This is a genomic window from Bacillus timonensis, assembly GCF_000285535.1.
Classification (GTDB): Bacteria; Bacillota; Bacilli; order Bacillales; family Bacillaceae_L; genus Ferdinandcohnia; species Ferdinandcohnia timonensis.
Genome location: NZ_HE610989.1, coordinates 1 through 57,671 on the forward strand (window position 1 = coordinate 1; position 57,671 = coordinate 57,671).

Sequence of the window (57,671 nt, forward strand, 5' to 3'; positions counted from 1 at the left end):
CAAAGAACTATTTAATCCATCGCTCAAAAGCGACTTTACTAATATAGCATTTCGAGCAATTCATGTCAACACCTTTTTTTGAATCTACCATTGTTAAACTCAAAGCAGCAGATGTTGTTATGTTATATTAACATAATGTTTTTAGAAAATCAAATCGCTATGTTATGTCGAATATCGAAGCGAAGTGACAAAAGCTATAATAACATTCTATTTCCTTCACTTCAACAACCAATTTTTGTTAAAATACAATTCACCTATTTAAATCTATTTAGTTCAACTTTTTAACGAAAAACGATAGATTGTATAACGTAAAGTAGTAATCGAAATATCATCAAGTTTGCAGTTACTGTAGTAGCGTTTATTAGCAATAAAAAACCCTCCTATTGGAGGGTGAAGATTACCAACTAGCTTTTTTCACGCCTGGTATTTGTCCCTTGTAAGCTAATTCGCGGAAACAAATTCGGCAAAGCTTAAATTTTCGATATACAGAATGTGGACGACCACATCGTTCGCATCGAGTATATTCTTGTACTTTATATTTAGATGGTCGCTTTTGTTTCGCAATCATCGATGATTTTGCCATAATAATACCTCCTAAAGTTTGATGAGGCAGGAGAGTTAAACTATTATACCTCCTTGGCAACGTGCAGTAAACAGGTAATAATCGGTAAACATTAAAATAGCCTTGGAATTCTCCAAAGCTACCTCTTCTCTCATTTATTGTACGTTTCTAATGTGGTTTCAATATTACTTTAATACAATTATCCATTTTTGTATCGAAGAGCTCATATCCTTTTTTTGCTTCAGATAATGGAATTTTATGAGTTACAATATCTGCAAGATCTACTTTTCCTTCTGCTACTAACTGATACAACTGAGGGATGATAGGTATGACGTGTGCTTGTCCCATCTTTAGCTGAACATTGCGTTGGAATATATCGCCTAGGGGAAATGCATTATATCTCATTCCATAGATACCTGTAAGTTGGATGGTTCCACATTTTCGAACTGCTTGAGCGGCAGTGACGATGGCCCCCATCGCTCCTCCATGAAGTTTTAATCCTGTCGCTAAAAATTCAAGAGGGGTCATTTTTCCATCCATCCCAACACAGTCAATTACCACATCCGCTCCACCTTTTGTTATTTCCTTTAAATATTCTCCCACGTTAGGATGAGACTCAAAATTAACAATTTCAACATGATTTGTTCGTTTTGCATGCTGCAAACGGTAATCAATATAGTCGACAGCAATCACCCGTTTCGCGCCCTTTAACCACGCAAACTTCTGGGCAAGCAGACCCACTGGTCCACAGCCAAGAATAATAACCGTATCCCCTTCTTTTACTCCTGCATTATCGACACTCCAATATGCTGTTGAAGCGGCATCGGATAGTAGTACTAACTGTTCATCTTCTACTTCACAATTATCAGGAAGTCGATATGGAGTAAAATTTCCATATGGAACACGTAAATATTCTGCTTGTCCCCCTGCATATCCACCCGTTGTTTCTGAATAACCAAAGTAAGCACCCATATCCCCATGAGGATTTGCTTCGTCACATTGGCTCGTGTAGCCATGATCACAAAACCAACAGCGCCCACAACTTATATTAAATGGAACAATAACCCGGTCCCCCTTTTTGACCTTAGTTACTTCAGGACCAACTTCTTCAACAATTCCCATTGGTTCATGCCCAATAATAAAATTTTCCGGCATGTTTGGAATCATCCCATGGATAAGATGTAAATCAGACCCGCAAATTGCAGATGACGTTACCTTTACGATAATGTCATCTGCCTTTTCGATTTTTGAGTCTGGAACATCTGTTACAGCAACGTTCTTAATTCCTTGATAAGTAACTGCTTTCATTGTAAGACTCCTTTTGCTTTATTTAAATGGAGTGGCAAAGGTACCACGTCTATCAGTATCAATCGGAAACAGTGTCATATTCGCAATAGCGAGTGCCATATCAGCAGATTTAATATCAAGCTCCACTTGCTTCCCAAGATCATGAGGATACAGCCACCCTTTTTCAAGCATTAATTCTGTGGCTTCTTCGTACAGGTCAATAGCTGCTTCCATTTGGTTAACGAGCGTTGTCCTCACTTCAGGACTAGCCGTTTCTGTTAATGCAACCGCATAGTATCTTATACCTGTTTTTATTGACAATAAAAAATCAAGTGCAAAAGCAGAATCGGCCATCTTTGGCATTCCTTCTGCATATTTCGGATCTAAATAATCCTCATTCATTGATTTCACCTCATTTACTATTGGTTCTTGCACCTTCGTACAGAGTTTTTAACTCTGTGATAGCTTTTATAGATTGATCTACATCTTTTTGCATCAGTTTTTTTAAATCATTATCAAAACAAATTCCCTGCATTAATTTCGATTTCATTAAACAAACCGTTTTGAAGTTTAACATTTCATGCAAATCCATTGTTTCATGGAAGGCCAATTCTGTTTGCTCCACCATTGCTCAAACTCCTTTCCAAACGGAACTCATTTACGGTTTAGATTTCTCTTTACAAGCTATTCTTACTACAATACAAATCTGTATATTTTTTGGCTTAAATGTTTGATTTTACCTTTTACCTTTTATGGGAAAATTGAATGAAACTTAATGTTTAAGTCATGATATGAAAAAGAGGAGGATGGATGATGACGAAATATATGGCTCTTCATGAAACTCTTGAGGTTCATGAAATCCTAACTTTTAAAAACCTTTGTTTGACAAAAACCGTTACGATGAGCGGACTTGTCCAAGACCCGGAGTTAAAAGCAATTCTTTCAAACGATGTCTCAACAAGTACAAAGAGTATAACTCGATTAAAGGAACTTATTACGGATAGGAGTCATAAACATGAATAATGTATTTAAAAATTTGATGGGCATGGGTGGGATGACGGATAAAGTGATAGCCACAGATTTTTTAATCTCGACAAAAGCAGGCATACGAAATCTGGCTTTTGCCTTAACCGAAACAACTACACCTGAAGTAAGAACAGTGTTACGTGAGGAATTGAGAAATGCAATAAAAACCCATGAAACGATTACCAATTATATGATTGAAAAAGGCATATATCATCCTAGTAATTTAACCGAACAATTAAATGTAGATTTAACAATTACTGACACCGCATTAAACTTGGCTCAAACTAATCAATAAGATGGAAAATAAGTTTTTACACAGGAGTCGGTTTAGTACCTACTCCTTTTTTACTTTCTATGTAAATCCGCAGCATTCGGTATCTTTAAATTTTTCAAGAAACAAAAATAACTCCCCATTCCCCCGACCCCAAATACAAACTCAGAACATATACGAGCTAACCTGTATGACAAACACCCATTTATTTCTAATATAAACACCTTTTCCCCCTGCCTACATACTCTATCTACATAGGCATTTGCTTACAAAAGCCTATAAGTTTATGAATCTTTTTATAGATATGGAGGTTAATGCCATTGTTTTACCATATTAAAGAATTACAATACCGAGCAAAACCAGAACGTCCGGATGCTCTTTTTGCAAAACAACTCCAAGAGGTATTAGGTGGCCAATTTGGTGAGATATCTGTTGCACTTCAGTACTTATTCCAAGGATGGTCTATTCGTGGTGCAGATGGGAAATATAAGGACTTATTAATGGACACAGGCACTGAAGAACTTGCACACATTGAAATGTTAGCGACAATGATTGCTAGGTTATTAGATGGTGCTCCCGTTGGGGACCAAGAAATTGCTGCAAAGGATCCAGTCATTGGGGCTATTCTTGGTGGTATGAATCCACAGCATGCAATTGTTTCAGGACTTGGCGCTATGCCTGCGGATAGTGTAGGAAATCGTTGGACAGCAGACTATATTATTGCAAGCGGAAATCTTCTTGCAGACTTCCGTGCAAATCTAAATGCAGAATCACAAGGACGCTTACAAGCTGTTCGATTATATGAAGCAACTACTGACCGTGGTGTAAAGGATATGCTTTCATGGTTAATCGCAAGGGACACCATGCATCAAAATCAGTGGTTGGCTGCTATTAATGAACTTGAATCAAAAGAAAATATCGTTGTACCTAGTACATTTCCAAGAGAGTTAGAGAAACGTGAAGTTTCCCATGTCTTATTCAATTTCTCTCGCGGTAATGAAAGTGCTACAGGTAGATGGGCAAACGGTCCAAGTATGGATGGAGAAGGTACTTTCCAATTTGTAGAAAATCCACAGCCATTTGCCAAAAAACCAAAATTACGTCCAGCACCTCCTTATATCCATGATACATTACCTGCTGTTCTACAAAACGGTCTAATACCACCAAATATGTATTAAGCCTACAAGATTGAAAAACCCACAACTGAATGTGGGTTCCAGACTGTTGACAAACGCTCGCATCCTGCGTTGCTTGCCTCGCTCGTCCGCTCATGAAGGCAACTTCTATTCGCGTCTTCGCTCAGCTGCGCGCCTTGTCTGACAAGCGTTTGCAAGACAGTCTGGGAGTTGAGTTTAAATTTAGATATCCTTAAAAATTCATGTAGACAAAATCAGTACTGACTTTGTCTATACTCTGAAACCCACAACTGAATGTGGGTTCTTTTTTATATAAGGTTAATAATCGTGTGTAAAGGCCGTTTCTCTGTTGGGTCAGCAAACCTGTCCCCCATCCTATCATGAATCATGGAACCTCTACCCTATCATATGTTGTTCAAAAATGTTTGAATGAATCGGATAGCTGCACCTATAGGAACTCCATTCTCTGGCGAACGACTTATATGAATAAAAGGTTCGTTACTTGGAAAAGCGGTTCTTTCATTCACTTTATCATGAAGTATTTCAATATCATTTTTTCAAGATAAGGAGCCAAATGGCCACCTAGAATAAAGTCACGATTTAATACTAGATGGATATTATTAATCGAATATGCCAAATGATTTAAAAAGGCATTCCACCGCTCTACATATGACGGGGTATGTAAACGTACTTGCTGGAAAAATATATCTAGTGATTCATTTTCTTCTAGTAAAGCGTTAATGGAACTATATGTTTCCATGCAACCTTTCTGTCCGCAATAGCAGGAAGGCCCATTCGGATTAACGGTCATATGTTCAACAGTACCACTATAACCTTCATTCCCCATATATAATTTATCGTTTAGGATAATTGCCCCCCCAAGATGTGGACCAATCGATAAATAAATGGCATCCCCAACCTCATTTTGCATCCATAACTCAGTTGTTGCGGCACATTGCGCATCATGCACAAACATACAGGGATAGTTGAGATACTTTGTAAAAACGTCAATACCTAACCCAGTTGAGTTTAATATTTTTCCATACGTAATTTTTTGTCCGTCGATCGATGTTAGCGCTTGTACAGCAAACCCAATCCCCAAAATCTGGTCATCTGAAACATCAAGTGCTGCGATAAATTCTCGTACTGCTTGACTTACTTCTTTAAAATAACTTTCTTCATTCTTGTAGCGAATCGCAAATTCTGTTTGTTGAATAGTTTCCCCTCTTAGGTCAATTGCTAAAATTTGCACGGTTTTTTTTAGAATTTCTACTCCAATACTGATTCTAGCATGAGAACAAATAGAATATGCAGTTGCTCTCCTACCAACAGAAGATTCAAAGAGTCCATTCTTTTCAATTAGATTTTCCTTTTCTAGACGAACTAGATTTTGAGTCACAGTCGGTAAGCTCAAATTTAGTTCATTCGCAATATCCTGTTTCGAAAGTTTCCCTTTTTGATATAGGAGATGATATATCAACGAGTAATTATTCTTTTTTATATCTTTAAATGTAATGCTTTGATCCACGGAAATACCCCATTATATAAAGTAATTTTATAAAAACATTTTATTAATAAAATATATCACAGACACCTGCCCTATCACAACTTTCGTAATCGTATAAAACATTTATAACATTTTTCATGTTGACTACAAATGAAAACGGTTATATTATAAAAATACATTTTATAAAACCATTTTATAAAATAACTTTACTTTAAAAAAAGGAGAACATACATATGGGAATTATTGAGAAAATGCGCCTAGATGGTAAAAAGATTTTAGTAACTGGTGGTGCAAGAGGAATTGGTAAAAGTGTAGCAACAGCCTTTGCAGAAGCAGGAGCAGATCTTGCGATTGTAGATTTAGATATTGAGGAAGCTAAAAAGACGGCATTAGAGTTAGCAGACACTCATAATGTTGAAGCAATTGCCATCCAAACAGACGTAACCAAACCTGAAGATGTAAATGAAATGATAGAAAAAGTTTTAAATCAGTTTGGACGCTTAGATGTAGCCTTCTGTAATGCTGGGATTTGCATCAATGCGCCTGCGGAGGAAATGACGTTTGATCAGTGGAAAAAGGTAATCGATATTAATCTTACCGGTGTATTTTTAACGGCACAAGCTGCTGGAAAAGTCATGTTAAAGCAAGGTGGAGGTTCTATCATTAATACTGCCTCCATGTCAGCGCATATTGTGAATGTGCCACAACCACAGGCTTCCTACAATGCCTCAAAAGCAGGAGTCATCCAATTAACAAAATCACTTGCAGTTGAGTGGGCGTCAAGAAATGTTCGCGTAAATAGTATTAGTCCAGGATATATCGGAACAGAACTTACATTAAATTCGCCAAGCTTACAACCTTTAATTCAGCAATGGAATTCAGTGGCACCTCTTCAACGAATGGGAAAACCAGAGGAGCTTCAATCCATTTGTGTCTATCTTGCTGGTGACACGAGTAGCTTTACAACGGGCGCTGATTTTGTGATTGATGGTGCGTTTACGGCTATTTAATCGTATTTAGTAGAAATCTCCCCTTCTACTGGATAATTTAAATCCTCAGGCGTAGACATGCGATTTTCAAAGGATTCATTTCTAGCAAGCTCGAAATGATTTTGGCACAAATACGACAAGGAATATTTGATAGATTGATAGAATAGGAGTTTTAACATGGACTATTTACTCGGAACAGATATTGGAACTTCAGGTACCAAAACAATTTTAATGGATACCGAGGGCAATCTGATATCACAAGATTTACAAGAATATGATGTATTAACACCAAAGCCATTATGGGCGGAGCAGTGGCCAGAAGTTTGGCTTACTGCTGCAAAAACTTCGATTAAAAATACCGTGCAAAAGTCTGGTATTCCCTCTGAACAAATTCGAGGAATTGCCATTAGCGGTTTGTATGGAGGTTCTGGAATTCCTTTGGACGAAAACATGGAACCTGTTCGGCCATGTATGATTTGGATGGACAGAAGAGCTGAAAATGAAACAAAGTGGGTTAAAGACCATATTGGAGAAGAAAAACTAGTAGAAATTACCCATAATGGGTCTGACCCTTATTATGGCTATACGAAAATACTATGGATGAAACATAATGAACCGGAAAACTGGAAGAAAACGAAACTTTTTTTACCACCTAATGATTATGTCATCTATAAACTTACAGGTGAAATAGCAATTGATTATTCCTCTGCTGGGAATATTGGTGGCATTTTTGATATGAACACGAGAACATGGTCAAAAGAATTAATGGACCTAATGGGCATTCCTTTATCGATGATGCCTGAGAAAATTATGGAGTCTACAGATATAGTAGGTGGATTAACAGAGGAAAGTGCAGCCGAACTTGGTTTACCTGTAGGAATGCCTGTAATCGCAAGTGGAATAGATTGTGGCGCAGCTAATATCGGTCTAGGAGTTTTTGAGTCTGGTATTTATGCAGCAGCAATCGGAACTTCGATGTGTGCGGCATTAATTTCCGATAAACCAGTGAAAGGTAAAGATCTTATTGTGTGGCCATATTTATATAATGCAAAACGACTCTCCTATTATTTTGCTGGTGGTGCCACTGCTGGCGCCATTGTAAAATGGTTCCGTAAAACATTGTGTCAATTCGAAATTGAAGCTGAAAAAGCCGGAGGAAGAAATGCGTACGACGTATTGAATGAACAAGCAGCCAACATTCCAGTTGGTAGTGAAGGCTTAATTGTACTCCCCTACTTTATGGGTGAAAGAAGCCCTATTTGGGATTCAGATGCGAAAGGGACAATCCTTGGACTTTCATTGGCTCATACAAAAGCTCATATTTACCGGGCATTTCTTGAAGCGGTTGCATATTCATTAAAAAATGCGATGGAAGCAACTGGGGAAAATCTTGGTGAATATATATTAATTGCTGGTGGTGCAACAAAATCAAAATTGTGGAGGCAGATTTTTGCCGATGTTACTGGTTATCCAGTCGTTTGTCCTGTTCATGATGTTGAAGCAAATATGGGAGATGTTATGCTTGCAGGTATTGGGACTGGGCTTCTCACATTTGAGGATGTAAAGAAATGGCAAGTATTAGATGAAAAAATCATGCCAAATCAACAAAATCACCAAAGATATAATGAGTATTATGAAGTTTATAAATCTGCCTATCATCATTTAAAGGATGATATGAAAACGTTGACAAGACTAGGTAAAATGGAAAAGGATATGTGAAGAATATGAATAAATGGACAAAAAGAATCGGATACGGAGTTGGAGATTTAGGATGTAATTTAGTATTTAGTACAATGGCGTCTTATTTAATGTTTTTTTATACAGATGTCTTTGGTATAACAGCAGCAGTAGCTGGTACATTAATGCTCGTTACAAAAGTGATTGATGCCTTAACAGATACAGGTATGGGATTATTGGTTGATCGGACTCATACGAGATGGGGACAAGGAAGACCCTATTTTCTAATCGGAGCTATTCCATTTGCAGTATTTACGGTTTTAACTTTTATTGTTCCTGATTTTAGCATGACTGGGAAAATCATTTGGGCATATGTCACATATACCCTATTATGTACAGCCTATACAATCGTAAATATTCCATTAAATACGATTGTACCCAGACTAACATCTGATTATCATGAACGAAATTGGTTAGTCTCTACTAGAATGATTTGCGCATTAGTAGGTACAGCATTAGTAATGTCCATTACAACTCCACTCGTTGATTTCTTTGGTCAAGGTGATACACAAAAGGGATTTTTAATTACCATGACCATCTATGGCATTACAGCGATGATTATCTTTGTTTTTACATTTATGAGTACAAAAGAGGTTATTCCACCTTCTGTTACACATGAAAAATCATCATTTAAACAAGATTTAAAAGGATTAACAGATCAAAGTATCATTTTCTTTGTATTAAATTTTCTCTATTTTGGTCTTTTTGTGATTCGTAATACGACCGTAATCTATTATTTTACCTATAACCTAGGTCGCACAGACTGGTTAACATTTGTTGGTCTGTTCGGAATACTATCAGGCCTACCAATGTTACTTCTTCTTCCTTGGCTTCAAAGTAAAATGCCTAAAAAACATGTGCTGCTTTTAAGCGTTGCCATTTATATCGTTGGAGATTTATTAATCTATTTTGGCGGTTCATCAGCTATTACCCTGATTCTAGGACTAGCTATTACCGGTTTAGGGATTTACGGTATCTTTGGTGTTACCTTTGCCATCCAACCTGATGTTATTGATTATTCAGAGTTCAAAAAGAAACGAAGTATTTCTGGGATGATTGCGGCGTTTCAAGGTTTTTCAGTAAAAGGAAGCATGGGGCTAGCGAGTGCTTTTATTGGTGTTCTTTTAAATATGGGTGGTTATGTTCCAAAAGCCACACAAACAGCAACTGCGTTAAACTATATTGAAATTAGTTTTATCTGGATTCCGTTAGGTATTTGTATACTAATTGGGATTACTGCATGGTTCTATAAACTGGATAGTAAACGTGCTGAAATGGACATCGAACTAGAACGACGCCGCACTATAACAAACCAAAATGTTATAAACATGTAATGGACCATCCAAGCTCTTGCTTACCTCCATTTACACAAACGACATTCCTTCCTGGGATGTCGTTTGTTTATGCTCTTCACCACCTACTCTGCACACATTGCCATCCTATATAGTTATTCGTTTAGTAAACCCTATTATCATATGAAATGAATGTAGGTATTCGTTTAGTAGACTCTTCTGTGTTTAGGCAAGTAGCAAGAAATTCGTTTACTAAACTTTTAAAAAGTTTGCAAAATCCTAGGACAATCGCTTACTAGAATCTAGGTACGTACTGTAATCCGATGACATTCGTACGTTAAGGACTCTAGTGGATTTATAAAAAAATAGGTACAAACCCTATTCCCTCCATTTTCTAGTTACATATATATACATTAAAACATTAGAGAGATAGATAGATGGGAGGGACATTCATCATCATACTTTTACAAAAAATCACGAACGTATAGGAGGTAATATCATTTCAGGAAAATGACCCTGAACCATAAAAATAGAAAAGGTGAAAATATGAGTATGTTAACCGGTTGGATAACCATCATCACATTTTTGGTTACTCTCGGATTTATCCTTTGGAGGCCCAGGGGGATTAATGAAGCTTTACCCGCCTCATTAGGTGCAATTGTTGTTGTAATGATTGGGAGTGTATCCATTTCAGATCTTGGGATTATTACTAACACCATTAGTGGGGCGGCTATTACGATTATGGCAACGATTGTCATGGCAATTGTGTTAGAAAGCTTTGGATTCTTTCATTGGATGGCGGAGAAACTTGCAGAAAAAGCAAAGGGTTCAGGTATACGATTATTCTGGTACGTAAACCTACTTTGCTTTCTGATGACACTCTTCTTCAACAACGATGGAAGTATCTTAATTACAACTCCAATCCTAGTCATGCTATTAAACAATATGGGGTTAAAAAATCATCAAAAGATTCCGTATTTGCTTTCAGGTGCCTTAGTTGCAACTGCTTCTAGTGCTCCAATTGGTGTAAGTAACATTGTTAATTTAATTGCGCTAAAAATCGTCGAAATGGATTTGTGGTTGCATACAGCGATGATGTTTGTTCCTGCAACACTTGGATTATTACTACTGACATGGTTGTTGTTTCTTCGTTTTAAAAAAGTCTTACCTAAAACAGTTCCTACTAATGTTACAGGTCTTTCAAGAGCAGACTATCATCCACTTAAAAAACGAAAAGGAATCCAACACGCTTCAGAAAAAGCACGTTCAAATTTTATGAGAAATGTCTTGTTGTTTGTATTCGCAGTTCGTTGTAGCCTATTTCTCGCTTCCTTTTTACACATCCCCATTTCGTTAATGGCCGTTTTAGGATCAATCATTCTTTTAATTTGGAGATGGATTTACTTAAAACAATCTCCTGCCGATATGATTAAAAAAACGCCATGGTATATAATCGTATTCGCTTTTGGTATGTATACCATTATTTACGGTCTCAATAACATCGGTCTAACAGACTGGCTGATTACTTTTATGAAGCCAATGGTTTCTGGAAGTCTACTCAACGCAAGTATTATGATGGGCGGCTTACTAACGATACTTTCCAATATATTTAATAATCACCCTGCCCTAATGGTTGGTACGCTCACTTTAATGAATATGGATCTTAGTTTACTAGAATTAAAGATTGCCTACCTCGCGAATGTAATTGGGAGTGACATGGGGTCGTTGCTACTTCCAATGGGAACACTTGCTACGCTCATGTGGATGCATATCGTAAGGAAAGGAAAAGTAAAAATCACGTGGATGCAGTATATGAAAATCACATTTGTCGTTATACCACCTGCAACATTATTTACTCTCTTCATTTTATATTATTGGGTTTATTGGCTTTTTGCTGGCGCGCTTTAACAATAACAATTTTAAAAAAGGAGAATTAACATGTATATAGATTTTGTTGAGTTAGTAGGGAAGAAAATTGAGGTTGAACTTTCTGGAGGTATTTTTCACAAAGGGGTTCTAATAGATTGTGGATTAGACATTCTTGTCATTTACTCCAATTATTCCTTCCTTTATATTCCATTCACTCATGTACAAAAGTTAAAAGAAACGAGTTTTGAGGATAATGATTTATCTAACAGTCCTCCTTCAGAAAAACCAATTGAAACAGATGTCGTTTCCTATCGAAAAGCACTAACCGTTGCTAAAGGAATGCATGTCCAAATTTATGTAACGGGAAAAAAAGCGATTCATGGGACTCTTGGCTCGATTATGAACGATTATTTTGTATTTCATTCGCCTGTGTATAAAACAATGTATATTCCACTAAATCACATAAAATGGTTAATACCGTATCCTGCTAACAAAACACCATACTCATTAGATAAGGATAGCCCGTCATTAGCACCCGAATTATCAATCCCTGTTGCTAGATCATTTACAGAGCAATTGAAAAAGCTAGAAAATAAACTTGTGATGATTGATGTTGGAGAGCATTCAGATAAAATTGGTGTACTTCAAAAGTTTCGTAATAACAAAATCACTCTCATTTCAGCCGATGGGGAACGTATTTATCGGAATGTGGAGCATATAAAAACGATTCATTTACTGTAAAGATAGTGAGAAATGATGTAATAAGGAAGAATGTGATGCCTAAATGTTATGTAAAAGAAAAAAAGAATAATCCACCCTATCTGGCCAAAAGGATGGATTACTCTGTTACACTAGAATATCCTGACCGTGTCGCTATGTCACGGTCTTTTTTTAGTGTACTACCTATTCTTAGGATATGTTTTTCCGCACCATTTTGTTCGCGAAAAAAACACTTTCACCATAATTGGGAATGAGGGACACACTTCCGTGTCCCACTACGTTAACTGCTGCTCTGCAAAACTCCGATACAGTTCATGTGACTCAATTAATTCTTGGTGAGTCCCCTTCCCTGTAACCTCCCCTTTTTCGATAAAAATGATTTGATCGGCGTCAACAATTGTTGACAATCGGTGGGCAATAACAAAGGTAGTTCGCCCTTCCATTAGTCGCGAAAGCGCTTCTTGGACAATGCTTTCCGACTGACTATCAAGGCTTGCGGTTGCTTCGTCCATCATAAGAATCTTTGGATCGCGTAGGAACGCACGTGCAATCGCAATTCGTTGCCTTTGTCCACCCGATAATTTCACACCACGTTCACCTACTTCAGTATCTAATCCCTGTGAGAATGCTTGAATGAACTCATCAGCATAGGCCATTTTTGCAACTTCCCACAACCGTTCATCAGATATTTGTTTTGCGTTTTTCAGTCCATAGCATAAATTTTCCCGTATGGTTCCAGCCATCATCGCACTTTCTTGTGAGACATAACCAATTTGACTACGCCATGATTCAATTGAAAGCTCATGGATAGGAGTGTCCCCGATACGAATTTCACCAGCTGTAGGTTCATAATACCGTTCTAGCAAGCCAAACATCGTTGTTTTTCCACCACCACTTGGACCCGCAAATGCAATCATTTGACCCGGTTTTGCTTCAAAGGAGACTCCATGAATAACTGGCTCCTCTTCACTATACGCAAACGATACCTGTTCAACATGAATCGGCAAATTCGAGATATCCATATCTTTTCCTTTTTGACCTTCTTCTAATGGCAGCTCAATAATCCCAATAATCCGCTCGGTTGCTCCTTTTGCTTTTTGAAGCTGGGTAAAGAACATGGCAAAAGAAGTGATTGGAAAAATAATTTGAAACAGATACAACAGGAATGCGACGAGTGATCCTGTTGTCATCGACCCATTAGCGACACGAATTCCACCATACCCGATGATAATTACAATCACAATCATAACAATGGTGTACATAATTGGGCCAATCAGTGCAAAGATTCTCGCCTCTTTTAACCCAAATGAAAGTAAATTTCGAACCCCATTGATTCCTTTTTCCTCTTCAAAGCCTTCTGCTGTTGAAGATTTCATGAGCCGTATCTCACTGATGGTTTGTTGAATTTTTCCTGTAAACGTTGCGGTTTCATCCTGCAGGCCACGTGATATTTTCGCCATCTTCTTCCCAAGTGGCATCATGATGACCATTGTAAGAGGTACGGAAATTAGCATGAGAAGCGTCATTTTCCAATCCATTATCAGTAAGATAATGATGGCCCCGATAATAGATATGACTCCTGTGATAAATTGTGGAAAATGCTGAGAGATTAAATCTTTCACAATTCCCGTATCATTCACAACTCGGCTCACAGACTCTCCGCTTTGTTGCTTATCAAAATAGCTTACCGGTAAACGGATGAGTTTTTCCCACATCTTTTCACGTAATCGTGCAACTATCCGTTGACCCACTGCAGCAAGCATGTAAGTCGAAACTCCATCAATTACCGCCTGTAAAATAAATACCGCTGCAATAATCGCAATCAGTGCGGCATTAATCGATATTCCAGAAAACCCATCAACAAGCTCCCGTGTTAATAACGGAATCGAAAGCCCCACAAATGTTGTAATAATGCTTCCCGCTAAACCAACCCCTAAGGCCGCCTTCGGAATATTGGTCGACAAAATTAATTTAAAAAACGGCTTTAACCCATTTTCTTCATTTTTCATATGTATGAACTCCTTCACATAATCCTACCTCATTATTACGAACCAATTCCTAAAAAGTTACACGTTTGGGACAGGTCCATTATCCCAAATTATACAAAAATCTAAACATGGCACCATTTTCAATTACCCCACATAAACTGATTAAAATGGGGTGATCAAATGAAACGATGGTTGAAAACCTTGATTTTGATTTATCTTTGCATCTTATTTTTTGGTAGTTTTTTAGCAGTAGGTGCATTGTGGATTGGTGTATTTGAAGAATCATTCCCTAAGTTAGCGGAAATTGAAATTTTCTTGTATTATTTTTTTGCCGGCGCAATTGGTGGCTCGCTTAGACATCTATATATGTTTTGTTCGCACTATATGAATGACGAAGAAATTGATCCCAGGCATTGGGTCATGTATATTTTCTTTCCGCTTTTTGCAACTGGAACAGCTGTCATCGCCGTAAATTTAATTCAAAGCGGAATTTTGATGATTGATTTCACCGATAATCTTGATGGCCCTTATGCTCAAGTCAGTGTCGCCTTTTTTGTTGGGTTTGGCTTTAACCGGTTTCTTAATAAACTAAATGAAATATCAACTGGCTTGTTTGATATGAAAAAACAAAAACAGGACTGAGGATGAGTGCCTCAGTCCTTTCATTTTGTTTAGATAAGGTGTGCAAATACATATAAAATTACGATACTCACTAAAATCGTAATATTTGTTGCAGTTGCAATTAGTCGTATGTTTTCGTTACTGTATTTGAATTCAACTGCAAATGTGAGTGCCGAAGCAGCAACTGGTAATAACATGCCGATTAATATCGTATATCGGAACATATCTTCATATGGAAGTAAAAAGAACAATGTAACTCCTACAAGCAAGCCTATTCCATATCGGAATGTTAAAAATTTCAACATTGGCTTCAAAAACTGTTTTTCAAATTTAAAATTCAAATACAAGCCCAATAGAAGTAAGCTAAGAGGAATATTAGCACCGGATATGGTGCTTGCTATATCAATGACCACACCAGGTAACTTAATATGACTGTAATTTAAAATGCTCGCAAATAGATATGTCATTAATGGAATTGACTTAACAAGTTTTTTTCCAATTTCAACGGGTTTCAAACTTAACCCTTCCTTTGAAAAATAGCTTCCCATAATAAAAGCAATTCCAAAAACAAGGAAAGATGTTCCCACATCGAACATACTAAAATACGTCAATCCATCTATTCCCCAGATGGCAAATACAAGCGGAAACGCGAATAAGCCTACATTAAATCCTGAAGACATCATTAAAAAAGAGCCCTTAACCTCTTTTTCTTCATTTTTGAAGATGAGCAAGCCCAAAAAAGAGATGATGATTCCGTACACGAGTACAACAATGGGGAGTAAAATGAGGCTGGGTTGAACTTCAACAGAATCAAATGTCACAAGCACTAAAGCCGGGAGCGTAATTTTAAAGATGAGTTTGGAGATTACCTCCCCATCCTTCTCCTGCAAAATATGAATTCGTTTTAAAAAGTACCCGAGCGCAATGATGATAATAATATAAAAAAATTCCTGGTTCATGAAAGCATGCTCCTCTATCTATCAAAATACTACTCTAGTATACAGCATGCTGGGTCAAAGGGACAGGTCCCTTGTCCCAAATTTAATAACCTCGTTCACATTAAGAACTCTGTTACTTTCTCATTCCCACACCAACATGAATTCTTCATTATCGAAGAATAGTACTTTATTCGTTATGAAAATGTTTCTTACGTGGCAACCTTAAAACTATAAAAACATTCTAAGGGTAACACGTTTACAAGTTATGACTTCCGTTGTTATAATCTAAGTAATTCTTTATTAAGAACAAAAAGGAGGAGTTAGATTGTTAAGAAAAATGTTATTAGGCTTTATTGTATTTGCTGTTTGCCTTTCTATACCATTCTCAGTTTTTGCAAAAGGGCCTGTTAAAAAGAACATTGATTATGTAGCCTTAGGGGATTCGTTAGCTGCTGGAACAACACCATATAACAAGAAAGATAAAGGTTATCCCGATTATCTGGTTGATCGTTTCAAACAATCTCAGTACACAGTTAACTATACAAATTTTAGTGTTCCTGGTTATACTTCAACGAATGTATTGAGTGATATAGCGAAGCCTGAAGTTCAAGTGAAAATTAGCGAGGCTGAGTACGTAACCATTGATGTTGGTGCGAACGATATTTTACGACTCTTACAAACTCCAAACAAAATACCACTGGCCATCCAACAAGTGGGCACAAATTTGTTTCTTATCTTAAGTACCATTGAACAATTAAATCCTGATGCAAAAGTATATGTAATGGGCTACTATTTTCCGTTCCCCTATGCATCAGAACAAGAAAAGGAAATTTTAACACCATTATTAGATGGATTGAATCAAACCATTGAAACGACTGCCGAAATAAACGGAGATACCTTTATTCCAACTACAAAGGTAATTGCCAAAGACTATGAAACATACCTTCCAAACCCAACCAATATTCATTTAAGTTCTGAAGGATATCAAATCATCGCAAAAGAATTCTGGAAAAAGGTTGATAAGAGTAAAAATGAGTAGAAAATGATGGAAAAGGTTAGTTAAATGAAGAGCGTAGGGCTAGCAAATTACAAACATTCGAATAAAACCATCTAAGTTTGGAAAAATAAACGAAAAGGCTCTATGTTTGGAGGTTTGTAAACATGCTAAGAGATTCAAAAGTAGATGCAAAAGGTCACATTAAGAATAACCAAAAAAATTCTAAAAAACAGGTGAATCATACTGAACAGCCAAACGAAAAGGAAGTACAATAATCAATATGTCCTAAAAGGACGATGGAACCGTAACTCCGAACAAACAAAACTGTTGAAAAGGAATTCGATACTCTTTTCAACAGTTTTCTTTTTCATTTATGCTCTTCACAATATCCACTAAGGTTACATTTCCTAATACTTTTTCCATTGCATATTGAGCTTGTTCAAACAAAGGTTCAATAGTGTTTTGAATATTTCTTCCGACCTTGCAATCTGAATTCGAGTTGTCATGCACGCTAAACAACTCGCCTTCCCGTACCACTTCAACTGCTTTATACAAATCTAACATTGTAATGTCAAAAGGTTTTCTGGCAAGTTTTGCTCCAACTTGGTGATATTCCATTTATGCCTTTTTCGATATATCATTTATCGGTTCTCGGCCCGATGATATTTCGTTTTTGCCTTTTTCGGTATATCATTTATCGGTTCTCGGCCCGGTGATATTCCGTTTATGCCATTACATATACCTTAAAGTCGTTTTGAAATCAGAGGAACAGGTTCATCATCCACTTAGGACACGTATCTGTCCCTCTTTTATTTACATTTGCATCATTTATGCTATTTTATTGATTACATATAAATCACCTTATAGCATTAACTTTTTTTGGCAAACTGTACTCAGTCTCCCTTTACTTTAGAGCGTTAAGTACAACTTCCGCAGTTCTTGCGATCAGCGCATCATCATACGTAGCATCCTCAGTCGTATGATTTGAGAGGATAGCTAGGATTATCGGTTCTCTGTTTGGTGGCCAAACAATGGCAAGGTCATTCCTTGTTCCATAAACTCCCGCCCCACTTTTATCACCAACTATCCAACCTTCAGGAGCGCCTGCTCTAATTAATGTGTCTCCTGTAGCATTGTCCTTAAGCCACTCCATGAACAATTTACGTTTATCTTCGGAAAGAGATTCGCCAACCGTGAAAGCTTGCAGACTATTGGCAAGAGCTTTTGGTGTGCTCGTATCACGGGTATCTCCCGGTTTGAAAAAGTTTAAATCTGGTTCGACTCGATCAGCTTGAGTAACAGTATCACCTATTTGTCTTAAAGCTTGTTCAAATCCTTCTGGACCTCCTATTGCTTCAAATAAGATGTTTCCAGCGGTATTGTCACTAAAACGTACCGCGGCCTCACCTACTTCCAATAGAGTCATACCGGTATCCACATAATTCTCTGTAATTGGAGAATAGGTAACTAAATCATCCTTGGTGTATGTGATTACTTCCTTTAATTCTTCCATCGTATTCTGTTGAAGCAATATTGCTGCTGCTAAAGCTTTATAAGTAGAAGCATATGCAAAACGCTCATCTGGTCGATATTCGATAGTCGTATTCGTACCCGTATCAATTGCATATACACCAATCCGTGCATCAAATTCGTTTTCGAGTTGGGCTATCTTTTCGTCTGTATTTTCACTTTGTTCAACTTTATTCTCTACATCTGACGCGGCATTTGTGGAACTATCTTTATCTATGCAAGCAGAAAGTGTAAGTGCTAAGACCAACAACATTAGCAGACTAAAATAATGCATGCTGAATTTATGTTTATATGTTTTTATCAAATTTAAAACCTCTTTCTTTTTTACTTGATACAAAATCTACCTGACTTTGACCTTGCAATAATGAAGTATGTACTCTTTTCATGATGTTTTTGAAAAACATCTTTCAAATTTTGATACTTTGCAAAATCTATATATACCTCACTGATGTAGCCACAACACACACACAACTTACTCAACCATCCCACCTTTCATTTTTATTTTGACTACAACTGTAGTCCAATATTACAACTGTAATCAAAAGGTGTCAATCCCTATAAACAAAAAAATCCTTGTTCATCCTTTTACAAAAAAACAAGAATCTATCATGCTATTACTATCCCTGAATACTACTAATTGATAAAATTGATTATGAAATGGTACACTTCCAGTACCACAAAGAGGATATTAAACTCAATAAGATTCAACCAACAATTATGGAATGGAATCAATAAAGTAGAGTAAACTTCTTGAGAGGAATAAAGGGGTTACGTAATATTGTGGTATTTCAAATAATGGAGGTGAAAAAGTATGTTCTTCACTCAATTATTCACAAGTTTTATTGTGTCCTCTATTACGGTAATTGCTATTTTGCTTATTAGGAGATTATTCTCTAAGCAACTATCAGCAAAATGGCAATACAATCTATGGTTTTTATTGTTACTTGCATTAACGCTTCCATTTATACCGAAGCAGTTGATTCATTTTAAAAATCATTTTCATTTTTTCAATATGAATGGAATCAATAGAGTTGACAACCCTACCATCAACACCCTTGAAGAATCAACCCTAACTAATGGTAATTGGATGCAGGACTTTACGGTATCTGTCAATTCTCTTAATCTGAATTTCTTAAATGTCGTATTCATCGGTATTTGGATAACAGGTATGGTAGTTATGGCTGCACTATTCCTCCATGCCTGGTTCAAATTAAAGAAAATGAAACAAACAATAACCTCCCTGAACAACAAAGACATTTTACACGTATTTGAAAAATGCAAGCAACATCTCAATATATCAAAGCCTGTAATAGTAGGAGAATCACCACTCGTCAAATCTCCTATGACATTTGGTCTGTTAAAGACTTACGTTGTGTTACCGACACATCTTGAGAAATCGATGACATTAAGGGATATCAATTATATTTTTATGCATGAATTGAATCACTATAAATCCAAAGATACAGCAATGAATTACCTCATTATCATCTATCAAATTTTGTATTGGTATAATCCCCTTGTTTGGATTGCTTTTAAAAAAATGAGAATGGATCGTGAGATAGCTTGTGATATAGCTGTGTTAAAATCAATTGATAAATCCTTTCATAGAGATTATGGGAATGCAATTATCAATTTCGTGGGTCTAGCTCCACATTCGAAAGAGATTGCTTTAGCGAATCAGTTTAACGGTTCAAAGGAACAAGTGAAAAAAAGGATAGAAAAAATTGCATCCTATACCATGGAATCAAAGTGGTTGAAACTGAGGAGTATTATAATCTTTTCAATTGTAAGTGTATTTGTGGCAAGTCAGGTTCCGTTTATCTCTGCTATGGCCGCAAGCAATGACCATTATGATTTTAATAATAAACGTACGCAATTTGAGGATTTAAGCAATTATTTTGTTGGGTACGAAGGAAGCTTTGTGTTATATGATATGAAGGATGGTAAATATTCCATTTATAATAAAGATAAAAGCACGCTGAGGGTTTCACCAAATTCTACTTACAAAATATATAGCGCCTTGATTGGATTAGAGTCGGATGTTATTACAAGTAATGATTCACAGATGAATTGGAATGGAACAAAATATCCATATGAATCATGGAACATGGATCAAAATGTATCAACTGCTATGAGAAATTCGGTAACCTGGTATTTTCAAAAATTAGATCAAAAAATACCGAAGGACACCACCCAAAGATTCCTGGAACAGATGAATTATGGAAATTATGATCTTTCTGGTGGAACAGATTATTGGTTGGAATCTTCATTAAAGATTTCTCCAGTTGAACAGGTCCAATTACTGTCTGCGTTTTATACAAATCAATTTGGATTCAAGCAAAAGAATATTCAAACCATTAAAGATTCATTAACATTAGAGGTTGACCACGGTTCTAAGCTCTCCGGCAAAACAGGTACCGGCAACGTGAATGGCAAAAATATAAACGGTTGGTTTATTGGATATGTTGAGACCGATGACAAGACGTATTTCTTTGCAACAAATATACAAAATGAAGATAATAGTTATGGAAGCAAGGCAGCAGATATCACTCTATCCATTTTGAGAGATAAAGGAATTTATTAAGGAAACAAAAAGATAATCGGAAACATTTAACACTTCATTTAAAAGGAGGAGAATAAGGTTGACGAAGGAAATCCCAAATATTTCAGAATCAGAATGGGAAGTAATGAATGTTCTTTGGGAAAATGCACCATTAACGGCCAATGATGTGATATCCTCCTTACAGGAGAAAACGGATTGGAAACCGAAAACCGTACGCACTCTTTTAGATCGTCTCGTCCAAAAAAATGTGATAGGAGTCAATAAAAATCAGAGAGTCTACACTTTTTTCCCGCTTTATTCACAAGATGAATGTCAGCGGGCCGAAGCACAATCTTTTATTAAGCGAATTTATGGTGGAGCGCTAAAGTCGATGCTCGTTCAGTTCGTCCAGGAGGATTCCTTATCGGAAGAAGATATTAGCGAATTACGTTCTATTTTAGACGAAAAACCTAAAAAGAAATAAATGATACTTTCAAAAGTCAAAAATGCTTGGGAATGCGAAACCCAAGCATTTTTGTTAAATAAATGCGATTTTACTAGTTCTCCCTATTACAGGAGGAATTATGGATTTTAACCGGAGACACACGTAAAAGCTATTCTACCCAATGACCTGGTCTTTGTAAGTAGTTTGGTATTTTTGTATGTACATTACCTTTAGCTGAATTAAGCTGAGATTGTGTTAGAAAAAGAGCACCCGTTAGGTTCGCATGACGTAGGTCGGCATCGCGGAGGTCAGCACCAATTAAATCAGCTTTTCTTAAATTAGCATGAGTTAAATTTGCTGCGATTAGTAGTGTACCTCGAAAATTAATTCCTTGTAAATCTGCCCCTTTTAAATTTGCTCCTACATAATCTAAAGCTTTCTTTTTATTATTACGTGGTTTCGAAACATCCTTCCGATACACTTCACTTGTTTTCAGTAATAAATCATTTACATTACTTCTATGCGCTCCGATGTCTACCTTTAAAAGGTCTTTAGGCTTTCTCTCTGTTAATTGTAAGGTTTCTTCATATAGATTTTGTAATTTTAGATGGAACGACTTTGTTTCCTTCAAACTCAAAGCTTGATTAAGATACCAAAGCATTTCATGAAGTTGTTGAACAAGGGGAAAAACCTCAAACATTTCACTGGCATGCTCTGGTTTTTCTCTCCAATCAATTCCGGCATAGAGAGTCTGTGAAACATGTTGTCCAGCTCCAAAACATTCATAGGAGACACAGCCACGAAAACCCTTGTCTCTTAATTGATCATGAATCTTACACCGAAAATCTGAACATAGGTTTTGACAGGGGTCTCCACTGTCTTTACTAAATGGAAAATCTGCTGATTTGGCATAAGGTAATGCTACGCAACATAACCCGAAACAGTTCGAACAATCTGATTGTAAATAAGTATTCATAAACGATCCTTCCAGTTTACTTAATTTAGTTTAAAGTATAAATGAAAGCATCTACATTTAATAGATTTAAATAATCATTTATTAGCATAATCGTTTATTGTAATATCATGACCTACCCAAATCATTCAAAATAATAAAGGGATACAACGACGGCACTCTGTTCCAAAATGTGATAAACTAAAGTTCCTTGGCAGGGGCATAAAAAAGGGAGTTTGTGTATCGGACACGAACTCCCTGTCTTTTTCATTATCAACTTATGAGTTGATCTACACCTACCCGCTTTACGAATTTATGAAATTGCTCTCGCTTTTTCCCTTGTTCAGCATAGGTAGCAATGATTTTTTCGAGTGAAGCATATAGTTCGTCTGGTGTGAGGTTTTCCAATAGTAAGGTACCAACCTTAGCATCTTTCCCTTTTGCTTTACCACCAATATATAAATTGTAACGATCTCTCATTTTCATAATCCCGATGTCGTTAAGCAAGGGCTCACCACAACCTACAGGGCAACCCGTATATGCAACTTTTAGCGTAAAAGGAACGGGTTTTCCAGCAATACGATGATTAACTTCCTTTGCTACAGGCATTCCTTCTTCCTCTTCTCCTTTGCAAAAATTGCATGTTCGTAGGCTTTTCACAAAGTTGCCAACCGGATAACAGGACAGCCCTACCCGCTCAAACTCCTCTATAATCTCATTCTTCTTATCCTCGGGAACTTCGATGTAGAGCTGCTGGAATGTAGTCAATTCCAACTCCTCATCTTCTTTCATGTATTTTGAAATGGTCACGAGTTGCTTTGCATTAAGCTTTGCTCCAAAACCAATCCCACCATTTATCGCAATCTTTATTTTATTCCCATCGTATGTCATCATAAACTCTCCTTTTACATACACCCAATAAACTTTTACATCATTCTATTTTCTTCATTTTACCATACCCCCCTATTGTATGTAAAATAGTATTCACAACTAGCCAGAAAACACAAAAGCAGCCCTATTACAAGGACTACTTTGAAAAATGAATGTATAAATGTTGCATCTACGACATCGACATACATTGCTTTTCAAGTTACTGCATCAATCGCACGTATACATGCCCAACTGTATCTGGAAAGCCTGGTACATAAGCTAAAATGTAAACAGACTTGCCGTCTTCATCACGTTCCTCCGAAAATTGTTTTAGCATGTTACTAGTTTTATAAAATATGTATTTTACATATTTCTTCTATCCTGTTACTAAGGAATCATTTTCAATCAATTTTCTTGAATTATTATGAAAAGAAATATAATTAATTAAGTTTAGGCTCTTTTCTAAAAGATTGTTGTTTTAAGGGAATAAGTGCAACCTAGTTGATTGAAGCGTAAGGCGGTGACTCCTCGAAAATGCATTCGCATTTTCTTCGTGCGGTGCAAATTCAAGGAAGGATTTTCAAAATACAGCGAAATCAACGGCGTAAAAAGCAACATAGTTTGCGAAAACAGTCTAAGTTTATAATGGGAGAAAACATGAGTAAATTCGTACAAACATCATTATTACTACTTTGTATTACACTCCTCTCAGCATGTACGGATTCCGTTGCTATATCTTGATGATTATATTGCTGTGATGAATCAAGCAAAGGAATCTAAGAGTGGAGTGTGGTCAATACCTGGATATGCAGGCTATAACCAACCGTATCATATAGAAGAAGTTAAACAGGAATAAACCGAGAAAAAAGCCTATCCCTTTACATGTATTTTTCGTATATTCTTACCCAAAGATGATAAATCTACCAATAGAGGTGATTAGATGAACGTCATTTGGGGGATATTCGGAATCCTTGTTGTACTTGGGATAGGCTTATTACTTTCACAAAACCGGCGTAGTATCAATCTTCGGACCATTCTTGTTGGCTTACTCATACAACTATTATTTGCATTTATCGTTTTAAAATGGGAAGCAGGAAGGTCTGGACTAGAATGGGTATCAATGAGAGTACAGGATGTCATTAATTTTGCGAATGAAGGAATTTCTTTTCTATTTGGTTCCCTTTCAAATACAGAAGAGTTTGGCGTCATTTTTGCTTTTAATGTGTTAACCATCATTATCTTCTTTTCTTCTTTAATTTCTGTCCTCTATTATCTCGGAATCATGCAATGGTTTATCAAAATTATTGGAGGCGGCTTATCAAAGCTACTAGGAACTTCTATGACGGAGTCAATGTCAGCCGCTGCTAATATCTTTGTTGGCCAGACAGAAGCACCCTTAGTCATCCGCCCTTATTTAGCAAATATGACAAAGTCGGAACTATTTGCTGTTATGACAGGCGGACTCGCTTCTGTTGCAGGTTCCGTTCTTGTCGGGTATGCACTATTAGGTGTCCCTTTAGAATATCTTTTAGCTGCAAGTTTCATGGCGGCGCCGGCTGGACTTATTTTAGCAAAGATTATTCTTCCTGAAACAGAGCATTCCAACGTCAAAGAATTTGAAATGGAAAAAGATACTGACTCTGTTAACGTAATTGATGCAGCAGCACGAGGAGCAAGTGATGGCTTGCAGCTCGCCTTAAACGTTGGAGCAATGTTATTGGCCTTTATTGCCTTAATTGCGTTAATAAACGGGATATTAAGTGGTTTTGGCAACCTATTTGGGTATAACGCTTTGAGTCTTGAAGGAATCCTAGGCGTGATTTTTTCACCCATCGCATTTGCCGTAGGTGTACCATGGTCGGAAGCGATAACTGCCGGAAGCTTTATTGGTCAAAAACTCGTTTTAAATGAGTTTGTCGCCTACTCATACTTTGCACCGCAAATTGATCAGCTTACTGAAAAAACAGTCATTGTTGTAAGCTTTGCATTATGTGGTTTTGCTAATTTTAGCTCAATGGCCATTTTGCTAGGCGGATTAGGTGGACTCGCCCCGTCACGACGGCCCGATATTGCAAAAATGGGATTACGGGCGGTAGCAGCTGGAATGCTCGCTTCCTTATTGAGTGCTGCGATTGCTGGGATGTTTATATAGGTAGTATCCTAAAGAGCCTTTTACCAAAGTTAGGTATAAGGCTCTCTTGTTTTTAACGTGTAACATGATACTGTTTGCTCTAATACGCCTCAAGCACCACATTATTAGAAACATTCAATTCAGCTTCGGTCGATTCAACAACATCTTGAATGCTGTAGCCCTTGGCTACCTCAACTAATCTTAAGCCATTCTCTGTAACATCTATTACAGCTCTATCTGTTATAATTCGATTCACTACTTTTTGACCTGTAAGTGGCAAGCTACATTTTTTTAGAATTTTTGGTTGACCATGTTTATTGACATGCTCCATGATGACAATCGTCTTTTTGGCACCGTGAACTAAGTCCATCGCACCACCCATGCCTTTAATCATCTTTCCGGGAATCATCCAGTTGGCTAAATCTCCATTCTGAGCGACTTCCATCCCACCAAGAATAGCAATGTCAATATGGCCCCCACGAATCATCGCAAAAGATTCGGCACTGTTAAAAAAGCTAGCACCTTTTATCGCTGTAACAGTTTCTTTTCCCGCATTGATAAGGTCTGGATCAACTACTTCTTTCCTAGGATATGGACCAATTCCCAATAAGCCGTTTTCCGATTGTAAAACCACATGTTTCTTGTCAGAGATATAATTTGCCACCATCGTTGGCATTCCGATTCCCAGATTCACATAATTTCCGTCTTGAATTTCCTGCTCTGCCCTTTGTGCAATCTGCACTCTCACATTATTTGACATTGTTTAACCTCCCTTAATCTCTAACAGTCAGACGCTCAATACGTTTTTCATGCTTTCCTACAATAAGCCCTTGAACATAGATACTCGGTGTGTGAATTTCGTTAGGGTCGAGTTCACCAACCTCCACTATTTCCTCGACCTCAGCAATTGTATATCTTCCGGCAGCTGCCATCATTGGATTAAAGTTTTGTGCTGTCTTTCGATAAACTAAATTACCGTGTTTATCCGCTTTCCATGCTTTCACTAAACTAAAATCAGCCGTTAATCCTTCTTCTAACAAATATTCTTTTCCATTAAAATCTCTCGTTTCACGTCCTTCAGCAATAGGCGTTCCGACTCCTGCCGGCGTGTAAAAGGCAGGAATCCCCGCTCCACCAGCACGAATTTTCTCCGCTAATGATCCTTGTGGTACGAGTTGCACCTCTAATTCACCGCTCAACACCTGTCTTTCAAACTCCTTGTTTTCCCCTACATAAGACGAAATCATCTTTTTAATTTGTTTATTTTGTAACAGAATTCCTAGTCCCCAATCATCAACTCCACAGTTATTTGAAATCACAGTTAACTCTTTTACGTTCGTTTTACGTAGACCAAGTATCAAATTTTCTGGAATTCCAACGAGACCGAATCCCCCTACCATCAGAGTCATTCCATCTTTGATACCGTTTACAGCTTCTTCAAAGCTTGTAAAGATTGTTTTCAATTACTACCCCTCCTTATATTTAATGAGACAATTTGTCCCCTACCTCTATTCGTTTCTAAATTTTCAATATCTTCTTACTAAAATTTTACAACAGTCCGATTTATCCGTAAAATGAATAATGAGAATAAACTTTATTACGAATCGGAATAGTGGGAGGTCACAATGGAGTTAAAAGATTTACGTTACTTTATGGAAGTTGTAGACCATGGAAGTTTTACAAAAGCAGCGGTTAATACCTTTGTTTCGCAACCAACATTAAGTAAGTCCATCAAAAAATTAGAAACGGACCTTAAGGTTGAACTTTTTGAGCGCTCCACTCGAAAGTTGATATTGACGGATGCTGGTGAAATCGTGTATAAGCAAGCATCTAAAATACTAGGTGCGACAAATGAACTTCATACTTTATTAGATGACTTGATGAACCTACCGACTGGGACTATTAAAATTGGGATACCCCCCTTAATTGGAACACTCTTTTTTCCAACCATTGCTCAAAAATTGGGAAACCGTCATGCACAAGTTTCCTTAGAATTAATTGAACATGGTGCGAAACGGATTGAACATTTAGTAGATGAGGGGCAAGTTGACGTTGGGATTGTAGTCAACCCAACGGATTACAATAAATTTACTATTCACCCGTTTATCAAAGAGGAATTCATGCTTTACACCCATCCTACACACAATTTATCTAGTACGAAAACTGCCAAACTAGAACAATTGGAACATGAATCGTTTATCCTTTTTAATCAAGAGTTTGCCTTACATAATTTAATCATCCAACACTGTCAAAATGCAGGCTTTTCACCAAAAATCGCGTACGTAAGTTCACAATGGGATTTGATTACGGAACTAGTCATCGCACAACTCGGAATCACCCTTTTACCAAAATCTATTCATACAAAAATGGATGAATCTCAAATTCAAATCATTCCCCTTGAATCACCACCAATGTGGGAACTTGTTGTCATTACGAAAAAGGATAGGTACCAATCCTTTGCGGTGAGGGCTTTGCTGAAGTTTTTGGCTGAGGAGTTTCACAAAAAGTAACCTCAACCCGCTTTGGGAATACTTTTACCCAAGAACAAAGAAACCTACAACCACTGATATTTTCAGCGATTGTAGGTTTTTCTTTAAAAATATATACTACTTCGTAACCCCAGTCCCAAATGCTTCCGCCTTCAACAAAATCGCATCCTTCTTCACTTCATATAACCCATACGGCACCAATCGTAATCCTGGCAAGAAGTCACAAGTTAGGAATAACAATGTGTACAGAATATCATGGAATGGGAATCCCCGTTCTTGCAAAGTCTTCAGCAATTCATCATGGTATTCTACTGCTTTGTCAAATGATGGATTTGTTGTCATCATCCCAGTAAGCGGTAATGGTATTTCAAGAATGATGCTGTCACCGTCGACAATGACGATCCCTCCACCGATTTCATGTACCCTTGCTGCTGCTTTTGCCATCGCTTGGGGGTTTCTTCCAACAACTAGTAATTCCGTCGTTGTGTTGTACGTTGATGCCATTCCATCTAGTGTAATAGCAAATCTTTCTAAGATAGCTCTGCTCACCCAATTCCCTCTACGGTCAATCAAAGCTGAATACATGAGTCCTTCATGACCTGAGAGATCGGCAAAACCATTTACAGATGGGATAATTGTGTCCTTCCTTGCAGTAATTACATTACTTTTAAAATAAGAAACTGGTAATGCCTCATTTTCATCTGGATGTGGATATTGATAGAGTTCTGGATTTTCAAGAACTGATTTCGGGAATTCGAATGCTTCACGGACGACATATTGCTTCCAGTCGATTTCCGGCATTGATGCCAATAATTGTCCATTTTCTGCCACGATTTCTCCGCTTGTAACGACTAGGTCCGGGCGGAAATCCACTAAGTCTGGTAGCAAGAGAATGTCTGCCTTTCTCCCTGGAGCAATCCCTCCGATATAATCTTCTAAGCGAAGATAAGTTGCTGCATTGATTGTCACCATTTGAATCGCATCCATCACTGGTACTCCGAGTTCAACTGCTTGGCGAACAAGTCCATCAACAAATCCTTCCCTTTCAATAAAGCCAGGGTGTGGCCCGTCTGTTGTCATCACAATACGGCTTGTGTTAACATTTCCTTCGGTAATCATTTTAATGACTTCTTCAAGGTCTGGTCGGAGTGAGCTGTTCCGCAATGTTGTCCACATTCCTAATCGAAGGCGATCTAAGGCCTCCTTCGCCGTAATTGCTTCATGGCATGCAGTCACACCTGATGCAACAATCGCATTTAATTTTTCATAGGAGCAGCCGGATGTATGGCCGTCAGAAACCTTTCCAATGTCTTTCACATAATCCATTGTTTCTAGTAAAAAGGGGTCACCGTTATAAAGTAGCGGCCAACGCGTTACTTCAGCTGAGCCAACCACTTCCTCCATCCCAAGTAGCTCTTGAATATCCTGATGGTTATACCATTCACGTTCTCCTGGATAATCCGCCTGTGATACAAGTCTTACAAGCCAGAGGAAATTTCCAGGCAACGATTTTAAGTCATGAACCATCTTCTTGAAGCCTTTTGCCCCCATATGTAAATAGAAAAATAGATTATCATTAACAGATGTAGTAGTTCCTAATGGGATTACCTTGCTCGTGATGCTTATCGGATTGTAAACCACCCATGGATGAGAATGTGCTTCAATAAACCCAGGAGAAACATACTTACCTTCAGCATCTATAACCTTTGTATGTTCGCCAACCATCGCTTCACTTTCTCCGACATACGCGATGCTATCCTTATACACAGCCACATTCAGCTTTAAAAATTCACCAGAATACACATTAATTACCGTACCGCCTTTAATATATAAATCGGCAGAAATATTCCCCTTTGCAACCTCGACTAGTTCACTTCTTTTTGCTCTAAGCTTCAAACTCCTCACTCCCCATGTCCAATATCAGTTATATTACGTTTTATATTTCTTCGTATTTATAACATAATATTAATAAGAGAAGAATGTAACTGTCAATCATATTGCTTGAATTTATAAAAAATTTAGACTTCAGAACACAAATTGGTCAGGGGGACAGACTCAATGTCCCAAAATCCATTCAAAAAGGCAGCCCCAGAGGACTGCCTTCTATTATTGCAAATTACTGTATTTTTTCAAATCGCTTGAGAGAAAAAGGAGTAATATCAAACATAGTTTGACCGTCTCCAGTGACTAGTTCACTTAAAATTTCTCCTACTACACTACTAAACTTAAACCCGTGACCAGAGAAGCCACAAGCAATAACAACGTGGTCATGATTAGGATGTTTATCAATGATAAAATCCTCATCAGGTGTGTTCGTATAGGTACATACCTTCCCCATTCTGTGCTGCCCAACCTTATGAATATAGCGCTCTGCAAAACGACTTACATCCTTGATATCATCTTCATATGTTCCAAATGGTTCATTCGGCCTGTCCATATCTCTTGGTTGGCCCCCATCATGCCGCCCAATTTTAACACCTGCTTCTTTAATACTAGGAAAACCGTAGAACGTTTCTGTAGAGAATTCAAATGCAAAAGCTGGGAAACTGTCAGTACGATAGATTTCCTCATCTGTGTCAAACCATGAAAATGTTTTTCTAACTTCTTGTAAGGGCAATTCTAATCCAAGTAACGGTAGAAGTTTTCTTGAACCTGCTCCTGGAGTAAAAATCAGTGACTTAGCCGTATAACTGTCTTTTTCTGTTTTTACCTGTACATAGTCCTCAAAAACATCGATGGATGTAACAGGTGAATTTGGTTTCAGAATGGCTCCCTGCTTTATCGCCTCCGTTTTATAAGCACTTATACAGTTCTCACTCATTAAAACGCCTGAATCTCGTTCATAACAGCCTATGTAACCTTCAGGAACACTAAACCCTGGCCATCTTTGCTGGATTTCTTCAGCAGTTATACGTTTCACATTTAACGAATATTTTTCTGCACTACTGATTACATTTTGAATAAACGTAGAATGGAGTGGACCAATATTAATTACCCCAGTATTAATAAAAATTTCTTCCTCTGAAAGCTCTTGAAGCTCATTCCATAACACCTGTGCTCGAAGTGCCATCTTGACATAACTCTCCCCTTCTCCATAGGCATGGCGAATAATTCTTGTTTCTCCATGATGTGAGCCTTCTGAATGTGGAGGATTGTGAGAATCGATTAATAATACCTGCTTACCTTGCTTGGCTAAGTAGTAGCCTGCTGCCATCCCCATCGACCCAGCTCCAACGATAATAACATCAAAATCCATAGGATAACCCCCTCAGTTAAAACATTAATATATTTAAGCGTGCCGGTGTTTTCCCTAACACTTTACTTCTCATTCAATTCGATCGCTGCCTTAATGAATTCAATAAAAACATCGTGCTGTATTTCGTCCATTTTCTTAATCCGAAAATGTCTCATCCCTTTACCTGTACCTTGTAATAGTTGATTTGTATCAAGTTCTTTGAGTTCAACACCTCTATGGAAACCGAGATTCACATGTTTTTTAGAGGCCTGAAGATAGCACACTAATCCTTTATAGGTGTAATTAGGCATCGACCATTTATATTCCTCTACTAACTTTGGAGAAGCTTCTAGTATGATTTTTCTTAAGGAAGCTGTAATGTTTTGAATATCCTCTGGTAATTTCAAAATATATTGATCAACTGCTTCAATCGTCTTTATCTGTCCCATCATTTCCACCTTCAATTTTAATAAAGTTATTTGTGTTGACCCAACTGGGCCATTAACAAATACAAGTGTTACTTTTCATACCTACTCTATTTTTTACTTCTGCTTTTTTAATGTATTCAGTCGCAAGTGGAACCTTACATACTGTATTACCCACATCAACATGTACTTTTCCAATATGTTCGGCGACTTGCTTTGCTTCATCATTTTTATCTAACGGTTTCTATACTTTTTCCTTGTTAATCTTGTGAACTTCTAAATACTCCTTTATAGTTAAATTAATCGATCAAAGGAGGGAAAAAATGGAACTAGGTGCATTTTCTGTAAGTTTAAATGTAAAAGACATTCACAAATCAAAGGAATTTTACGAGAACCTAGGTTTTCAGATGTTGGGTGGAGACATCAATCAAAATTGGCTTATTTTAAAGAATGGAAATACGGTTATTGGGTTATTCCAAGGGATGTTTGATAAAAATATTCTCACTTTCAACCCTGGATGGGACCAAAACGCACAAAACCTAGATTCGTTTACAGACGTTCGCGATATTCAAAAGCAGCTAAAAGAAAAAGGAATTGCTATGCTGAATGAAGCAGAAGAAACAGGTGAAGGACCTGCACATTTTGTAGTAGAAGATCCAGACGGCAATCGAATTCTTTTCGATCAGCATCGATAAACAAATACATATCACAATAATAAGCCTTTCACCCTTATTAGGCAAAAGGCTTTATTACTTGAAATATCTATTAAAACCTATTTCGCATTCTCATCAGGTTGATGAATTCCAAATATATTTCCTTCCGTATCTATATAGTAGCCTTGCCAAGCCATGCCAGGAAGTGCATATTTCGGCATTGCTACTTTACCACCATTAGCCAAAATTTTTTCTTCGGTTGAATCGTAATCCCCCACACCCATTGTACAAGCATAACCATTCAAAGGTTGATTTGCACCAGGAGGAGGACTCTGTCTTTGCATCAATGCTCCATTTACACCAGGTTCTTTTTCATCGCCTGTTACAGCACCGAAATAGGGCATTCCTGCATAATCACTCCAATCTTCAAATTGCCAACCAAATACTTCCCCATAAAACTTTTTTGCTCGCTCCATGTCATCTACATGTACTTCAAAATGAATTAACCGTCCCATGTTATCCACCTACATTTTCAAAAATTTTTCGTACATTTATAATTTCTAGCTAAAACTTGCAACACCTTCATCATTATGGAAAAAAGATGGAATTGTATTCAAACTTTCGAAACTTTGCGTTATCTATGGATTCTTGCATTTGACTTACAATTCTATATTCATTACACTTCAAAGGACTTAGTAAAAGGAGGATTAAAATGAGCGAGGAACAGCAATATACATCGAACCTTACACGTAAAGAGAAGGCGGTGTCATTTTTAAATCTTGTTGCATCAGGAAAGGTTCGCGAAGCATATAACAAATTCTCAGGACCTAATTTTGCACATCACAACCCCTTTTTCCGTGGTGATGCAGAAAGTCTCATGCTAGCAATGGAAGAAAACGCAGCCCAAAACCCTCACAAAGTTTTTGAAGTGAAGCTTGCCATTCAGGAAGGAGACATGGTTTCCGTGTACTCCCATATAAAACAAAATCCTGATGATCGTGGTGCTGCCGTTGTCCATATCTTTCGTTTCGAAAATGACCTAATTGTTGAATTATGGGATATTGGACAACCTATCCCAGAAGATTCTCCGAATGAAAATGGTATGTTTTAGTGTGAATTTCGCCACATAACAATAAAAGCAGCCCTTATTGGACTGCTTTCTTAAAACACATATTGAATCACAAAATTACTAATAAACAAAATTGCAATCATATACAGTGCTGGATGAATTTCCTTTCCTTTCCCCATCAACAACTTCATGACAGGGTATAAAATAAAGCCGATTGCCATGCCGTCCGCAATACTGTATGTTAATGGAATCAACACAATAATTAACAGTGCTGGAAAGCTCTCTGTAAAATCATCCATCGAAATGTTTACAATATTTTGTAGCATTAAAACTCCGATTAAGATGAGTATTGGTGAAACCGCGCTAGCTGGAACCATTTTAATTACAGGGATAAATAGGATTGACACAAGAAACATAATGCCTGTCACAATGCTTGTTAACCCTGTTCTTCCTCCAGCTGTAATCCCCGCAGCTGATTCAACAGATGCAACTGTTGGACTCGTTCCAAAAATGCCCGAAGATAAAACGGAAACCGCAGTAGCTTGAAGTGATTTTTTACTACTTTCCGGACGCTTTAACATGTTCGTATGTCCATGAATCAAGCCAATATTTTCAAACACGAGCACCATCGCTAACGAAATCGACGTTAACCAGAAAACAATATTTCCCGCTTGTGCCCATGATAAATGGCCAAATACCCCTAGGTATTCTTGGAAATCTGGTGTTGATAAAGTCATTCCCTCAAAAGATGCCCCACCAAACAAAATTGATAAGACGGATGTAAATAAAATACTTAATAACAGGTTACCAGGTACATTTTTAATAAATAATAAGACTGTGAAGATCAATCCGATGAACGTGACAATTACAGTTGGACTACTTAAGTCTCCAATTGCAAGTAATGTATGTTCAGAGCTGGTAATAATCCCTGCATTGTCAAACCCGATTAAAATCAACAGAATACCGATGCCTATCGTAATTGCTTCTTTTAAAGAGTTCGGGATTGAGGACGTAATTACTTTTGCTAATGGTGTAAAAGCAATAATCACAAAGATTAGGCCTGCAACAAAAACCATTGCTAAAGCTTCCTGCCACGAAAATCCTCCAGATTGTACAATTGTGTATGTGAACATTGCATTAAGACCCATACCAGGAATGAGCAAAATCGGAGTATTACTCCATAATCCGAGGATGACACATCCTAGAAAACTAGTTAAGATTGTTGCAATGATTCCTGCCTCCATTGGAATACCCGCTACTGCCAATATAGTGGCATTAACAATAATAATGTAAACAACCGTTATATATGAAATCAATCCCGCTGATAATTCTTTTCCGATCGTTGTACCATGTTGATGTAATTTAAAAAATCGTTCCATGAAAATCACCTTTCTAACGTTCGCATCAAAACGATATTAATCATAACATGGACTTCATGCATATGAAAAATATATAATTCATATAGAAACCATACTTTTTTTGTATAGCAGGTGAAAATGATGGATATTAAACAACTAAAATATTTTATAGCGATTGCTGAGGAGAAGAATATAACGGCCGCGGCAACCCGGTTACACATGTCTCAACCTCCACTTAGCATGCAACTAAAACAATTAGAAGAAGAGCTCGATGTCAAATTATTTGAGCGTAATGGCAAGAAAATGGAGTTAACCGACAAAGGTGAGATACTCTATCAAAGAGCATTGCGTCTTGTGAACAGTGTAGAAGAAATTAAAAATGAAATACAGGAAACGGAAGAAGGGACAAAAGGTGTACTTGCAGTGGGGATTAACACTTTATCTGTTTCTGGGTTTTCGGATATGCTTCAATCCTTCCATAAAAAATATCCGCTTGTAACGTTGAAAGTTGTTCAAAATGACTCATTTTATCTAGCAGAGATGGTAAAATCAAGAGCGATTGAAATGGCATTTGTACGCCTCCCACTTGAACATCGAGGTTTCGTTTATCAGCATCTTATTAGTGAACCTTTTGTGTTTGTGAACAACAAGGAAACAGACATAATGTCACTAGAAGAGATTTCAAACATACCACTCATTATTCCAAGTACGGAAGGCTTAGGTAGCTATAATATTATTCATGAGGCATTTTCAAGGGAAAAGCTTCATTTTAAACGTATTGCAGAGTGCTCAGATATGCATGTTCTCATGGAAATGGTGAAAGGAGGGATGGGCGCAACAATTGTGCCTACGTCTGTTTTGGATGTCTATGGTGACAGCAACCTATACTCCGCACCGATTAAAGATGCCAACTTGATCTCTTCTTTAGGAGTCATTTGGCTTGAGCATCATTATGTCTCAACACCGGCTAAAAATTTTATCGAGTTGGTAAAAGAGAAGCTTTCTTGAAAATATGGGTACGAATGAGGTACAGTCTCCATTAATTTTCATTCCAGCTTGTACCTCTAAATCCTCCTCGTGGCAAAACCTCAGGCACTTTTAACCCTACTATGCTAAACCATCCTTATCGTACTTACATTCATGGATTTTCCATCCAAGCGTGTGTCACAATAGGCAAAAGTGCCCAGTCTCTCATTCTTACAAAACTACATAAAAAAGCAGCCCTACATCTGTAGGACTGCTTTCCGCTCTCATTTATATGTTAAATTATAATTTAACTACGTTAGATGCTTGAGGTCCACGGTTACCTTCAACGATTTCGAAAGAAACTTCTTGACCTTCTTCTAAAGTTTTAAAACCTTCGCCTTGGATTGCTGAGAAGTGTACGAAAACATCGTCTCCACCTTGAACTTCGATGAAACCGAATCCTTTTTCGCTGTTAAACCATTTTACTTTACCATTTTGCATGAAATATGCCTCCTAAAATGAACACACAAACCAATTGTGCATTTGAAAAATTAACCATTGTACACTTACATAAATCTAAAACAAATTCACATATAACTTCAGAAGAATAGCCGAAATTAACGTTCTTTCTTTTCTTTAAACTTATATAACGCAACAAAATGGTCTATTTCATCATATCACTGCAGATTACCATAGTCAACCAACAAATTTTAAAATAGTTATTTTATCACAAAAGTTGTATATACACCAATTTAATTGAAAAGTTTCACATATTCCCCATAGCCTTCTTTTTCTAAATCCTCTTTTGGAATGAAACGAAGTGCTGCAGAGTTTATACAAAAACGCATCCGTGTTGGACCTGGTCCATCATAAAATAAATGCCCTAAATGGGAGTCAGCTGTATTACTTCTCACTTCAGTGCGAATCATACCATGTGACGTATCTAGCTCTTCGACGATTTCCTTTGTATCAATTGCCTTTGTAAAACTTGGCCAGCCACAGCCTGCATCATATTGGTCCAACGAACTAAATAACGGTTTACCTGAAACAATATCAACATAAATACCTTCTTTTGAATTGTTCCAAAACTCATTTCGAAACGGTGGCTCAGTCCCTTGCTCTTGTGTCACATAATACTGCATATCTGTCAGACTTTTCTTAGCTTCTTCGTATTCTTTCGCAGCCCAATGTTTTCTGATAAATTTATCCCTACCAGAGCCTGTTCGATAGCGGTTATAGTGTTCAGGTTTCTTTTTATAATAGTCTTGATGATATTCCTCCGCACGATAAAATTCCTTCGCAGGAAGAATCGGTGTCACGATTGGTTTTGAGAAAATTCCACTTTCGGCTAATTTTTGTTTTGATTCCTCAGCAATTTTTTTCTGTTCCTCTGTGTGGTAGAAAATAGCTGTACGATATGAGTCTCCACGATCATAAAATTGTCCGCCGGTATCTGTTGGATCAATTTGCTGCCAAAAAGTTTCTACTATTTTCTCATAAGGGAAAACGTCTGGATTATATGTAATTTGCACTGCTTCATAATGTCCTGTCGTATCGGAACAAACCTCTTCATACGTAGGGTTTTCCTTCGTTCCACCTGTATATCCAGATACAACTTCAATGATTCCTGGCAATGTATCAAATGGTTTAACCATACACCAGAAGCAGCCACCCGCAAAGGTTGCTTTTTCGACTTTTTCATGTGTATTTTCCATATGCCCTCTTCCTTTCTCTTTTTGCTTTCTTTCATTATATCACTTCTACTGTTCGTACAAAAAAATACGCTCATATAAATTCGGCAAACAGGAGAAAGTAAAAAATAGGAGGTGTAAGAATGAGTAGTCCTTATTTATGTCCTAATTGTAAAACGAACCGTTCCAGATTTAATATTATTGAACAAGTGCCAAAATCCGTTAAAATGGACCCGCAAAGTGGTGAAGTCGTGGAAGAATACACAGCAAACCTTGACCCCTTCCATGTCCCTTACCGTGGCCCAGAAATCAAAGTTCAATGCGGCGTCTGTGGCCTCATCGAAGACGAACAATCTTTTATAAAACGAGCCCAAAACTTCAAAGGGTAAAACGGTCACGGGCGCCATAGGCGGCACGGGGCCACGGGGACGGTTCTTGTGGTTCCATCAGACTTCCGAAAACAAACAAAGGGACAGCCCTTGGATTCCAGTTATGACTGGACCAAGAGAACCGTCCCTATGGTTCCTTAATAGCTTTCTTGTTTTGTTCTAAAGAATCTTTTGATGATGGAGATTCGTAGTTCGATTATTGGCTGGGTAATTGCTCTGATTGTTTTGGTTGATAACAGCAATGTTAACAGTAAGGATGCCGCTATTAAGATGGCAAAGTTGCCTGAATCATTGATTGTGTCGAGCCATTCGCTGTTTCGGAAATACTTGATAACAAAGCCGTGCAATAGGTAGACATACAATGTATTTGTTCCCCAGCTTGTGAAGAAATATTGTTTTTTCGGTAAAATCGAGAAAAATGCAACTGTCATCAAAATCGAAACAAAGTAGACTGCTAATCTTATGAGTCCACCAAGGTTCTCCTGAGACAATGTTTCATACGATTTTGACCCTAACAACCAACCAGTGTTGAATTCGGGCACAAAATAATACCCGATTAATATTGCAGCAAGTACGATTACTGAACCTACCTGCACTGCTGGACGCTTCAACGCTGTAAAATGTTCTTTTTTACAATAGAAACCTAATAAGAACAATGGGAAAAAGACAAATGTCCGCGATAAACTTAAATAATTTTCCACGAATGGGATATACCCAACACCTACCCCCACTAATACAGCCAATGATAACGACCACTTCATCGGTAACTTTGTATAAGCATATAACATCACGTTCCAGCAAAATAAACTAATTAAAAACCAAAGCGACCACTGCGGATTAAATGGTTGGAATAACAGTGCTTCACCATTATATAAGAAATAATAGTAAATGGTGTAAATCACCTGAAAAATCAAATATGGTATTAACAGCTTTTTCGCTGTCTTTTTAATGTACCCTTCTTTCCTAAATCCCTTTGCAAAATACCCTGACACTAATATGAATGCAGGCATATGAAAGGAATACACGAAGTGGTAAATTGTCATGATGATTTTATGATCATCAGTAAAAGGCTGAATAAAATGTCCAAAGACAACAAGGAATATTAGGAAAAACTTCGCGTTATCAAAATAATATTCTCGCTTAGTAGCCATCATAAAACCTCCAGACTATTGTTATTGTATTATAGCATCAGCAAGAGGTAGTTTATGCAATTGTCTTTGATTTGTAAATGGCTTTTTAACTAAAGAGAACTATTTGTAATTATACTGAAAAATCTTAACCTAATTGAAACAAACCTTACCGGACCATTTCCCTGTGATTCTAATCATCTTTTCTATCTCTCGCGCGTTTTATAATGAAGTTGAGGTGATGGAAATGGCAAAGGATTGGTCGATTGATCTGGAACAAGGGGATTATCAGCATAACCGAGCTTTAGTGATTGAAGATGGGTTGAAGGCAATTGAGGAAACGGAAAGTGGCTGCTATGTCAATCTAGTGACACCCGCAAATTTTGGAAATCCCTCTCATTATCTTGCAGAAGCCTTAAGTCAGAAATACAAATCGGGTTTTTCCTTTAAATTCATTGATCTATGTGGGTGTGGTGGCTATGTTTTTCGCGTCTGGAAAAAATAAAGAAGCGTTTGAGAAGCTATTTCAGTACGGGAACCAACAGGTTGTTTTGAATTGGTATGAGGATGAGCTTTTAATTGGACGGGATGGGTTCTTTTTCACTCATTTGTTAATCGAGAACGGCTCACTAATTTTTCGTAAGGGCAATAAGGAAAAACAAACAATCCTACTAGTAACCTACAAATCGTTTGAAATTGTCCCCGATTTTCGTGATTTTTATCAATTAACAAACGAAACAGAACTCTTACAAATTTACTTTCCACATTAAACAATACTCAGAGCCACTGAGTATTTCTTTTATGTATTAGCATTTCCTCCCACTACTCCACCCTTCTAAAATATGTTTTTGGCGTAATTACGAAAGTAATCAATAGGGCTACTTCACTTACAAAAAAATCCAATTGAATAAAAAGGGATAACTTTACCGGCATTCAAATATTTCACAATCCGAAAGTTTCGTTAATGAAAATAAACTTCAATTGTGGTACTATAACTCTATCATTAAAAGATTACTATTCGTAGGAGATGGAAAAAATCATGCCGACTTGGCAACGAAATTTATGGGTTCTTTGGATTGGTGTCTTTTTCACAGCTTCCGGATTTTCAATGGTTATCCCATTTTTGCCGATTTTTTTACTAGAAATCGGTGTCCATGACCATACGGAATTATGGTCAGGGCTAATCTATGGGGCCGCCTTTTTTGCAGGAGCATTTGCGACACCGTTTTGGGGAAGAGTTGCCGACAAATACGGACGTAAACCAATGATTGTACGGGCAGGATTTGCCCTTTTTCTTGTTTACACGTTAATGGCATTCGTCACCAACCCTTATCAGATTTTAGGTTTACGGGTTATGCAAGGTTTACTAAGTGGATTTATACCTGGTTCCATTGCTCTTGTAGGTACGAACACACCAACGAAAAAAGTGGGTTATGCGCTATCGTTGATTTCATCTGCAGCTGCAACAGGTATGATTTTAGGTCCGCTTCTAGGTGGTGGAATGGCTGAGCTTTGGGGAAATCGCTGGGCCTTTGCAAGTGCCGGGATTATCGTATTCTTTGCAACCATTTTAATCATCTTTTTCGTAAAAGAGGAAAATTTCAAAGCAAACAAGGAAAAAGGCTCCGTTATCAAGGACTTTAGCATAGCGATAAGCAACCGCCCTTTCTTGCTTGTATTAATACTAACTCTAATGGTCAGTTGCTCTACAATGATTATTGACCCTATTCTTCCATTGTACATTTCTGACATTGCGAGTCACACAAGCTATGTGACATTACTAACTGGTTTTGTAATTTCCTTACCAGGTCTTGCAAGTGCACTGTTTGCACCTGTATGGGGAAAATGGGCAGATAAAGTTGGCTTCCAGCGTGTCTTATTCATCGGACTTTTAGGGGCTGGAATTGGAACATTGGCTCAAATTGTTTTTACTCATATCTGGGGATTCTCATTAATTCGATTTGTATATGGAATTTTCTTCTGTGCGGTATTCCCTGCTTTGAATGGGCTTGTTGTCAAATCAACGCCAGAAGATTTCCGCGGAAGAGCGTTCAGCTTAAACCAAACAGCCAATCAAATTGGTGGTATGATTGGTCCCCTTTTAGGTGGATTACTCGGTGGAGTTTTTCCCACACAAGTTCTCTTCACCGTTACAGGAATTTTGCTATTAGTTGCAATGGCTACATCTTATCTAAATGATGACCAGAAGAAACAGACTTTGAAACGTGAAGTACTTGTGAAAAATAAATAAACGAGGAGACGCTAGGCAGATGAAAACTGCCTAGCGTCTTTTTATGCCACTTGAAGATGGCCAACTCCTAGTTGTTCCAACTCTGAGCTTTTGCTTCATCAAGTATAGATTCTGCTTGTTGTTTTGATTCGTCGTCTAGATTTGCAAACATTTCTCCATTACAATCTTTTTTGGTTCTTCTACTCCAAGTATTGCTAATTGAATGTAGTTCATAAGCGTACAAATTTTTCAGTCAATGAACCGGGAGAACCGTCCCCTTGGTTCACTTAAATGGCAATCCATCTAAATTGTTGTTTGGAACTCCCGTTTCTATATAGCTTCTGACCAATTTCCATTCACCATCTGCTGACTTTTTAAAGGTATCAAAAAATAGATTTGAAGTAGCTAAAGGCTTACCATCAATGACAATCATTGCAGTCAAAACAGCCATGACTTCATTGTTGCGTAAACAAATGGTACCTAATTCAGACAAACGCCATTGTGCATGATTTTCCTTTACAAACTTGAAACCTTGTTCCCAACCCTGTATCGATTCCTCATAACCAAAGTCCACTATTTCATTACTTGCGATTTCTCTTGCCTGATAATCAATTGATAATATCTCCTGTATTTCATTTAATGAAGATGACTCCCATGCCTTCATAAAACGATCAAGAAAAATGCGAAAAGATTGCTCCATTTAAGGACCTCCTAAAAAATAATTTTTATATTTGTTCTATAAAAATAAGGGAATCCCTCCTATTTTCCAATAAAAAAACGCTGCTCTATAGATCAGCGCTTCGAAAAGTTTTACAAAACAATGAACCAGTGGAACCGTCCCCATGGTTCCTCTAACCATTAAGTGGTATTATAGATTAGTACTTTATTAGTTTACAAAGGTGATTATATTGTTTTTATTATGGACACTTTTTATTTTTATCGGTATCTTCTACATAAAATATTCGAATCTTTACGTGAAAACATCTACTCTGGCCGCAGTAATGGCGATTGGTATATTGACAAGAGGGGTTCTTTTGAACTATTTCACAACAGGCTTTTATCTGTATGGAGAAATTTTAGTGATGATCAATATTACACTTTGGTTATCCTTTCTATTTTCGTTAGGCATGGCCATTTGGAAAGGAAAATTCAGGGAGCTTCATATAAAGAATCCAGTCAATCGATTTGGGATAGGAACTTGGGTAGCCGCTTCTTCCATATGTGGTATTTTACTCTATATTTTTAACGACTGGTTTGTGCCTGCAATGGTTATTTCAATTGTAAATTTTGGATTATGGCTTTTTTATATTGTCATTTCGGTATTTGCATTTTATGAAATTCATAAAAACGATGCCTATCATAAGGTGCACGGGATACTTTTACTTACCACTGTTAGCACACAGTCTATGATCCTTTTAATAAACACCATATATCCAAATGTTCCGATTTACTTAAATACATGTCTCCTTCTGATTGGTTTCCTTTTCTATGCTACTGGGGTTTACTTTATAGGTAAAAGATACATCAGAAAAAGCTGGTCAATCCAGGATGACTGGAATAATACAAACTGTATCTTACATGGGGCTTTATCCATTTCGGGAATTGCCTGTATCGTGTCTGGAACAGTAAATTCTACTGTTATCGCCATACTTTGGATTCTTGTATTAGTCATTTACTTAATTGTGGAGATGATTGAGGTAATCAGACTATACACCCGAATCAAACACCTAGGTATAAAAAAGGGAATTCTTATTTATGATGTCACCCAATGGAGCCGTATTTTTACCTTTGCCATGTTTGATACATTCACTTTCCGACTTCAAACAGATATTGCAGTTATTTCACATATCCGTCATTTTGTCTTATCTTTTGGGATTTGGGTAATTTTAACGCTCATTGTGATTGAGGTTCTTCTAAGTATGAGACATATGTTGCGACTACATCAGACAATTACCTACAAAAACCAAACTAATGATGTCTCAGTTTAAAATGAGCAGGTAGCTTACAAATACATCCCAAACCCACACCGCACATGCACTCCTCACATATGATACATAGATGTGAGGTGATGAAATGACAGAAAAAGGATTTAACATAATGATTTCTGCCGTTATTGGATTCCTTTTATGCTGTGCGGTGTATTTCTATGTAACTGAGGACAAAACAAAACCAGTAACATCCACTCCTACTACCGAAGCACCACCAACTCCCCCTCCTGCCAACACAAAAGAGGAAAACAAACCGCCACCAGCAAACGAACAAGATAATAAAAACCAAGAGAAAGACCATGAAAAAAACCAAAACAATGAGAAAAATCAGCAAAAAGAGGAAGATAAAAACAAAGATGAGAATTCTCAGCAAAAAGAAGAAGATAAAAATAAAGAAGAGAATTCTCAACAAAAAGAGGAAGATAAAAACAACGAAAAAGCAAAACCAAGTGATAAACTCCCTGAAATCGTTTGGGGAATTGACTCAGCAAGTGAAACGACAAAGGATTTTTATGCATGTGTAAAAGATAATTTTGGTGACCCAGTTGTATTTGGTCGTTACCTTGGAGAACGTGATGGTATCTCCGTAGGACTCACAGCTGAACAAGTGAAAATCATCCATGCTGAAGGTGACTTTATTCTACCAATCTATAATCATTTTAATGACGCTACTGGGTATGACAATGGTGTCGCGTATGCAAAGGAAGCCATTCAGCTTGCTGCGGATATAGGAATTCCACAAGGTGTTGCCATTTTTGCAGATATTGAACCAGATTATCCAGTCGATTCAGAGTTTATTAAAGGCTGGTTCGATACAATCGAAGAATCAAACTTTAAATCTGGCATTTATGGTGTGTTCGACCCTGAACAAGCTTTGTTTAAAGCCTATCAAAAAGCAGGAGAAAGCAATGGTGCCATCCTTGAAAAGAACTATATTTGGACAGCCGCACCTAGTATAGGAATTACAGCTGAAACGAAAGCACCGGAATTTCAACCTTCTGCCCCAGAAGGCGCACTTGCATGGGGCTGGCAATACGGCATAGATTCAGAAACTTGTAACATTGATACCAACTTATTTAAACGTGAACTAGTTGATGTTTTGTGGGGACCTTAAATTCAATCGAGAAAGAAGAATGGGTTCTGATTTAGGGTGCAAAAAACAAAAAATATTAAATTAGGCTCTAATTTATCGACTAAATTAGAGCCTTTGTTTTGATTGTTTTATCAATATTAGAGTATAGAAACGTCAATTTAAATAACGTTTTAGACATCGGAATTCTTTGTACAAAAGTTTCTGTACGTATGTTATTTACAATGCTTTGACCAGAGACTCCATTTTAATAAGGTGCCTTGTCCTTAATCGAATAACCAACAAAAAGTAAAATAAGCGGAGGTTTTTCGGTTAGATCCAAAATGAGGCTCGTTTTAGGGTATATAAGGGAAGGTTTTCCGATTATCCAAAGCAAAATCGCTCATTTTCGAATTTCTGGAGTCAATAGCCGGAATCTCTCCGTCTATATAAGACTTTTTTTATCATAATTACTAATTACGCGCAATGTCTCCGTCTATTTATCAACTCGGGTGCTTAACCTGATTTCTTTACCGAAAAAAGCAGACAGTTTTGATCCTAGTTTAGGGAATCAGCAGCCTTGATATATGAAGGAAGAGACGTATTCCTATTCATAAGTCAATTCTTGTGTCTTTTTATAAGGTTGCACCCGAAAAAGGAACCCTTTATGTTTTTTCTATTCGTTTTTCTATTCCAATTTAGGATTCATTTGCGATGATTTTTATAGTGTTAAAAGCTTTAATATTTATAGCGTTATTTTGCTATTTGCAATCGATACAAAATCGGCTAATTCGATTACTCATGCTTCTTTCTATTAATTAGCTATTCGACTGCTGCATGTAAACTTCTTCATACGGTTGAACGATGACAAAGCCATCTCCTTCAAATCTCATTTGAATTGACTCGCCACTACCTCTTCCGACGAAGGTTTTAAATGAAATATCTGTTTGAAATTCAGGTTGTAGATTTCCAGACCACGCAACCGTTGCATTTGGATCCGTTACAACCGGCTTTCCTGGTGTTACCCGCAATGTGAGTGGCTCATAATGAGTCGTGATTGCTAGCATCCCACTTCCTTGACACCTAACATTAAACAATCCACCGGCCATCATTCCTGCGATTCGCTTCATAAGCTTAATTTCGTGTTTTAAGGATGGTTCAAAGGCTAGAAGATCATTTCCATTCACGTAAATCGCTTCGTCTTGTAGATGAAGGATGATAATTTTTTCCCACTGTCAGCTAAGTACAGTTTCCCCTCCCCGTTTGCTTTCATTAAGGATGCCCCTTCGCCTGTCAATGCTTTCTTAAACATGCTACCTAAACCATGCTCAAGAATACCCTCACGTTCATACTTAATTTTTCCATTGTAAGCAACCATTGAACCAGCTTTGGCCCATATCATGCCATTTAAATTAACCTCTAACATACGAGGTGTCTCTAATTCAAAAAGTCCTTCCCCTTTGTCCTCTTGCTCCGTTTTTTTGATAAATTCCGCAATTGAATATTTACTCATTAACCCCACATCCTTTCGTTAGTTGATTTACGATTGGGCACACAAAAAAGTTTCATAGTGTTAAGAAATTGTAAACTTTCGCATTTTGACTTTAGGTATTATTTTTCTTATGCTATAATCTCGATATCGAATCCCGATATTGGTTTTTTACATTAACTTGATTGGTGGTAAGTATGTTGGAAGATAAAATACTGCGTAAACTTTTTCTTGGGTTTATCCAGATTCACATTTTGCACCATGCAAAGGAACATCCGATATTCGGTGCATGGATGCTCGAAGAACTAACAGAACATGGATATAACATAAGTTCTGGAACACTGTACCCAATACTCCACAGTATGGAAGCAGATGGCCTTTTAGAAAAAGAAGACAAAAATGTAGAAGGAAAAATTAGAAAGTATTACACAACCACTACTAAAGGAGAGACTATCTTAAACGAAGCGAGGAACAAAGCTTACGAGCTTTTTAAAGAAATAAAAGATTAATTATAAAGGAGAAAAAAATGAAAAATTTATTGGAGATTCTTCTGGTCTCAACAAGACTTGGATTAACCTCTTTTGGAGGACCTGTCGCACATCTTGGTTACTTTCACGAAGAATATATTCGTAGAAGAAAGTGGATGGATGAAAAAACGTATGCTGACTTAGTAGCCCTCTGTCAGTTTTTACCCGGACCTGCTAGCAGCCAGGTGGGAATCGGCATAGGTGTAATGCGAGCTGGCGTACTCGGCGGAATCGTATCCTTTCTTGGGTTTACACTTCCTTCGGTCATTGCACTGATTTTGTTTGCACTAATTCTCGATGGGCTAGATATTGGTACAGCTGGCTGGATTCATGGCTTAAAATTGGTCGCTGTGGCAGTTGTTGCCCATGCAATTCTTGGGATGGCGCAAAAGCTTACTCCTGATTTATCAAGAAAAGCACTTGCCCTGTTTGCGTTAGTAGGAACTCTATTATGGCAAACAGCCTTTACACAGGTTGGTGTTATTCTCATTGCCGCCATCTTGGGATTTGTTTTATATAAGAACCAAGCTGATACTAAAACTACTAATCTACAATTCCCGATATCTCGGAAATTTGCTACTATTTGCTTATCGTTGTTTTTTGGTTTGCTCATTATTTTGCCGATTTTAAGAGAAGTAACATCCTTAGAATGGGTTGCAATGTTTGATAGCTTTTATCGCTCAGGATCACTTGTTTTCGGTGGCGGTCATGTCGTGTTGCCATTGTTAGAACGTGAATTTGTTCCAACAGGATGGCTTAGCGAGGAAGCATTTTTAGCTGGATATGGTGCAGCACAGGCTGTTCCGGGACCTCTCTTTACATTTGCAGCGTATCTTGGAGCCGTAATGAATGGATGGCAAGGCGGTTTATTAGCTACTATCGCAATTTTCCTGCCAGCGTTCCTACTTATTCTTGGAACACTACCATTTTGGGACTCTCTTCGTCGCAATCCTAAAATTAAAGGGGCTCTTATGGGAGTAAACGCTGCAGTGGTTGGGATTTTGATTTCTGCCTTTTATCACCCAATATGGACCAGTACCGTATTTGAACCATTTGACTTCGCATTTGCAGCCGTATTGTTCAGCATGCTAGTCTATTGGAAACTTCCACCTTGGATCGTTGTGCTGACAGGCGCCATCGGGGGAGCAATTATAAGTATGTTCTAGACTACCTATCAGGTAGTCTCAGACTGTTGACAAACGCTCGCATACTGTGTTGCTTGCCTCCCTCGTTGCGCTCATTCGGCAACTTCTATTCGCGTCTTCGCTCAGCTGCGCTCCTTGTCTGACAAGCGTTTACAAGACAGTCTGGTTATTGAATCTATTTGTAGATATTCTTTATAATTCGTGTAGACAAAGTCAGTACTGACTTTATCTACACTCTGAGACTACCAATCAGGTAGTCTATTTTATATATATCCTTATTCCTCCTCATCCTCTCGAAACAGCTCATTCAAAAACCGTTCCCGTCGGTTCAAAAACCCAATCGTTATCTGATAATGCTCGGTCTCCTCATACGCAATTTCCTCTATCGGTGATGTATCAAAATTATAAATTTGTGCACCTGGATACCCGAGTAAAATCGGTGAATGAGTGGCTATGATAAACTGGGCATCTCCCCTTCTTGACAGGTCGTGGATGACTCGTAAAAATGCAAGTTGCCGTGCTGGGGATAGAGCCGCCTCAGGCTCATCTAACAAATAAATACTCCGTTCACCAAAGCGATTTACAAAAAGTGATAAAAATGACTCACCATGTGATTGCTCATGAAGCGATTTTCCGCCATATCCCTCATAGTTAAATGTTGGATCCTCTTTAGCTAATTGATCCAAATGTGAGGCAAAATGAAAAAAGCTTTCCGCTCGTAAAAAGAAACCTTGATTGACCTTTGGCATCCATGAAAGCCGAATATATTCACTTAAGGCTGGTGTAGCATCTTCAAACTCGTAGGAATTATTCCTTCCCCCACCCCCACTATTAAATCCACATTGGTGGGCAATAGCCTCAAGCAAAGTGGACTTGCCAGACCCGTTTTCACCTACAAAAAAGGTAACAGGCTCATGAAAGTTAAGTTGATCAAGCCTTCTAATACTTGGAATTGAAAAAGGATACTCCCTCATATTTGGCATTTTTTCAGAAAGTAATTTCACACTTCGCAAAAACATTAAACATCACCACGCTATCATACTACTTCCATTTTAACACGATTACCTGGTTCTTCCACCTATTTCCGCACCCATTAGGATGGCTATATCTTGATAATATCCTTTATCCATGATAAGATTCTAAAAATTTATCCTTTTTTAGGAGGCTGGACAAATGAGATATGTTACGCTAACAGACATCTATAATCATCGGATTGCGCAAAAGTACCTGTCTCGTTCGGGAAAGGCTCACGCCATTGCATGTGCTTACCACGCATTTAAAATGGCCAAGCAACAGAATGTTTCAGTTGATCTTGCTACAAAGGCAGCATTGCTTCATGATATGGGGCATTACACTTGGTATAAAAATGGAAAATGGGATTACAGGATGTACAAGGAAAATGACATACACGCCATTAAGGGGGCAGAACGTGCTCATAAATTATTAATTCGATTAGGTGAAAATCCCAAGTATGCCAAGGATATTGCCTATGCGATTTTATTCCACACGGATTCCTATATTGAGGAAGGCTTTATCAAACGTACTCCGCTTCAAGCTATCACAAAGCTTGCTGATGAAATGGATGAAGAAGAAGGCGGACTACACCACTATCGTCAAATCGATGAGGAAAAAGCAAGGAAAATGATTGCCAGATTAGATGCATTAGTTGAGGAAGAAATAGACAACCCACAATAAAAGCGTTGATCCCTAAACAGGACCAACGCTATACATACTAGAAGAACCGTTTCTTCCAAAAGATATAGGCTGTTATACTTGATAAAATGAACGATATCGTAATTGCAATTAAAAACGAATATTGATATTCCTGAAACGGAATTGAAACGTTCATTCCATAAAAACTCGCCACCATGGTAGGCAATGACAAAATAATTGTAATCGATGTTAAGAACTTCATTACAATGTTTACATTGTTGGAAATCACAGACGCAAAGGCATCCATCATCCCACTTAGAATAGACGTATGTGTTTCCGCCATTTCAATCGCCTGTTGATTTTCAATGATGACATCCTCTAGTAATTCCTGATCATCTTCGTACATTTTCAAATAATTACTTTTCAACATTTTTTGCATGACAATATTATTTGATTTCAAGGATGTTGTAAAATATACTAAACTTTTTTCAAAGTTTAACAGTGAAAAAAGTTCTTTATTTTTCATAGATTGATGCAATTCTTTTTCAATCATATCTGTTTTTTTACTAATTTGCTTTAAGTATCTAAGATATAGGGTTGCCATTGAATAAAGAATTTGGAAAGCAAACCTTGTTCTTTTAAACGTAAAAAAGTTTTTGATTTTCCCCTCTGAAAAACTATGAAAAATTGGATTATCCTTTAAACAAACCGTTACAAAACAGTTTTTTGCAATAATGATACCAAGTGGAATCGTATCATAAATCGGAATCTCATTTTCATCCATTGACACGGAAGGAATATTGACAATGATTAAAATATGTTCACCGTCTTTTTCAATCCTTGAACGTTCTTCCTCGTCCAAAGGGTCTTTAATAAATTCAAGCGGGATTTCTAATTCTGTTGTGATTTTATTAATTTCTTGTTCTGATGGAGCAATTAAGTTAATCCAGCAACCATTTGAAATCGTAGTTGTTTCCTGTAACTTCCCCTGCTCGTTGGATAGATAAATATTTAACATGATGTATACCTCCTCTTTTTTATCGAGGAAGTCAAAAATCTCTGCCAGTTAAAGTTGAATCTTTACTTGTATGCCAACTTCGTTTATTAGGATCATTGATGACTTCCCCTCTTTTCGACGCGGGATCAGGGTCGTTACACAAATGACTACTCATAAAAATTCAACTCCTTTTTTATGTAAAATGAATACCACAATATTTTACTCGAAAACTCGCGGTTTGTAACTATTTGATTTTTGCCAGTCAAAAATTTAGGCTGTTTGCGTAAACTTTGTTGGTATTGAAATAATTGATTTCCGCTGCAATCAATAGGTTTGTTTTACTAATAGCAACAATCTTTTAGTAAAGAGCAAAAGTATAACAAAAATGCCCGAGAAAAGTTATTTACAAACCTTCTCCCGGACCTTGGATTATTCTTATATCGCCCAATCCCCATTTCGGAAGATTGGAACCACTGTACCATCTTGTTTGATACCGTCAATATCCATTTCACTTGAGCCAATCATAAAATCAACGTGAACCGTTGACACGTTTAATCCACTCTCTTTAAGTTCATTTTCATTCATTTTCGTGCCACCTTGAAGATTTGTCGGATAGGCTGCTCCGATTGCAAGGTGATTTGATGCATTTTCATCAAATAATGTATTGAAAAATGTAATGCCTGACTGTGAAATCGGTGATGGATCTGGCACTAATGCAACCTCTCCTAATCCTGTTCCACCCTCGTTATCAAATACTAATTTTTTCATAATTTCATCCCCAGTTTCTGCGGAGATGTCAACAATTTTTCCATCTTTAAACTGTACTTCAATGCCTTCAATTAATGTACCAGCGTAACTTAATGGCTTCGTACTACGAACCACTCCATCCATACGAGTTGTATCTGGAGCCGTGTACACCTCTTCAGTAGGCATGTTTGCAATAAATTCTTCTCCCTTTGGGTTATAGCTTTTCGCACTTTCCCATATATGGTTTTTCGGCAGCCCAAGTTTTAAATCTGTCCCTGGTGCACGATAGTGAAGGGCATCGAACTGGATTTCATTTAATTTTGCTGCTTTTTCATTTAAGATTTTTGTATGCTCTTCCCACGCAGCTACTGGATCATCCTCATACACTCGGCATGTTTTAAAAATTTGATCCCAAAGCGCATCCACCTGCTCCTCAGATGTTGCGAGGTTAGGGAAAACTTTAGCGGCCCATCCCGCTCCTGCGGCAGCAGCAACCGTCCATTTTAAATCATTGTTTTGTGTCGCAACTCGTTGTGCTTTGAAAGCCTTCGCAGCTTTGTTCTGATATGCAGATATTTTAGCAGGGTCAACCCCACTTAAAAACCCTGGGTCACTTGAAACTATAGAAAGACGACATACCTTATGGTTTAAAACATGGTCGTCAGATTCTTGAATTTCATACTCAGGTATATCAGTTAACACCTCTTCAGGCTGGTGTAAATAATGCTCTTTTGTGATTTCATCGTCCGACCATTTCACAATTACCTTTTCTGCTCCGAGTGCATAAGCCTCTTTTGTAACAAGTCGAGCAAGTGGAGCTTGATCAACTGTGATTGTCATTTTTACCCAATCACCTTTTTGCACATTTAGACCATTTGCTACTAAAAGCTTCGCATACTTTTGTAAATTCGCTTCAAAATTTGGAAGAACCATTTTATAACCCCCATAAATATTATGTATATGACCATACTAGCATACATTTTTTTAAAAATACTAGTGAATCAGTAACCCTTTAGTGGATTTGACATATTCTAAATATCCCTTTAAACAAGTAAGCATATACATACAAGCCTTCTTTTTAACCATTTATTCGGAAATCATGTATAGCTCACCTTTTTTATAGAATTCGTAGTCTTATCAATCATATCTATTAAAAGCAAAATTGTAAAAAATCCAATTACCCCTACCCATCGTATCAAAAAAAGCGCTCATTCCTTATCGAACGAACGCTTAATGTATATCGTTTACCTTTTTAAACTTGCCTCAAACAAATCTATTATTTCTAGGAACCTTTCTGCTTCCCTAAATGTATGGTCAGCTAAAAGCGGATGAATATTACTCTTAATTCGACAGGCTTCTATTAGCTCCCGAGCTGTTTTTTTAAAGTCTCTTAGCGAAGCCACCGATACTCTATTTTGATCAAGAAACTGAGTTAGGATAGGTTTTGTTTCCGATTGTGGTCGCATTGAATCTAAATCAATTGCTTGAAATAACAATTGGTCGAAGTCATGGCTAAACTCTCTAGCCTGATCTACAAGCTTTCTTTCCGAAGGGTCTAAGAGATGTCCGATAAATTTTGCATGGTCAGCCATGATTCTAAGAAAGAAAACATTTTCCTGAATAATTGCTTCTGGTTTTGGGGCCAGAATTCCTTGATTCAGCTCCTTTAACCGATTGGCAAAGTAGGCCGCTTCCCTACTAATATGGTCAACTAATAAGGGATAATTGTTTGTGAGAATCTCACAACGTAACGTTAATCCTAATACTTTCCTTTTATAGGCCCATATTGAAGCTGCCGCTTGATACACTTCATTGTTGAACGCTTGGACTTGTCGTAAATCCGAGTTAACTGAAAAACGAGCGAGCTTTTCCTCAATTCTTTCAAACATCGTAATAAAGTTCCTGGCTTCATCAATTAATTGTTGCTGTTCATACGTAAAACCCAAACTCAAAAACAATGCGTGTTCCTTCATAATCCTTGACCAAAATTTAATTTCGTTTAACGACCTAGACACAATCGGATCGGCCATCTCACCACTCCCTTTTTTTCACACCTTTCCTTTAAATAATTATGATGATACAGATTGTACTCATGCTGAGTCTTATTAAAAAAGCTATGTTAGATAATTCTGTTGATATTTTAACGAAATGAACACTTGTTCTAAAATAAAGAACAAGTGTGTTTGCAGTTATTTCCGAAAAATGGTTATCAGGTTTAATTGGTGTTCTATTTATGGTGTAGTGCTTGTCTTTGCATTTTTCTTGCTAGTAGCCAAGGGAATAGGTGGCTAATTTCCAACTAATTATATGATTTTAAGATTTTAATAAGGAGTACCAATATTTCTTGGAGCTCCCTTTATTTATTTTAAAAATCAACATTAGCGTTTAACTTAGCATAAAAAAAAGCAAACCAGTTATGATTTGCTTCTTAATCAATTGGTACCTGTAAGTTGAACCTTAATTCGTCTTTACTTAAATCAAAAGTATCGACAGAAACTTTAGTATCGCTTTTCATTTCCATTTCTGATAAATAAACATAGATATCATGTTTTTTCGCATCAATCTGAACCCATTCAGGAAGATTGTAATAGTCATTAATATACCTTAGTACGAAGGTAACAGGTAGGCTGACTTGGCCTACGGTAAATGCCTCTTGCTTTAGCAGTAAATCCCCGTTTTCAAGGACCTCTGGCTTAAAAGTCATGACCATATCAATCTCTTTTCCAAAGACTGTAATGGTCCCGAGCAGCATAACCCGTTCGGTCAACAACACCTTATAGTTTAGCGGATTATCCTTCGCTTCTTTTTTTAAAAAGTTATTAATCACCCTAGTTAGGTCGTCTTTATTCGTTTCGACAGACAGATTCACATCATCCCTGGAAACCATTTTTTCCTTTGGAGCCACCTCTTTATTTGGAACAAAGAGCAACCCGAAAAAAACAAGCACACACACAAGATTAATTGCTAGTAGTGTGAGAAAAAGAAATTTCCATTTATTTTTTATCTTCATCAAAGACCCCCTCTGTGAAGGAAATCACTCTTGCTTGATTACTTCAAAAATCCTCTCACTCATTAATTCATACCCTTTTGAATTCGGATGAAACTCATCTTCTGCTAAAAGATTATCACTTGACTGGCTAAATACATCATCAACCACTACAAATTTAGTATGGTCAAATTTTGAAAGAATTCTTTGACTTCCTTCATTCCAATCATCAACAATTGTATTAATTTCCGTAGAAAGGTCAATAAACCAACCAAACGGATTGTATAGCCCTACAAGTACAATTTCAGCTTCACTATTATAACTCCTAATATTTTCGAGCACTTTTTGAAGACGCACTTCATATTTTGCCTGTTCTTTTTGGAATACATTTAATGATAAATCAAAAAGATTTTCTTTTACAATTTTCATTATATCATTTCCACCGATGGTAATGATAATGATGTCAGCATCCGCAATTCCTTCTTGAACTTCTTCATTTTGCAATCGATTTAAAAGGTCAGTCGTTTTATGCCCTTTCACACCGAAATTTTTAAGAGTTACTGATTTTACATCTTTTTCATCAAGAAGCTTTTCCTCTAGCAAAGTAGTATAGCCGCCCTGTTTTGTCTCATCACCGACACCCTTTGTCAGTGAATCACCAATTGATGCTATTTGAAGATCTCTCGGGATAAAATCGTCCGGGATTTCTTGCTTTGGGACTAGCCCTGTATCATGATTACTAGTGGCTTCCCCTGTAGTTGCCGGTATCCCCCCAGAACAACCACTCAGTAAAAACAACGTAAGAATAATAGCTAAAAACGGATTGTTCATCTTGCTCACCACTTTTCTTTCTAGACTGTTGTCTACAAGTTTAGTATTATAGCATACGAAAAAAAGTCAATAACGATTCATATTTCATGGAAATATGTTGAATTCGAAGTAAAAATGTAATCTTTTTTTTGCGAAGAGATGCGAAAAAGACGTCTAAATGGACGTCTTCACCTTACATTGCTTGTTGTTCCGCTGTAGTTTGTTCTCCAAGTGTTAGCGTATGAAGGGTAATTTCGGGGTTGCTTCGGACGCGAATATTTACCCCTGTCTGTCCCAGTCCTTCGTTAATATAAAATGGTTTTCCATCATGTATATGAAAACCTTTAATCATTTTCATTCTAACAAGTTTCCCCATTTTCACCAAGTGATAAGGCTTTGGATAACAAATTTGTCCCCCATGAAAATGGCCTGATAATAGATAATCAAAATGATAATCCTTCATGTGCAAAACGAGATTTGGGTCATGGGTTAATACCAAATTATAGCCTGACATAAGTGATTCATAGGAAGCCACAAGATTACTTCGTTCTGTACTAAAATCATCAATACCAATCAAATTCAAACGGTGCCCATGAATCATTAGTGACATATGATCATTTTGAAATGTTTTAACTCCATTCTCTTCTAAAAGCTGCTTTAATTTTTCAAAGTTTTTCTTTCTTAACTTATAATCATGATTACCAAATACGGCATATGTCCCATGTGTGGGCGCAATTTTTGAAAATACTTCAAGGTATGGAACAAGTTTCGGAATACTGCGTTTACGGTCTAAAAAATCACCTGTTAGTGCAATTAAATCGATATTTTCATTTTTCACTTTTCGATATAATTCATCTGGAGTAATCGATAGATTTTCAAGATGTAAATCTGATAGGTGGAGAACATTAATTTGAGCTGGATTTACATATTGTTGATTCGGATTTAAAACCATTTTATTTACTTTCACATTATACGTGTTTTTATTCGCTTTTCTAAGAAAATAAAAAACTACTAAAATTGTGATAAGAACGATGAAAATTTTCATAAAAAACACCACCTTGTCTCCTTCCATTATAGATAATAGAATTCGAAAAAAGCAGTGGTAATGAATGGATACCTATTTATACAATTCGAATAACGTATTTTTAGACATGAATAAGTACATAGGGTGTCTTCGGAGACTTTGCGCAGAAATATTTGATACCGCCATACAATACATTGGGAGAAACACAACTAATTTAAACCAAAGATAGATTTTACTTGAAATGGGTATGGATTCAAACCCTAATCGCCTACTCCCCTTGTTTAACGCGGTGACCCCAATAATTCCCTTTATTTCGTTTTTTTCGGATGATTATATAGATATTGTGCAACGCCAGGCAATGCTTGTTTTACTTGCTTATAGATCATTCTTGCTTTCGATGTCTCTCCTTGTAAGCCAAGCAACTCTCTTAATAATATGACGTTATGTAAGTGAATTTTGATTAACAAATCATTTTTCTTAATTTCAGTCCCATCTGCAAGAACGCAAGACCGACCTTTGTATTTCGTCACTTTTACCCGCAAAATCTCTTTATCCTCCACATAAGTTAATTTTGTAAAGGCATAATAAATTGGATCAAGAAACGTCCAAATGGTTATTACGCACAACTTCATTTTTGCGAGCATCGATGCATCCCCTTTACCATTCATATACATGTTCATTTTCTCTAATTTTCGGGGAAAATATATTGGAAAAGTAAGGCAAGATAAAAAAGAAAATGTAAAAACGGTGTACTAGTATATTTCAATGAAAGGATGTCTGTAATGGAAAAAGAAAGTGAAAATCAACTAAAAGCAAGACAAGAATTCCCTGAGCAAATTTCAAGCGGTTGTTTTACCTTTACCAGCCATGAGCTCTTTTGGAAAGAGCTTGAAACAATAGTTGAAGATGGAATTGAACAGGCAGAGGATTGAGTTGTAGATTTTTGGGCGATAAATCTATTTTTGGAAGGGCCTTTGGGTATTTCAGGAAAAAGTCATAGCAAAATCGCTCTTTATGACACCATTTTTTTGGAAAATCAATGGGAAACTCATTGCATAACAGTACTTTATTATACCGCTTTTGGAGAGTCCAGGGAAACCCACTCCTTAAACGGAACAAGCAATCCCAAAACCAAAAACCCACACAAAAAAGACTCCATCCAGGAGTCCTTTTTTCGCACATTATAGTACCTTCTTAATATCCTCAATGATTTCTTCGTATGGTGTATCTTCAACCCCATTGTATTCCTTTAGAACTGTGCCATTTTGGTCAACTAAGTAAAACTTAATCACATGTATTACTTGGTCTTGTCCCTCAGGTTTTGCAACTAATGCTTTAAAGCTGTCTTTACCAAATTCCGTGATTTCATCCAACGAATAACCGGTTAACAGATGCCAGTTTGATAAATCATCACTGTAACCTTCTGCATATTCCTTCAACTTTTCAGGTGTGTCCACTTCTGGGTCAACTGAAAAAGAAACAAATTCAACATCTAGCCCCTCTTCTTTTACCATCCCTTGAAGCTTTGCCATATGAGCTGTCATTGGCGGGCAAACGGTATCACATTCTGTAAAAATCATGTCCGCTATCCAAACTTTACCCTCTAAATCCTTTAGGCTAAAGTCTTCACCATTTTGATCCACATAGGAGAAATCGGAAACCTCATAATTTAACGGATTATCTATACCACTTCCACATGCAGCTAAAACAAAAATAAGTGCGACCACAACTAGTAATTTTTTCACGTTTTCACCTACATTCGTCATTTTGCCATTCAATATCTCATTTTAAAGAAAATATGACAAACTTACAACATTATTGCTGTGAACAATTTTCGAACATATCGGATAACTTGTCATCATAAAATGGACAAGGAGAGTTCGTTTTGGGAGGTAAGCGGTTATGGGTTCCATCATACTAGTCAGAAAGGTCATTTTTGCAAATGCCTAAAATTGTGATCACCTATTTTTGTATTGTTTTCGGCGCATTCTTACAGGGGCTAGGTATGTCCTTATTTTTATTTCCTCATAACATTCCGTCCGGTGGTGCTGCTGGTTTAGCAATACTAATGAATCACTGGATTGAATTGCCGTTAGGCATGTCACTTTGGGTTGTCAATTTTTCCTTTTTAATACTGGCCTTAAAATATTTCGGCTTTTCATGGACAGTAAAAACAATGATTGCTGTTACGATT

At 37.3% G+C, this 57,671-nt stretch carries 60 protein-coding genes and 2 pseudogenes (1 of these 62 running past the window's edge); 29 read left to right on the forward strand and 33 right to left on the reverse strand.

Going from position 1 to position 57,671, the window contains the following annotated elements:
- Positions 1–397: 397 nt before the first annotated feature.
- The 4 genes from BTHG_RS20115 to BTHG_RS20130 form a co-directional block, all read right to left on the reverse strand.
- Positions 398–583: a type Z 30S ribosomal protein S14 gene (locus BTHG_RS20115; RefSeq protein WP_010283726.1), complete on the reverse strand. Its 186-nt coding sequence runs from the start codon at positions 581–583 to the stop codon at positions 398–400.
- 147 nt (positions 584–730) lie between these two features.
- Complete coding sequence (locus BTHG_RS20120) at positions 731–1,870, reverse strand: zinc-dependent alcohol dehydrogenase (protein WP_010283729.1); 1,140 nt, start codon at positions 1,868–1,870, stop codon at positions 731–733.
- Between the two features lie 18 nt (positions 1,871–1,888).
- Positions 1,889–2,251, reverse strand: a complete 363-nt coding sequence (locus tag BTHG_RS20125; protein ID WP_010283731.1) for a spore coat protein — start codon at positions 2,249–2,251, stop codon at positions 1,889–1,891.
- A gap of 10 nt (positions 2,252–2,261) precedes the next feature.
- Positions 2,262–2,477: a hypothetical protein gene (locus BTHG_RS20130; RefSeq protein ID WP_010283733.1), complete on the reverse strand. Its 216-nt coding sequence runs from the start codon at positions 2,475–2,477 to the stop codon at positions 2,262–2,264.
- 185 nt (positions 2,478–2,662) lie between these two features.
- On the opposite strand from BTHG_RS20130, the gene BTHG_RS20135 reads away from it, so the two are divergent.
- The 3 genes from BTHG_RS20135 (at position 2,663) to BTHG_RS20145 (ending at position 4,324) form a co-directional block, all read left to right on the forward strand.
- Positions 2,663–2,872, forward strand: coding sequence for a Spore coat protein F (locus BTHG_RS20135; protein ID WP_010283735.1), 210 nt, complete (start codon positions 2,663–2,665; stop codon positions 2,870–2,872).
- Complete coding sequence (locus tag BTHG_RS20140) at positions 2,865–3,170, forward strand: spore coat protein (protein ID WP_010283742.1); 306 nt, start codon at positions 2,865–2,867, stop codon at positions 3,168–3,170. Before BTHG_RS20135 ends, BTHG_RS20140 begins: the two co-directional genes overlap by 8 nt.
- A 296-nt stretch (positions 3,171–3,466) precedes the next feature.
- Complete coding sequence (locus BTHG_RS20145; protein WP_010283747.1) at positions 3,467–4,324, forward strand: manganese catalase family protein; 858 nt, start codon at positions 3,467–3,469, stop codon at positions 4,322–4,324.
- 481 nt (positions 4,325–4,805) lie between these two features.
- On the opposite strand, the gene BTHG_RS25470 is transcribed toward BTHG_RS20145, so the two are convergent.
- Complete coding sequence (locus BTHG_RS25470; protein WP_010283751.1) at positions 4,806–5,810, reverse strand: ROK family transcriptional regulator; 1,005 nt, start codon at positions 5,808–5,810, stop codon at positions 4,806–4,808.
- A gap of 212 nt (positions 5,811–6,022) precedes the next feature.
- Here BTHG_RS25470 and BTHG_RS20155 point away from each other — a divergent pair, with 212 nt between their 5' ends.
- The 5 genes from BTHG_RS20155 to BTHG_RS20175 all read left to right on the forward strand — a co-directional run bounded on the left by BTHG_RS20155 (position 6,023) and on the right by BTHG_RS20175 (position 12,417).
- Positions 6,023–6,799 carry an SDR family oxidoreductase gene (locus tag BTHG_RS20155; RefSeq protein ID WP_010283758.1) on the forward strand — a complete coding sequence of 259 codons (777 nt, stop codon included), beginning with the start codon at positions 6,023–6,025 and terminating at the stop codon, positions 6,797–6,799.
- A 156-nt stretch (positions 6,800–6,955) separates the two neighbouring features.
- Positions 6,956–8,497 carry an FGGY-family carbohydrate kinase gene (locus BTHG_RS20160; RefSeq protein ID WP_010283759.1) on the forward strand — a complete coding sequence of 514 codons (1,542 nt, stop codon included), beginning with the start codon at positions 6,956–6,958 and terminating at the stop codon, positions 8,495–8,497.
- A gap of 5 nt (positions 8,498–8,502) precedes the next feature.
- Positions 8,503–9,849: an MFS transporter gene (locus tag BTHG_RS20165; RefSeq protein WP_010283760.1), complete on the forward strand. Its 1,347-nt coding sequence runs from the start codon at positions 8,503–8,505 to the stop codon at positions 9,847–9,849.
- 504 nt (positions 9,850–10,353) lie between these two features.
- Positions 10,354–11,715, forward strand: coding sequence for an arsenic transporter (locus BTHG_RS20170; RefSeq protein ID WP_148361274.1), 1,362 nt, complete (start codon positions 10,354–10,356; stop codon positions 11,713–11,715).
- Positions 11,716–11,745: 30 nt separating this feature from the next.
- Positions 11,746–12,417 carry a hypothetical protein gene (locus tag BTHG_RS20175; protein ID WP_010283762.1) on the forward strand — a complete coding sequence of 224 codons (672 nt, stop codon included), beginning with the start codon at positions 11,746–11,748 and terminating at the stop codon, positions 12,415–12,417.
- Between the two features lie 254 nt (positions 12,418–12,671).
- On the opposite strand, the gene BTHG_RS20180 is transcribed toward BTHG_RS20175, so the two are convergent.
- Entirely contained in the window at positions 12,672–14,405 is a 1,734-nt protein-coding gene (locus tag BTHG_RS20180) for an ABC transporter ATP-binding protein (protein WP_010283763.1), read from the reverse strand.
- Between the two features lie 159 nt (positions 14,406–14,564).
- Here BTHG_RS20180 and BTHG_RS20185 point away from each other — a divergent pair, with 159 nt between their 5' ends.
- Entirely contained in the window at positions 14,565–15,026 is a 462-nt protein-coding gene (locus BTHG_RS20185) for a hypothetical protein (protein ID WP_010283765.1), read from the forward strand.
- A 29-nt stretch (positions 15,027–15,055) separates the two neighbouring features.
- Here the strand turns inward: BTHG_RS20185 and BTHG_RS20190 are convergent, their stop codons facing one another.
- Positions 15,056–15,964: an AEC family transporter gene (locus tag BTHG_RS20190; protein WP_010283766.1), complete on the reverse strand. Its 909-nt coding sequence runs from the start codon at positions 15,962–15,964 to the stop codon at positions 15,056–15,058.
- A 304-nt stretch (positions 15,965–16,268) separates the two neighbouring features.
- Between BTHG_RS20190 and BTHG_RS20195 the strand changes: the two genes are divergently transcribed.
- A complete protein-coding gene (locus tag BTHG_RS20195; RefSeq protein ID WP_010283767.1) occupies positions 16,269–16,982 on the forward strand; it encodes an SGNH/GDSL hydrolase family protein in 714 nt (237 codons plus the stop codon).
- Between the two features lie 309 nt (positions 16,983–17,291).
- On the opposite strand, the gene BTHG_RS25475 is transcribed toward BTHG_RS20195, so the two are convergent.
- Positions 17,292–17,558, reverse strand: coding sequence for an Rrf2 family transcriptional regulator (locus BTHG_RS25475; protein ID WP_010283768.1), 267 nt, complete (start codon positions 17,556–17,558; stop codon positions 17,292–17,294).
- 286 nt (positions 17,559–17,844) lie between these two features.
- Complete coding sequence (gene bla, locus BTHG_RS20210; protein ID WP_010283770.1) at positions 17,845–18,774, reverse strand: class A beta-lactamase; 930 nt, start codon at positions 18,772–18,774, stop codon at positions 17,845–17,847.
- Between the two features lie 507 nt (positions 18,775–19,281).
- Here bla and BTHG_RS20215 point away from each other — a divergent pair.
- On the forward strand, positions 19,282–21,054 hold the full coding sequence (locus BTHG_RS20215) for a BlaR1 family beta-lactam sensor/signal transducer (RefSeq protein ID WP_010283771.1): 1,773 nt from the start codon (positions 19,282–19,284) through the stop codon (positions 21,052–21,054).
- 58 nt (positions 21,055–21,112) lie between these two features.
- On the forward strand, positions 21,113–21,496 hold the full coding sequence (gene blaI / locus BTHG_RS20220) for a penicillinase repressor BlaI (RefSeq protein WP_010283772.1): 384 nt from the start codon (positions 21,113–21,115) through the stop codon (positions 21,494–21,496).
- 130 nt (positions 21,497–21,626) lie between these two features.
- Here the strand turns inward: blaI and BTHG_RS20225 are convergent, their stop codons facing one another.
- Together BTHG_RS20225 and BTHG_RS20230 are read right to left on the reverse strand one after the other, a co-directional pair.
- Positions 21,627–22,433 (reverse strand): pentapeptide repeat-containing protein, encoded by an 807-nt coding sequence (locus tag BTHG_RS20225; protein WP_010283773.1) that lies wholly within the window; start codon positions 22,431–22,433, stop codon positions 21,627–21,629.
- A gap of 249 nt (positions 22,434–22,682) precedes the next feature.
- A complete protein-coding gene (locus tag BTHG_RS20230; protein ID WP_010283774.1) occupies positions 22,683–23,300 on the reverse strand; it encodes a hypothetical protein in 618 nt (205 codons plus the stop codon).
- 706 nt (positions 23,301–24,006) lie between these two features.
- Here BTHG_RS20230 and BTHG_RS27715 point away from each other — a divergent pair.
- Positions 24,007–24,135 carry a hypothetical protein gene (locus BTHG_RS27715; protein ID WP_269719517.1) on the forward strand — a complete coding sequence of 43 codons (129 nt, stop codon included), beginning with the start codon at positions 24,007–24,009 and terminating at the stop codon, positions 24,133–24,135.
- Between the two features lie 84 nt (positions 24,136–24,219).
- On the forward strand, positions 24,220–25,431 hold the full coding sequence (locus BTHG_RS20235) for a NupC/NupG family nucleoside CNT transporter (RefSeq protein ID WP_010283775.1): 1,212 nt from the start codon (positions 24,220–24,222) through the stop codon (positions 25,429–25,431).
- Between the two features lie 79 nt (positions 25,432–25,510).
- On the opposite strand, the gene BTHG_RS20240 is transcribed toward BTHG_RS20235, so the two are convergent.
- The gene (locus BTHG_RS20240; protein WP_010283776.1) at positions 25,511–26,170 is read right to left on the reverse strand and encodes a 3-oxoacid CoA-transferase subunit B; all 660 of its coding nucleotides are present in this window, start codon (positions 26,168–26,170) and stop codon (positions 25,511–25,513) included.
- Positions 26,171–26,183: 13 nt separating this feature from the next.
- Entirely contained in the window at positions 26,184–26,873 is a 690-nt protein-coding gene (locus BTHG_RS20245) for a CoA transferase subunit A (protein ID WP_010283778.1), read from the reverse strand.
- A 162-nt stretch (positions 26,874–27,035) separates the two neighbouring features.
- Here BTHG_RS20245 and BTHG_RS20250 point away from each other — a divergent pair, with 162 nt between their 5' ends.
- Positions 27,036–27,920 (forward strand): LysR family transcriptional regulator, encoded by an 885-nt coding sequence (locus tag BTHG_RS20250; RefSeq protein ID WP_010283780.1) that lies wholly within the window; start codon positions 27,036–27,038, stop codon positions 27,918–27,920.
- 96 nt (positions 27,921–28,016) lie between these two features.
- Here the strand turns inward: BTHG_RS20250 and BTHG_RS20255 are convergent, their stop codons facing one another.
- The 3 genes from BTHG_RS20255 to BTHG_RS20270 form a co-directional block, all read right to left on the reverse strand.
- Positions 28,017–29,795, reverse strand: coding sequence for an adenine deaminase C-terminal domain-containing protein (locus BTHG_RS20255; protein ID WP_010283783.1), 1,779 nt, complete (start codon positions 29,793–29,795; stop codon positions 28,017–28,019).
- 220 nt (positions 29,796–30,015) lie between these two features.
- Positions 30,016–31,155 carry an N-methyl-L-tryptophan oxidase gene (gene solA, locus BTHG_RS20265; protein ID WP_010283785.1) on the reverse strand — a complete coding sequence of 380 codons (1,140 nt, stop codon included), beginning with the start codon at positions 31,153–31,155 and terminating at the stop codon, positions 30,016–30,018.
- A gap of 62 nt (positions 31,156–31,217) precedes the next feature.
- Positions 31,218–31,583: a DUF1801 domain-containing protein gene (locus BTHG_RS20270; RefSeq protein ID WP_010283787.1), complete on the reverse strand. Its 366-nt coding sequence runs from the start codon at positions 31,581–31,583 to the stop codon at positions 31,218–31,220.
- Between the two features lie 299 nt (positions 31,584–31,882).
- On the opposite strand from BTHG_RS20270, the gene BTHG_RS20275 reads away from it, so the two are divergent.
- Positions 31,883–32,254 carry a VOC family protein gene (locus tag BTHG_RS20275; protein WP_010283790.1) on the forward strand — a complete coding sequence of 124 codons (372 nt, stop codon included), beginning with the start codon at positions 31,883–31,885 and terminating at the stop codon, positions 32,252–32,254.
- Positions 32,255–32,331: 77 nt separating this feature from the next.
- Here BTHG_RS20275 and BTHG_RS20280 read toward each other — a convergent pair whose 3' ends face one another.
- Positions 32,332–32,727 (reverse strand): VOC family protein, encoded by a 396-nt coding sequence (locus BTHG_RS20280; protein ID WP_010283793.1) that lies wholly within the window; start codon positions 32,725–32,727, stop codon positions 32,332–32,334.
- A gap of 197 nt (positions 32,728–32,924) precedes the next feature.
- Between BTHG_RS20280 and BTHG_RS20285 the strand changes: the two genes are divergently transcribed.
- Positions 32,925–33,323: a nuclear transport factor 2 family protein gene (locus tag BTHG_RS20285; RefSeq protein ID WP_010283795.1), complete on the forward strand. Its 399-nt coding sequence runs from the start codon at positions 32,925–32,927 to the stop codon at positions 33,321–33,323.
- A 50-nt stretch (positions 33,324–33,373) separates the two neighbouring features.
- On the opposite strand, the gene BTHG_RS20290 is transcribed toward BTHG_RS20285, so the two are convergent.
- Positions 33,374–34,660: an NCS2 family permease gene (locus tag BTHG_RS20290; RefSeq protein ID WP_010283798.1), complete on the reverse strand. Its 1,287-nt coding sequence runs from the start codon at positions 34,658–34,660 to the stop codon at positions 33,374–33,376.
- Between the two features lie 120 nt (positions 34,661–34,780).
- Between BTHG_RS20290 and BTHG_RS20295 the strand changes: the two genes are divergently transcribed.
- A complete protein-coding gene (locus BTHG_RS20295; RefSeq protein ID WP_010283800.1) occupies positions 34,781–35,647 on the forward strand; it encodes a LysR family transcriptional regulator in 867 nt (288 codons plus the stop codon).
- A 258-nt stretch (positions 35,648–35,905) separates the two neighbouring features.
- On the opposite strand, the gene cspD is transcribed toward BTHG_RS20295, so the two are convergent.
- Together cspD and msrA are read right to left on the reverse strand one after the other, a co-directional pair.
- Entirely contained in the window at positions 35,906–36,106 is a 201-nt protein-coding gene (gene cspD, locus BTHG_RS20300; RefSeq protein ID WP_010283803.1) for a cold-shock protein CspD, read from the reverse strand.
- A gap of 251 nt (positions 36,107–36,357) precedes the next feature.
- Complete coding sequence (msrA, locus tag BTHG_RS20305) at positions 36,358–37,320, reverse strand: peptide-methionine (S)-S-oxide reductase MsrA (protein WP_010283807.1); 963 nt, start codon at positions 37,318–37,320, stop codon at positions 36,358–36,360.
- A 119-nt stretch (positions 37,321–37,439) separates the two neighbouring features.
- Between msrA and BTHG_RS20310 the strand changes: the two genes are divergently transcribed.
- Positions 37,440–37,685 carry a hypothetical protein gene (locus tag BTHG_RS20310; RefSeq protein ID WP_010283809.1) on the forward strand — a complete coding sequence of 82 codons (246 nt, stop codon included), beginning with the start codon at positions 37,440–37,442 and terminating at the stop codon, positions 37,683–37,685.
- A 137-nt stretch (positions 37,686–37,822) separates the two neighbouring features.
- On the opposite strand, the gene BTHG_RS20315 is transcribed toward BTHG_RS20310, so the two are convergent.
- On the reverse strand, positions 37,823–38,836 hold the full coding sequence (locus BTHG_RS20315; RefSeq protein ID WP_010283811.1) for an acyltransferase family protein: 1,014 nt from the start codon (positions 38,834–38,836) through the stop codon (positions 37,823–37,825).
- Positions 38,837–39,059: 223 nt separating this feature from the next.
- Between BTHG_RS20315 and BTHG_RS20320 the strand changes: the two genes are divergently transcribed.
- From BTHG_RS20320 to BTHG_RS20330, 3 genes are all read left to right on the forward strand, one after another.
- Positions 39,060–39,317, forward strand: a complete 258-nt coding sequence (locus BTHG_RS20320; RefSeq protein WP_010283813.1) for a CGCGG family putative rSAM-modified RiPP protein — start codon at positions 39,060–39,062, stop codon at positions 39,315–39,317.
- Positions 39,292–39,582: a hypothetical protein gene (locus BTHG_RS20325; protein WP_010283815.1), complete on the forward strand. Its 291-nt coding sequence runs from the start codon at positions 39,292–39,294 to the stop codon at positions 39,580–39,582. Before BTHG_RS20320 ends, BTHG_RS20325 begins: the two co-directional genes overlap by 26 nt.
- A 269-nt stretch (positions 39,583–39,851) precedes the next feature.
- Positions 39,852–41,063, forward strand: coding sequence for an MFS transporter (locus BTHG_RS20330; protein WP_010283818.1), 1,212 nt, complete (start codon positions 39,852–39,854; stop codon positions 41,061–41,063).
- 262 nt (positions 41,064–41,325) lie between these two features.
- Here the strand turns inward: BTHG_RS20330 and BTHG_RS20340 are convergent, their stop codons facing one another.
- Positions 41,326–41,742 (reverse strand): hypothetical protein, encoded by a 417-nt coding sequence (locus BTHG_RS20340; RefSeq protein ID WP_010283820.1) that lies wholly within the window; start codon positions 41,740–41,742, stop codon positions 41,326–41,328.
- Positions 41,743–42,076: 334 nt separating this feature from the next.
- Between BTHG_RS20340 and BTHG_RS20345 the strand changes: the two genes are divergently transcribed.
- Positions 42,077–43,030: a TDT family transporter gene (locus tag BTHG_RS20345; RefSeq protein WP_148361276.1), complete on the forward strand. Its 954-nt coding sequence runs from the start codon at positions 42,077–42,079 to the stop codon at positions 43,028–43,030.
- An 85-nt stretch (positions 43,031–43,115) separates the two neighbouring features.
- On the forward strand, positions 43,116–44,144 hold the full coding sequence (locus BTHG_RS25480; RefSeq protein ID WP_010283830.1) for a glycoside hydrolase domain-containing protein: 1,029 nt from the start codon (positions 43,116–43,118) through the stop codon (positions 44,142–44,144).
- A gap of 773 nt (positions 44,145–44,917) precedes the next feature.
- Here BTHG_RS25480 and BTHG_RS25485 read toward each other — a convergent pair.
- Positions 44,918–45,612: pseudogene (locus tag BTHG_RS25485) on the reverse strand (AIM24 family protein).
- Positions 45,613–45,788: 176 nt separating this feature from the next.
- Between BTHG_RS25485 and BTHG_RS20360 the strand changes: the two are divergent.
- Positions 45,789–46,097, forward strand: a complete 309-nt coding sequence (locus BTHG_RS20360) for a PadR family transcriptional regulator (RefSeq protein WP_010283836.1) — start codon at positions 45,789–45,791, stop codon at positions 46,095–46,097.
- A gap of 17 nt (positions 46,098–46,114) precedes the next feature.
- Complete coding sequence (locus BTHG_RS20365; RefSeq protein ID WP_010283838.1) at positions 46,115–47,281, forward strand: chromate transporter; 1,167 nt, start codon at positions 46,115–46,117, stop codon at positions 47,279–47,281.
- Between the two features lie 254 nt (positions 47,282–47,535).
- Here the strand turns inward: BTHG_RS20365 and BTHG_RS20370 are convergent, their stop codons facing one another.
- Entirely contained in the window at positions 47,536–48,279 is a 744-nt protein-coding gene (locus BTHG_RS20370; protein ID WP_010283849.1) for an AAA family ATPase, read from the reverse strand.
- A gap of 154 nt (positions 48,280–48,433) precedes the next feature.
- Between BTHG_RS20370 and BTHG_RS20375 the strand changes: the two genes are divergently transcribed.
- Positions 48,434–48,955, forward strand: coding sequence for an HD domain-containing protein (locus BTHG_RS20375; protein ID WP_010283852.1), 522 nt, complete (start codon positions 48,434–48,436; stop codon positions 48,953–48,955).
- Positions 48,956–48,992: 37 nt separating this feature from the next.
- Here BTHG_RS20375 and BTHG_RS20380 read toward each other — a convergent pair whose 3' ends face one another.
- The 8 genes and pseudogenes from BTHG_RS20380 to BTHG_RS27995 form a co-directional block, all read right to left on the reverse strand.
- Positions 48,993–49,931, reverse strand: a complete 939-nt coding sequence (locus BTHG_RS20380) for a magnesium transporter CorA family protein (protein WP_010283854.1) — start codon at positions 49,929–49,931, stop codon at positions 48,993–48,995.
- A gap of 31 nt (positions 49,932–49,962) precedes the next feature.
- The gene (locus BTHG_RS27720; protein ID WP_269719518.1) at positions 49,963–50,085 is read right to left on the reverse strand and encodes a hypothetical protein; all 123 of its coding nucleotides are present in this window, start codon (positions 50,083–50,085) and stop codon (positions 49,963–49,965) included.
- A 260-nt stretch (positions 50,086–50,345) separates the two neighbouring features.
- Complete coding sequence (locus BTHG_RS20390) at positions 50,346–51,590, reverse strand: aminopeptidase (protein ID WP_010283855.1); 1,245 nt, start codon at positions 51,588–51,590, stop codon at positions 50,346–50,348.
- A gap of 311 nt (positions 51,591–51,901) precedes the next feature.
- The gene (locus BTHG_RS20395; RefSeq protein ID WP_010283857.1) at positions 51,902–52,687 is read right to left on the reverse strand and encodes a DUF2935 domain-containing protein; all 786 of its coding nucleotides are present in this window, start codon (positions 52,685–52,687) and stop codon (positions 51,902–51,904) included.
- Between the two features lie 398 nt (positions 52,688–53,085).
- A complete protein-coding gene (locus BTHG_RS20400) occupies positions 53,086–53,667 on the reverse strand; it encodes a YpmS family protein (protein WP_010283858.1) in 582 nt (193 codons plus the stop codon).
- Between the two features lie 24 nt (positions 53,668–53,691).
- Positions 53,692–54,474: a GDSL-type esterase/lipase family protein gene (locus BTHG_RS25490; protein WP_010283859.1), complete on the reverse strand. Its 783-nt coding sequence runs from the start codon at positions 54,472–54,474 to the stop codon at positions 53,692–53,694.
- A gap of 172 nt (positions 54,475–54,646) precedes the next feature.
- Positions 54,647–55,498: a metallophosphoesterase gene (locus tag BTHG_RS20410; RefSeq protein WP_010283860.1), complete on the reverse strand. Its 852-nt coding sequence runs from the start codon at positions 55,496–55,498 to the stop codon at positions 54,647–54,649.
- Positions 55,499–55,570: 72 nt separating this feature from the next.
- A pseudogene (locus tag BTHG_RS27995) lies at positions 55,571–56,157 on the reverse strand (YkoP family protein).
- A gap of 102 nt (positions 56,158–56,259) precedes the next feature.
- On the opposite strand from BTHG_RS27995, the gene BTHG_RS26915 reads away from it, so the two are divergent.
- Entirely contained in the window at positions 56,260–56,409 is a 150-nt protein-coding gene (locus BTHG_RS26915; protein ID WP_157256238.1) for a hypothetical protein, read from the forward strand.
- 249 nt (positions 56,410–56,658) lie between these two features.
- Here BTHG_RS26915 and BTHG_RS20425 read toward each other — a convergent pair whose 3' ends face one another.
- Positions 56,659–57,222 (reverse strand): SCO family protein, encoded by a 564-nt coding sequence (locus tag BTHG_RS20425; protein WP_026021912.1) that lies wholly within the window; start codon positions 57,220–57,222, stop codon positions 56,659–56,661.
- A gap of 197 nt (positions 57,223–57,419) precedes the next feature.
- Here BTHG_RS20425 and BTHG_RS20430 point away from each other — a divergent pair, with 197 nt between their 5' ends.
- A protein-coding gene (locus BTHG_RS20430; protein ID WP_026021913.1) for a YitT family protein crosses the window boundary here: on the forward strand, positions 57,420–57,671 show its beginning. It continues 369 nt past the right edge of the window; 252 of the gene's 621 nt are visible here — the first part of the coding sequence; its start codon is at positions 57,420–57,422; the stop codon falls past the right edge of the window.

Bases quoted from the DNA above. Each gene is read 5' to 3' on its own strand.
- BTHG_RS20115 (WP_010283726.1), bottom strand. From the start codon at position 583: ATGGCAAAATCATCGATGATTGCGAAACAAAAGCGACCATCTAAATAT.
- BTHG_RS20120 (WP_010283729.1), bottom strand. From the start codon at position 1,870: ATGAAAGCAGTTACTTATCAAGGAATTAAGAACGTTGCTGTAACAGAT.
- BTHG_RS20125 (WP_010283731.1), bottom strand. From the start codon at position 2,251: ATGAATGAGGATTATTTAGATCCGAAATATGCAGAAGGAATGCCAAAG.
- BTHG_RS20130 (WP_010283733.1), bottom strand. From the start codon at position 2,477: ATGGTGGAGCAAACAGAATTGGCCTTCCATGAAACAATGGATTTGCAT.
- BTHG_RS20135 (WP_010283735.1), top strand. From the start codon at position 2,663: ATGACGAAATATATGGCTCTTCATGAAACTCTTGAGGTTCATGAAATC.
- BTHG_RS20140 (WP_010283742.1), top strand. From the start codon at position 2,865: ATGAATAATGTATTTAAAAATTTGATGGGCATGGGTGGGATGACGGAT.
- BTHG_RS20155 (WP_010283758.1), top strand. From the start codon at position 6,023: ATGGGAATTATTGAGAAAATGCGCCTAGATGGTAAAAAGATTTTAGTA.
- BTHG_RS20160 (WP_010283759.1), top strand. From the start codon at position 6,956: ATGGACTATTTACTCGGAACAGATATTGGAACTTCAGGTACCAAAACA.
- BTHG_RS20165 (WP_010283760.1), top strand. From the start codon at position 8,503: ATGAATAAATGGACAAAAAGAATCGGATACGGAGTTGGAGATTTAGGA.
- BTHG_RS20170 (WP_148361274.1), top strand. From the start codon at position 10,354: ATGAGTATGTTAACCGGTTGGATAACCATCATCACATTTTTGGTTACT.
- BTHG_RS20175 (WP_010283762.1), top strand. From the start codon at position 11,746: ATGTATATAGATTTTGTTGAGTTAGTAGGGAAGAAAATTGAGGTTGAA.
- BTHG_RS20180 (WP_010283763.1), bottom strand. From the start codon at position 14,405: ATGAAAAATGAAGAAAATGGGTTAAAGCCGTTTTTTAAATTAATTTTG.
- BTHG_RS20185 (WP_010283765.1), top strand. From the start codon at position 14,565: ATGAAACGATGGTTGAAAACCTTGATTTTGATTTATCTTTGCATCTTA.
- BTHG_RS20190 (WP_010283766.1), bottom strand. From the start codon at position 15,964: ATGAACCAGGAATTTTTTTATATTATTATCATCATTGCGCTCGGGTAC.
- BTHG_RS25475 (WP_010283768.1), bottom strand. From the start codon at position 17,558: ATGGAATATCACCAAGTTGGAGCAAAACTTGCCAGAAAACCTTTTGAC.
- BTHG_RS20215 (WP_010283771.1), top strand. From the start codon at position 19,282: ATGTTCTTCACTCAATTATTCACAAGTTTTATTGTGTCCTCTATTACG.
- BTHG_RS20225 (WP_010283773.1), bottom strand. From the start codon at position 22,433: ATGAATACTTATTTACAATCAGATTGTTCGAACTGTTTCGGGTTATGT.
- BTHG_RS20230 (WP_010283774.1), bottom strand. From the start codon at position 23,300: ATGACATACGATGGGAATAAAATAAAGATTGCGATAAATGGTGGGATT.
- BTHG_RS20235 (WP_010283775.1), top strand. From the start codon at position 24,220: ATGAACGTCATTTGGGGGATATTCGGAATCCTTGTTGTACTTGGGATA.
- BTHG_RS20240 (WP_010283776.1), bottom strand. From the start codon at position 26,170: ATGTCAAATAATGTGAGAGTGCAGATTGCACAAAGGGCAGAGCAGGAA.
- BTHG_RS20250 (WP_010283780.1), top strand. From the start codon at position 27,036: ATGGAGTTAAAAGATTTACGTTACTTTATGGAAGTTGTAGACCATGGA.
- solA (WP_010283785.1), bottom strand. From the start codon at position 31,155: ATGGATTTTGATGTTATTATCGTTGGAGCTGGGTCGATGGGGATGGCA.
- BTHG_RS20270 (WP_010283787.1), bottom strand. From the start codon at position 31,583: ATGGGACAGATAAAGACGATTGAAGCAGTTGATCAATATATTTTGAAA.
- BTHG_RS20275 (WP_010283790.1), top strand. From the start codon at position 31,883: ATGGAACTAGGTGCATTTTCTGTAAGTTTAAATGTAAAAGACATTCAC.
- BTHG_RS20280 (WP_010283793.1), bottom strand. From the start codon at position 32,727: ATGGGACGGTTAATTCATTTTGAAGTACATGTAGATGACATGGAGCGA.
- BTHG_RS20285 (WP_010283795.1), top strand. From the start codon at position 32,925: ATGAGCGAGGAACAGCAATATACATCGAACCTTACACGTAAAGAGAAG.
- BTHG_RS20290 (WP_010283798.1), bottom strand. From the start codon at position 34,660: ATGGAACGATTTTTTAAATTACATCAACATGGTACAACGATCGGAAAA.
- BTHG_RS20295 (WP_010283800.1), top strand. From the start codon at position 34,781: ATGGATATTAAACAACTAAAATATTTTATAGCGATTGCTGAGGAGAAG.
- cspD (WP_010283803.1), bottom strand. From the start codon at position 36,106: ATGCAAAATGGTAAAGTAAAATGGTTTAACAGCGAAAAAGGATTCGGT.
- msrA (WP_010283807.1), bottom strand. From the start codon at position 37,320: ATGGAAAATACACATGAAAAAGTCGAAAAAGCAACCTTTGCGGGTGGC.
- BTHG_RS20310 (WP_010283809.1), top strand. From the start codon at position 37,440: ATGAGTAGTCCTTATTTATGTCCTAATTGTAAAACGAACCGTTCCAGA.
- BTHG_RS20315 (WP_010283811.1), bottom strand. From the start codon at position 38,836: ATGGCTACTAAGCGAGAATATTATTTTGATAACGCGAAGTTTTTCCTA.
- BTHG_RS20320 (WP_010283813.1), top strand. From the start codon at position 39,060: ATGGCAAAGGATTGGTCGATTGATCTGGAACAAGGGGATTATCAGCAT.
- BTHG_RS20325 (WP_010283815.1), top strand. From the start codon at position 39,292: ATGTTTTTCGCGTCTGGAAAAAATAAAGAAGCGTTTGAGAAGCTATTT.
- BTHG_RS20330 (WP_010283818.1), top strand. From the start codon at position 39,852: ATGCCGACTTGGCAACGAAATTTATGGGTTCTTTGGATTGGTGTCTTT.
- BTHG_RS20340 (WP_010283820.1), bottom strand. From the start codon at position 41,742: ATGGAGCAATCTTTTCGCATTTTTCTTGATCGTTTTATGAAGGCATGG.
- BTHG_RS25480 (WP_010283830.1), top strand. From the start codon at position 43,116: ATGACAGAAAAAGGATTTAACATAATGATTTCTGCCGTTATTGGATTC.
- BTHG_RS20365 (WP_010283838.1), top strand. From the start codon at position 46,115: ATGAAAAATTTATTGGAGATTCTTCTGGTCTCAACAAGACTTGGATTA.
- BTHG_RS20370 (WP_010283849.1), bottom strand. From the start codon at position 48,279: ATGTTTTTGCGAAGTGTGAAATTACTTTCTGAAAAAATGCCAAATATG.
- BTHG_RS20375 (WP_010283852.1), top strand. From the start codon at position 48,434: ATGAGATATGTTACGCTAACAGACATCTATAATCATCGGATTGCGCAA.
- BTHG_RS20380 (WP_010283854.1), bottom strand. From the start codon at position 49,931: ATGTTAAATATTTATCTATCCAACGAGCAGGGGAAGTTACAGGAAACA.
- BTHG_RS27720 (WP_269719518.1), bottom strand. From the start codon at position 50,085: ATGAGTAGTCATTTGTGTAACGACCCTGATCCCGCGTCGAAAAGAGGG.
- BTHG_RS20390 (WP_010283855.1), bottom strand. From the start codon at position 51,590: ATGGTTCTTCCAAATTTTGAAGCGAATTTACAAAAGTATGCGAAGCTT.
- BTHG_RS20395 (WP_010283857.1), bottom strand. From the start codon at position 52,687: ATGGCCGATCCGATTGTGTCTAGGTCGTTAAACGAAATTAAATTTTGG.
- BTHG_RS20400 (WP_010283858.1), bottom strand. From the start codon at position 53,667: ATGAAGATAAAAAATAAATGGAAATTTCTTTTTCTCACACTACTAGCA.
- BTHG_RS25490 (WP_010283859.1), bottom strand. From the start codon at position 54,474: ATGAACAATCCGTTTTTAGCTATTATTCTTACGTTGTTTTTACTGAGT.
- BTHG_RS20410 (WP_010283860.1), bottom strand. From the start codon at position 55,498: ATGAAAATTTTCATCGTTCTTATCACAATTTTAGTAGTTTTTTATTTT.
- BTHG_RS26915 (WP_157256238.1), top strand. From the start codon at position 56,260: ATGGAAAAAGAAAGTGAAAATCAACTAAAAGCAAGACAAGAATTCCCT.